The following is a 57,671-nucleotide window of genomic DNA, read 5'->3' as shown; positions in this document are numbered from 1 at the left end:
CTTCATGGAACATTGCAGCCCCTGTCATCCGAAGGGAGAGGCCGGGGTCGGTCCGGCGCTCAATAATAAACCGCTCCCCGGCTTCATGATCAAATTTCAGGTCCGCCACGGGATCGGCGCGATGCCGGCTTTCTCTCAGGAAGAGCTCTCCGACCCAGACCTCGATCAGATCGTCGCCTATCTCAAAATACTCCGACATCATGGATGATCGGCATCCCTGCACCCGGCCTTGATTCCAGCCCCGAATTAGAGGATAACTATAAAAGATGCGGAGCGGAAACCGGGCCCGCGCTCGGTGCACCCTTTGGGAAAGATGCTCTTCCAAACCTCCGTTATCGTGTAAATTTTACAAACGGGAGTGAAAGAACCGATGACCCGAAATAAGCACGATCGGCACAGGTCGCTCCTCCGGAGGGTCGACAGCGTGAGCCATGCAGATCGGACCTAATCCATCGCTCCACCTCACCTACTGCTCCAACCTTTTTCCGGCGAACGGCTGGCCGGAGGTCTTCTCCAACCTTCAGCGTTACGCGCCGGCGCTCAAGGCACGGCTCTCGCCCCATGCGCCGTTCGGTCTGGGACTGCGCCTCTCCTCACGGGAGAGCGAAGCGCTCTTGAGCGGACAGGAGATGGACCGCTTCAAAGCCTTCCTGGATGAGAACGGCCTCTATCTTTTCACCCTCAACGGCTTTCCCTTCGGCGCTTTTCATCGGCAACGGATTAAAGCCGGGGTCTTCGCCCCCGACTGGCGAACCGACATGCGCGTTCACTATACGCTCCGGTTGATTGAGATTCTCCGGCGGCTCCTTCCCGAGGGGATCGACGGCGGCATCTCCACCTCGCCGTTGACTTATAAGCGGTGGATGATTGCAAACGACCCCTCGACCTGGGAGTCGATCGTTCAGAATCTGGCTCGGATCGCCTCGGCGCTCGTCTCGGTCCGGCGGGAGACGGGAAAGAGAATTCATCTCGACCTTGAGCCGGAGCCCGACGGCTTACTCGAGAACAGCGGGGATATCCTCGATTTTTATCAGCGCTATCTTCTCCCGATCGGCGCACCTCTCCTCGCCCGGCAGACCTGGACATCGGTTCAACAGGCGGAGCGCAATCTTTTAAAACACATTCGCATCTGTTACGACGCCTCCCACATGGCGGTGGCGTATGAAGAGCCCGCCGCTGCGGTCGATCGCCTCTCGCGTGCAGAAATTCGGATCGGCAAAGTTCAGATCAGCGCGGCGATGGAGGTGGCGGTGCCGCCTGACCGAGACCGCCTCATCGAGATCGGACGCCAGCTTGATCCTTTCCGGGAGTCGATCTATCTTCATCAGGTGGTCGAACGGGAGTCGAACGGCACGCTTCGCCGGTATGCCGATCTCAGCGATCTGTATCCGATCCCCTGGAGCCGCGAGCAGCGGACGTGGCGGATTCATTTTCATCTGCCGCTTTTTGTGTCAGAATTCGGCTATTGCCGATCGACCCGAGAAGAGACCGAAGTGCTTCTTCGGCGGGTGCGAGAAAAGGGGTTGACGCAGCATCTGGAAATTGAGACATATGGCTGGGAGTTTTTACCGCCGGAGCTCCGGCGGGATCGCCTCGACGCCATGACGGAAGAGTACCGCTGGGTTCTCGGCCGTTTAAAAATGATCGGAAAAGAAAACCGGTCGGACCGAACCCCCGATGCGGCATAAGCGACCCTGCAGACGCACCCGGCTTGACTCCTCGGATGAACCCTCCTATACTCTCTACCTCACCACGGGATAGCACTTCACTCATCATGAAAAGAATAAAGGAGGGAATGCAGATGAACCACATCGCCCTAATTGCGTCCGGACTCTTATTGTGGGTGGGCGTCGCCTCTGCGGAAAACGTATCGAAGGGAGAGGCCGATCTCCAAAACGGTCAAGGAGAGAAAATCGGCACGGCGACCTTTACGGAGGGATCAGACGGCGTGAAGATCGCGATTGAGGCCTCGAAGCTTGCCCCCGGACAGCATGGCGTTCACATCCATGCCGCAGGAAAATGTGAAGGCCCCGATTTCAAAACCGCCGGAGGACATCTCAACCCGGAGGGAAAGAAGCATGGTCTGCAAAGCTCGGAAGGCCCTCATGCCGGAGACCTTCCGAACCTAACGGTCGGACCGGATGGAACGGTCAAAACAGAGGTGACGACAAAACGGGTGACTTTTAACGAGGGAAAAAACTCCCTCCTCCAAACCGAAGGGACCGCCCTGGTCATCCACGTCGCTCCCGATGACGAAAAGAGCGATCCGATCGGCAACGCCGGCCCCCGGGTGGCCTGCGGCATGATCAAGAAAAAATAAGGCCGTTCCGCGATGTTCTTCCGCGGGCGCGCAGCGTGGACCGCCGGGGGTAGGGCAAACACCCCCGGCGGCAGGCAGAATCTTTAGACAAGAATCCGCGTCTCTTGAGGCAGCGGCATCAACGCATTCTTCAATACATCCTCCGCCGAATCGAGCGGAACAAACGTCATCTCTTGCTTAACCTCCTCGGGCACATCCTCCAGGTCATATTCATTCCGATGAGGAAGAAGGACCGTCTTGACCCCGGCCCGATAAGCGGCCAAGACCTTTTCTTTGATCCCGCCCACCGGCAGCACCTTCCCGCGAAGGGTGATCTCGCCCGTCATCGCCAAATCGTTTCTGATCGGCCGACCCGATGCAAGGGATGCCAACGCGGCGGTCATCGTCACGCCGGCCGAGGGGCCGTCTTTCGGAATCGCCCCCGCCGGAACATGGATATGGACGACCTTTCCGTCGAAGATCTTCGGATCGATCGCAAGCCGTTCGGCATTTGAGCGGACATAAGAGAGGGCCGCTTGCGCCGACTCCCGCATCACATCGCCGAGCATCCCGGTGAGGATGAGACGCTCCTCCTGTCCCGGCATCATCGTCGCCTCGACAAAGAGGACATCGCCGCCGACCGGCGTCCAAGCAAGGCCCGTGGCGACACCGGGCCGGTCGATTCGCTCCGCGACCTCGTTGAAGAAACGGGGCCGTCCCAAATAGTCGGGCACCTTATCGCCGGTCACCTCGATCGGCGTCGGCGTCCCCTCGCTGATCCGTCGGGCCACCTTTCGTAGCACACCCGCCAGCGCACGCTCGAGGTTTCTCACCCCGGCCTCGCGGGTGTAGTCGCGCGCGACCCGCCGGATCGCCTCGTCGTCGATCTGAATTTCCTGCGGCAACAGGCCATGTGCGCGAAGCAGCCTGGTTAAAAGATGCCGTCGTGCAATCTGCACCTTCTCTTCCTCCGTATAGCCGGAGAGGGTCACGATCTCCATCCGGTCCTGCAAGGCCGATGGAATCGTCTCGGTCGTGTTTGCGGTGCAGATGAACAGCACTTTTGATAAATCGACCGGAACGCCGAGATAAGTATCGACGAACGCATTGTTCTGCGCCGGGTCGAGCACCTCTAACAAGGCCGCCGACGGGTCGCCATGGAAGCCGACGCCGAGTTTATCGACCTCGTCGAGCATGAAGACCGGATCAAACGTCTCCGCCCGCCGAAGCGCCTGGATAATCCGCCCCGGCATGGCGCCGATGTAGGTTCGCCGATGTCCGCGGATCTCCGCCTCGTCATGGACCCCGCCGAGCGAGATCCGGACGAACTTCCGCCCCATCGCTCTCGCAATCGATTGTCCGAGTGAGGTTTTCCCGACCCCCGGAGGGCCGACGAAGCAAAGAATCGGCTCCCGCCGGCTTTCGTCCTCGGGCGTTTGGGGAAGCGGGCTCGATTCGGACGCATAGGTCCTCTCTCCCCCTTCGGTCGGAGGGTTCGCCGCTTTCCGTTCCTCGCGAAGTTTCCGGACGGCCAGATACTCGAGAATCCGGTCTTTGATCTTCTCAAGGTCGTAGTGATCTTCGTCCAAGATCCTTCGGGCATACGAGACATCGATCTGTCCGCCGGTCGCCTTTCCCCACGGAAGGCTCAGCAGCCAATCGAGGTAGGTACGGATCATTCCATGTTCTGCAGCCGCCGGCGGAAGACGCTCCAAACGCGCCAGCTCCCGCTCCGCCTCCTTTCGGACCTCTTCGGGAAGCGGTGCCTCCTGCAACCTTCTTCGAAATGCTTCGATCTCCGCCTGCTCGGGGTTTTCGTCTCCGAGCTGCCGCTGGATGGTCTTCAGCTGCTCTCGGAGGAAGTAGTCCCGTTGGGCCTTCGACATCTCTTCCTGCGTCTCTTCCGTGATTTTCTGACCGAGCTCTCGAACCGCCAATTCATGCTGGAGGATTTCGACCAGCCGTCTCAGTTTAACCTCGACCGAATCGATCTCCAGGATTTCTTGACGGACTCCGACCGAGATCGGCACGCTCGTCGCGACGAGATAGGCGACTTGCCGCGGGTCGGAGAGCCCCTTCAGGGCACTTGCAAGCTCATCGGGAAATTCGGGAATCAGCGGGGCCAAGCGTTGGACCTGGTCGCGGACGGCCTGAATCAGCGCCTCGACTTCGACCCCCTCTTCGCTCACCTCCGGCATCCGCTCGATTCGGGCGATCAGGTAGGGCTCGGTCTTCACGAAGTCAAGCAGCCGAACCCGCTCAATGCCTTGGACCAAGAGACGAATGGTGCCGTCCTGCGCGCGGAACAGCTGTTGAATCACCGCGGCCGTTCCGATGTGGTAAATGTCGTTCGGACCGGGAGGGCGGACCTCCGGACTCTTCTGCGCCGTCAAAATGAGCAGGCGATTGGCGCGCATGGCATCGTCCACCAGCTTCACGGAGCGCTCCTGTCCAACCAGCAGCGGAATCACCGCCGAAGGGAAAGCGACCGTGTCTCGCAGGGGAAGCACGGGCAGTACGTCCGGAAGGGATATCCCTTTTACTTCATTAATGGGGTCGGTCATCGGGTCACCTCCGTTTTCACAAGGGTCACATATAAGAAACCAAGTTCATACCGCGCACTCACACGTTCGCGATCAATCTCGAGTGCCACCGGAACCTCGACGCGGAAAGGACCATAGTGGATCTCTAAAGCGTGGAACCGGGCTGCATCGGAGAGATGCCAGGAGCGCATCCCCTCGATGACCAAAGTATCGTCGTAAAGGGTGATTTCAAAATCTTCTTCTCTCAAGCCGGCGACCTCGACCTTCACGATCAGGCTGCTCTCGGTCTCATAGAGATCGACCGGCGGCCGCCACTGAGGTCGGGCGAGCTTTACGCGACGGCCGGCCCAGGGCTCCTCCAATCGGAGCGGTGCCGCATCTTGAACCACCTCTGCATAACGGTAACGAATCCAGCGATAACGCATCCTGTCCTCCCTAAAGATGAGACGCTCCGGTCTCACTCCGCGACTGCTTCCCACGCATCTCTCGCCTTCAGTATTGCATACCTTTCCTATTCGATTCTATCCGTGGACTCAGCAGGAGTTCTGAGGGCGGTCAACAGGGCAAGGTCAAAAGAAGAGGATCGGATCGGTCATCGGGTATAAAACGCCACGATCAGCGATTCGTCCACATCGAAGTCGATCTCCTCACGACGCGGCCGACCGATGACTTCACCGGCCGTCTCCACCCGCCGAAGCCAGGAGACGGTCGGCTGACGGGAAGCGAGCTCTTCCTGTACCACCGGCATCTCCAGTGCTCTTTTTTTCAGAGTAATCCGGCTGGTCGGCGAGACGAGATACGATCCGATCGTCACCGTAACACCGTTTACCTGAACTTGGCCATGGGTGATCATCTGTCTGGCCATGAGGCGTGTTCGAGCGAAACCGAGACGATAGACGACATTGTCCAATCGCCGCTCGAGCGCTTCCAACAGAGCACGGCCCAACGGTTCTCCCGAACGCTGTGCCTGCTCGACATACCGAAGGAACTGCGCTTCCCGGATTCCATAAATATCTTTGACCTTTTGTTTCTCGCGCAGCTGCCTGGCGTACTCGGTCGGACGTCGGACCCCCGGGCGTCTCCCGCCGGGAGGGACATTTAAACGGCGTTGAAGCGACTCCCCGCCGGTGCCGAACAGATCCATTCCATATCTCCGAGATGTCTTATGCCGTGGCTCCCGTTTTGCTCCCATCGCTTTCCTTTCCTCTATAGATAAAGCGGACAAGGGGCGTTTTCAAGCCCTGCCTCAGCCTCCCTCGTCTGGGGAAACTAACTCTTATTGTAAAGAAGGACGCTTCGAGAGAAAAGGGGTCGGATCAAACAGGAATAGAATCCGGGAATGAAAATAAAGGAAGAACGATCGATAAAGATGAGCTTGCGGTAAAGAAGGCGGTTTAAGCCGAGGGAGAGGGTCTCGGGCCGAGAAGCAGTGCAATGAGGTCGTCAATGACCTTGTCGACCTCCACCTTTTGTTTCTCGCCGGTTCGACGGTGTTTAATCTCTACAAATCCCTCTTTGAGGTTTTTCTCCCCGATGGTCAGCTGGTAGGGGGCGCCGAGGAGATCGGCATCGTTAAACTTGACCCCCGCCCGCTCGGAGCGGTCCTCCAGGAAGACCTCGATCCCGGCCCGAACGAGAGAGCTGTAGATCAGCTCGGCGGTAATCATGACCCGCTCCGATTGGTCCTGAACCGGAATGATGTGGACGGCAAAAGGGGCGATCGGCATCGGCCAGACGATTCCCTTCTCATCATGATTCTGCTCGATCGCAGCCGCCATGATCCGGGAGACGCCGATTCCATAACAACCCATGACGAAGAAGCGCTCCTCCCCCTTCGCATCGAGAAAAGTCGCCTTCATCGTCTCGCTGTATTTGGTTCCGAGCATGAAAACATGACCGACTTCGATTCCACGGTCGATCTTCATCGGCGCGCCGCACCGGGGACAGAGATCTCCCGCGACGGCATTCCGAACGTCGGCAAAGCGGCCAACCTGATAATCTCGGCCCGCCACCGCATGGAGGTAATGGGCATCTCTTTCGTTCGCGCCGACGATTCCTTCAGACATCGTCTCGACCGAGAGATCGGCCACAACCTCGACGTTCTTCAAGCCGACCGGACCGGAAAAGCCGGAAGGGCCGCCGGTCCAGGCTTCGACCTGCTTGGCCTCGGCCAAAAAGAGTTCGGAGACGCCGAGGAGCCGCTTTACCTTGATCTCATTGACCTGGTGGTCTCCCCGAACCAAGATGGCCACCGGACGGCTGTCGGCGGTAAAAAGGAGGGTCTTTACCAGCTGCTGCGATGTGACCTGAAGGAAGGCCGCGACCTCTTCAACCGACTTCTTCCCCGGTGTCTGCACCTTTTCTAAAGGATGGACCTCCCCGGCGGCAGGCTGTCCCTCTCCCTTCAACTCCGCCCGCTCGACATTGGCGGCGTAATCGCACTTCGTACACGAGGCGATTCCCTCTTCTCCGGTCTGCGCCAACACCATAAATTCATGAGAGGAGGTTCCGCCGATCAAACCGGTGTCGGCTTCGACCGCGCGGAACTGAAGCCCGAGCCGGTTAAAGATCTTGTGATAGGCGTCATACATCTTTCGATAACTCTCTTTCGCTCCTTCCGGCTCGGCATCGAAGCTGTACGCATCCTTCATGATAAATTCGCGGCCGCGCATCAAGCCGAACCGAGGACGAATCTCATCCCGGAATTTGGTTTGAATTTGATAGAGGTTGAGCGGAAGCTGTCGGTACGATTTGACCTCGCGGCGGACCAGATCGGTGATCACCTCTTCATGGGTCGGCCCGAGACAAAACTCGCGGTCGTGGCGATCTTTCAGACGCATCAGCTCTTTGCCGTATTGCTTCCACCGTCCGGTTTCTTGCCAGAGCTCAGCCGGCTGCAACGCCGGGAGCAAGACCTCCTGTGCGCCGGCATGGTCCATCTCTTCACGCACGATCTTTTCGACTCTAGAGAGGACGCGGAGCCCGAGCGGAAGAAAGTTATAAATCCCGGCGGAGACTTTCCGGATCAGGCCGGCCCGGAGCATCAGCCGGTGGCTGACGATCTCCGCTTCGGACGGATCTTCACGCAAGGTCGGAATGAGCAATTTAGAATAACGCATCGTCACTCAAATAAATGTGGAAGGTCTTAGATTAAAACATCCAAAAACGCGCTTACCCTTGGCGGGCTTTCTTTCGTTCCTTCACGAGCTGTTCCACTTCGTACAACAACACCGATTCCAGCTGCTCGGAAGGGACCTTTCGGATAATTTCCCCCTGCCGGAAGAGAAGCCCGACCCCGCGCCCCCCGGCGATTCCAATGTCGGCTTCTTTCCCCTCTCCGATCCCATTGACGACGCATCCGAGGATCGAAATGTCAATCGGCTCCGTAATATGGGCCAGCTTCGACTCGACCATGGCGGCGAGCTTAATGACGTCGATTTCCAGGCGACCGCAGGTGGGGCAGGCGATCACATTGACCCCGCGCCGCCGAAGATTGAGCGATTTGAGGATCTCGAACCCGACACGCACCTCTTCGGTCGAGTCGGCTGCGAGCGAGATCCGGATCGTGTCGCCGATTCCTTCCGAGAGGAGGATGCCGAGGCCGACCGCCGACTTCACGGCGCCGGTGCTGGCGGTGCCCGCCTCCGTGATGCCGAGGTGGAGCGGATAATCCGACTGCTTCGAGAAGAGACGGTACGCTTCGACCGCCAATCCAACGTGGGATGCTTTCAGCGAGACCTTCGTGTCGTAAAAGTCGAGCGACTCCAGAATCTCGATATGGCGCACTGCCGATTCGACCATCGCCTCGGCGGTCGGATAGCCATACTTCTCGAGGAGGTCCCGCTCCAGCGACCCGGCATTCACACCGATTCGAATCGGGACCCCTTTGTCCTTCGCCGATTTGACGACCTTCTCGACCCGCTCGCGCGATCCGATGTTTCCCGGATTTAATCGGAGTCCATCGACCCCGGCGTCGAGCGCGGCCATCGCCAAATGATAGTCGAAGTGGACATCGGCGATGAGCGGAATATGAATTTGAGAACGGATCTTCGGGAGCGCTTCCGCCGATTCTCGTTCGGGAACGGCAACCCGAACGATCTCACAGCCGGCCTCCTCGAGCCGTCGGATCTCTTCCACCGTTGCGGCAATATTGCGCGTGTCGGAGGTGGTCATCGACTGCACCACCACCGGCGCCTCCCCGCCGATTTTGACCGAACCGACCGAGATCTGCCTCGTCTTTCTCCGCGTCACCTGCATCTGACTTATCCTTCTTATCCTTGCTTCACGAAGAAGCGCATGATGTCATTGTAGAAGGCAAAGACCATCAGCGAGATAATAATAAAAAGTCCAACCTGCTGTGCGATCTCCCGCTTCTTGAGACTCAGCGGATGGCCCAAGATTCCTTCAATAATAAAAAAGAGGAGATGCCCGCCGTCGAGAATCGGAATCGGAAAGAGGTTGATGATTCCAAGATTGATGCTGAGGATCGCAATAAAGAGAACGACGTTTAAAATCCCCTCATTCGCCTGCTGGCCGGCCATCTGGGCGATCAAGATCGGCCCGCCGATCGTGTCCGAAGAGATCTTCCCCTGGATCAGCCGAAGAATGCCGAGGACATTCAGCTCAATCATCTCCCAGGTACGATGCGCCCCCATCATCGCCGCCGTGAGCGGGTCGTACTTCTTGATGGTGTGGCTTCCCTTGGGAAGAATCCCGATGAGCCAGAGTTTGTGAGAATCTCCTAAGACATCCTGCGTCTCTTTCATCGTCGGAGTGACCTGCAACGGAAGGGGCTGTCCCTCCCGCTCTACGACGAAGTGGAGCTCTTTCCCGTCACTTTTTTGCAGGGTGTCGCGGATCTCTTCCCACTGCGCGATCTTTTTCCCTTCAATTTCCAAGATCCGATCGCCCGATTTCATTCCTGCCAGCGCCGCCGCCGAGCCGGGCTGAACCTCTCCGACATCGGAGGTGAGCGATGGAACACCGGTCATGAAGACGCCGACGAAAATCACCAGCGCCAAGAGGAGGTTGAATAACGGTCCCGCCACGACGATGGCGATTTTCTTCCGGACCGGCTGGGTCAGAAACGACCGGTCTTTCTCTTCGGGAGAGATCTCTTCTTTCGGATCATCTCCCAGCAGGCGGACGTAGCCTCCGAGCGGAATCACCGAGAGGCAATATTCGGTCGGTCCCCAACGCCGTGAGATCAGCCGGGGACCGAATCCCAGCGAGAACGTTTGGACCTGGACCCCGCACATCCGGGCGACGATATAATGCCCGAATTCATGGACGAAGACGAGCACGCCCAGAACGATTAAGAAGGTGACAATGGCCGACAAACTAAACATGATTCCTCTCCTTCCCGATCTATCGAATCGGCCGGATCGGCCGTTGCAAATCGGCCGTGCCAGCCGCCTGCAAATCGGCCAGACCGGCCGCTTGATCCTCAGGCGGCATACTTCCCTATCTGACGCTGCGCCTCAACCCGTGCCCAGCGATCCGCCGAGAGGACATCCTCGAGTGTACGGATCGGATGAGGCAGGTGGGCGTCTAGTGTATTACGAATCACTTTGTAAATATCGAGAAACCCGATCTTCTCCGACAGGAAGGCTTCAACCCCTTCCTCGTTGGCTGCGTTCAGTACCGCCGGAACCGATCCCCCCGTCTTGAGCGCTTCATAGGCGCACCCGAGCAGAGGGAATGCTTTCAGATTCGGTTTCTCGAAGGTTAGCTGACCGATCTCCTCCAAGCTGAGCGAAGGGAGGGAGAGCGGCGCCCGCTCCGGATAGTGAAGCGCATAAGAGATCGGGACGCGCATATCGGGAAGCCCCATCTGAGCGACCACCGACCGATCGATGAACTCCACCATGGAATGGATAATGCTCTGGGGATGGATGATGACATCGATCTTCTCGGGAGGCGCGCCAAAAAGCCACCGGGCCTCCATAATTTCAAACCCTTTATTCATCAGCGTGGCGGAATCGATGGAGATCTTCGGTCCCATTTTCCACGTCGGATGCGCCAGCGCAATTTGGGGGGTGACCGCCCGCCGCTGTGCGTTTGAGAATCGAAGAAGCGGGCCTCCGGACGCCGTCAGGATGATCCGACGGACCGCCTCCGGCCGCTCGGAAGCCATCACCTGAAAAATGGCGGAGTGCTCGCTGTCGATCGGCAGGATCCGGACCTTCCGAAGCTCTGCTTCCCGCTGGATAATTTCGCCCGCCATGACGAGCGTTTCTTTATTGGCTAATGCGACACTTTTGCCGCTTTGGATCGCTGAGAAGGTCGGAAGCAGGCCGGCCCCTCCGACCATTCCGGAGACGACCAACTCCCCTTCGGCCATCCGGGCGACCTCAACCGTTCCTTTTTCGCCCGCCAGCACCTCGATCCCGGCGCGACGAAGCCGCTTCGAAAGGACGGAAGCGGCCTTTTCATCCGACAGTGAGACCACCTGTGGCTTGAATCGTCTGATCTGTTCTTCCAGCTTAACATTGTTGGATCGGGCCGTCAAACCAACGACCTTAAATCGCTCGGGAAAACGGCTGATTACATCGAGCGTGCTCGTTCCAATCGAACCGGTCGAACCCAAGATCACGATCTTCTTCATCGCGTCTCTCTCAATCCATTACCCATTACATTGATCGATGCGGCGGGAGAATTTCCGCCGCGCTTTGTCGGAGTGGTGTCTAAAACCCAGGCGGCAGGGGTCCGTACCCCTTAAACCAGAGGAGGTAATAATAGAACACCGGGGCGGCAAACGCAACACTGTCGAGCTTATCGAAAAGACCGCCATGGGCGGGGATCAGCGCGCTGGAGTCTTTCACCCCCGCGCTTCGCTTGAACATCGATTCCACCAAATCTCCCAACTGGCCCATACTCCCGACCACCAGCGGGACCCATACGAAGTCGCTCCAGGTGAAGATCGGAAGAAAGGTGCTCTGGGCCAAAACGGTCGCCAAAAAACTCCCGGCCAATCCGCCGATCGATCCCTCCACCGTTTTATTCGGGCTCACCTCCGGATAGAGCTTTCGTCTCCCGATGGATTTACCGACATAATAGGCGGCGGCATCCCCGATCCAGACCAACATTAAGAGAAAAAGAATGAGAAGGCTTCCTTGCGGCATCTGTCGAAGGAGAATGAGATGGCTGAGAAAACCGGCGATGTAGATCATCCCGAGAAAAACCACGGCGGCATCGGTCAACGTCGTCTGGATCTCCCGAAATGAAAAAAGAATGACAATAAGGAGAATGAACAAGGGAACGATTACGAGCGACGGTCCGGAGCGCGCCTGCCAAAAGAGATCAAGCCGATAAAAACCAAGACAAAGAAGAAAACCCAAGGCGAGACCGAGATAGATGAGGCCGGGCGCCCGGTTGCGGAAGGAGAGAAGATAGAATTCGTATTGAACCCTTAAAATGACGGCGGCGGCAAAGAGAAAAAAAACGAACGGCGGCAGTTTTTGAATCAGAAGATAGAGCACCGGAAGAAGAATGATCGCGGTGGTAAGACGGCTTCGTTTCAGCCGTTCCCGGAACCCTCCGCCGGACGGCAGGCCTGGAGAGGACCCCGGATCGGACGATGGGGGAACACGCCCAGGGTTAGAAGTCACGCTCTTCTCCCGCAGTCGGCTCCCCGGAGAGCGACTTTCCGGAGAAACCGGGCGCCCCCCCCTTTCCCGCTCCGTTCGGGTTCGCGACCTGTTCCTTCACCAGGCCAAAGCGGCGTTCCCTCGCCTGATAATCGAGCAGAGCGAGGAGAAAGTCTTTCCTTCTAAAGTCGGGCCAATAAGTCTGCGTAAAGTAGAGCTCGGTGTAAGCCAATTGCCAGAGAAGAAAGTTGCTGATCCGAACCTCCCCGCTCGTCCGGATCATCAGGTCTGGATCGGGGACCTCCTGGGTATGGAGATAGTGCGAGAAGGTCTGCTCATCGAGATCCTTCATGGAGAGCTTCTCCTGCTGCACATCTTCGACCACCCGCCTAACGGCATCGACGATTTCGCTCCGCCCGCCATAGCTGAGCGCCAGAATCAATGTCATCTTTTCATGTTTTGCCGTCTTCTCTTCGACCGATCGGATCATCCGGAGGACCGATCCAGGAAGCCGCTCGATCTGTCCAACGGCTCGAAATCGGATCTGATTCTCCGTCATCGTCTTCAACTCTTGCTTTAAGTATCTCTCCAAAAGCATCATTAATTGGGAAATTTCTGTAGAAGGACGATTCCAGTTCTCGTTCGAAAAGGCGAAAAGCGTCAGCACTTTGATGCCGATTTCCCTCGAGAAGGTCACGATCTCCCGGACCGATTGGATCCCGCGCCGATGACCGGCGATGCGAGGCAGATACCGTTCGGCGGCCCAACGCCCATTCCCATCCATGATAATTGCTACATGCTCGGGAAGGTTCTGATGATCGACCAGGGCCTGGAGTGATTTTTCCCCCAGCTGCTCCAAATCCTTTGTCCGAGATACCATTGATTCCACTTTCCTACAGAAAAGCCGCCGCTATGGATTCTTTTGTTGCTGCTGTTGCTGCTGTTGTTGAAAAAGCTGATACTGCAGGTGTTCGAGGATTAAGTCGCTCTCTTCCGATTGAACGATCTGGACCGCCATGTCGGAAAGTGATCGGCCGGTCTGGGTATTTTCAATTTTCAGCTGCATCATAAACCGGCCCTCCTCTTTGGAGGTGGCCAAACGGATCAGATAGAGATCATTCTTTTTCAAGGCCTCACTCGGGTCGGCCTGTGAGGGGAGAAGATCAACCCGAAATCGCCCTGTTTCCGCGAGAGCCGAGACCAGCTCGGTCGCCAGAAAACCGGGGCCCTCCTGAGAAACAAGGGTGACGCCGATCGGGATCCGCGTCGCCGTAATGCGGACTTGATCCCCCACCCGGACGATGCCGGCCTGAGCGGTATTTCGCGCCGTTAAACGAGCCTGCTCCACCTGGTCAACTTCAATGGTTCCGACCGCCTCTTCGAACCGCCCCAACGGGATACCGGTAATCGGATGGGAAAATGGCTCCTTCTCGCGATAGACGGAAAGGAGAGCGCCCGGCGTGACCCCCTTCTCTTTTCCGAAGTCGACGGTAATCACTTCCCCTTCGACCGCGGTGACCTTACCGCTCACCTTCGGGAAATAGGTCAGGATCGCCTTTGCTACGTCGTCGATATTTCCTTGCAGGTTCCCTGTTTCGGTCGCGGGGAGACCCGGGATCGGAAAAATCAAAAGGAGCATTAGCGCTAAAAAAAGAAACTGCCCTCTTTTCAACATCACCCCGGATATATTCAAACGATGTTCAGCGGATACAAGTCTTGGAGAATATGCCTCTGACGCTCAAAAGTCAATATCTTATCGTAAGATCGCGTCTATCCTCTCGGCCTCTCGCATTCTTATTCGGCCCGAACCCTGCGACGCGCTCGGGAATCAAACGATCTCACCCGATCATCCGGTCAGCGCGCGTTAGGCCGCATACTGTTCAAGCATGGGTGGAGACTTCGGTCTCCTTCTTCACCAGGGTCGCGGGTACAGGAGGAGTCCCGATTCGGTTTCGGCCCTTCTTCTTTGCGGTATACAAGGCTTGGTCGGCCACCCGGAAGAGGTCTTCGGGCGATTGGATCTGCGGCAGCGGGCAATGGGCGATGCCCATGCTCACCGTAATCTCGACAGGACGTCGGTCGATATTGAAGGTATTTGTGCGAACGGTCTTTTTTATCCGTTCCGCGGCAATCAATGCTTCTCCGAGGTTGGTCCTCGGAAGAATAATGACGAATTCGTCACCGCCATACCTGGCGATGGTATCGACATCGCGGACCGAGCGATTTAGAACCTGCGCCAAGTCCCGGATCACCTGATCACCGATCAGGTGGCCATATCGATCGTTGATCTCCTTAAAGTGATCGATGTCGATCAGAACGAGCGCCAGCGGCATTTCATGCCGGACGACCCGTTTGAACTCTCGACCGACCGCATTCAGAAAAGCGCGGCGGTTCAAGAGGGCGGTCAATTCATCTTTCACCGCCAGCTCCTGGACATGTCGGTGGATCTCCGCATTTCGAACGGCCAGGGAGAGCGATGTGGCAATCATTCCGAGGATTTTTGACTCATAGTCGTTAAAAACGTCGCTTGAATTTCGAGTCAACCTCAATAATCCGACCTTCTTTGAGGCAACACGGAGCGGCACAACGATTTCGGCGCCTTCCTCCAGCACGACGGCGCCCGACGGAAGCTCACCCGTTTCGATGAATGCTTGGCCGCTTCGAGAGGTTTCATTTGAAAGGTTGTCTAAAAGCAGGGCGGACCGCTTCCGGCTGGAGTAGACCTGTACCTTGTCCCCGCTCTTTACAAAGAGCCAAGCGACATCGTAGCGTACAATCGTTTTCAAATTCATCATCAGAGATTGTACGACTTCATCGAGATTGAGCGACTCGCAGAGGCTCTGGTTGAGTCGATGCAACCGCCCGAGGTCATCGTTCCATTTCAGGAGCCGATCCCGCTCTTCCTGCAGGTTTGGACGGTCGAGCACCGGGGCCGACCTTTCGCGAAGCTTTAATCCTTGCCGAATCGCTTTCTCCAACCGCCCTAAAGAAACAGGATGTCGCAAAATATCATACGCCCCCGCCCGGAATGCGGCCATCTTGTGGATGCTTGAGATCACCGAAGAGACGACGATACAGGGAATGGAGTAGCGAAGCGAGTGAAGTTTTTTTAGAAAGTCGAGGACCTTCTCCGACGAAAGGTCTCCGTTGATGACGACCACATCGGTCTTTCTAAATTCAATGACTTTTAAAATGGCTTCGTTTCTTAAAGAAATTGGAATCGAGGAGACCGAGAATCCCCGTCTCTGCAGAAACCGGCATGCGTTATCCGGTCCTTTCGATTCTTGATCGATAAAAAGAACGCGCGCCAATTCTTTCATAGGAAGCCGCCACTCCAGAACAGATCTCTTGCCGCAAAGCATAATGCAATGCTTATGCCCCTAAAGAAAAGATCGTCCGGAGAAAGATCGCCGCTTTTATGAATGATGATGGAACGGAATGGGCGGATAGAAAGGCATTCCGCTTTCCTTATTGACACCCGTCGTCATTTTCTTGACGAGCCGATCGATGGCAAATGGGTAAATGGGCAAGTGGGTCGTTGACCCTTTTCGAGGGAAGATAAATCGAGGAATACTTTTACAGACCCGAACGGGAAAAAGGAGCGTCCCTTAGGACGATTCCCCTTTTCCCTTTTTGAGCTTCGAGATCCGATCGAGGGCTTTTTTTAAATTTTTCCGGTCCGGATGGACGGTCCGTTTATTCTCCGTCACCAGGTTCGCATAAATCTCGTCCCGATAAATTTGTGTTTCCGATGGAGCATCGATCCCGATGCGAACCTGGCCCCCCTTCACCTCCAAAACCATGATATGAATCTCATCCCCGATGAGAATCCCTTCCCCTACTTTTCGCGTTAAGATCAGCATCTGCTTACCTCCGGAAACAATCAGTAAACCGCAATCGGTTATGCCTCTCGAACCTGTTAGAAGAGGGCATCCAGCAAGGCCGCACGGATTACCTTTTCAAGGAGGACCTCTCCTTGTATGTGATATCCCGCCCCCTTAATCCTCTGTTGGAATGCCGCGACCCGATCGGTTCGAATTTCAGGGAGAGAGAAAATCGCTTCTTTAATCTGGCGATGTGCCTTCCTCTTTTTAAAAGCTTCGATCGGGTCGAACCCGGCCCGACCCGATCGGTCCGAAGAGGAGAACGTCTTGCGGTCATCGTCACTCCCCTTCATACCGAAAAGAAGGGTCTCCAAGAAATAGATCCGGTCTTCGCCAGGCACTGCAACACTCCTCACTCACATCGCACCCGGTCGAGTGCACTGCTATATTTCTTATCGGTCTATTGATCTAAAACTTGAATGTCGATGGCGGGTCTGGAGCGGGAGGATGAAAAAAGAGGGATAAAACCTTTCCGCTGAAGGTGGTTCGGCGTACTTTCCTTAGTTCTATCAGAAACTCATGAGGTAAAATACCGGAGGGTAATTATGAGTGGAGCGAATGAATTACCGGAGACATCGATTAAAGGCCATGCTCCTTCAATAGGCGATCAACATCCGCTTGGGCCATTTTCCCCACCCCTGAAAAACGGCCGGCAGTCTTCGAGAAAGTATCCGCCATTTCGGCTCTTTCCGGGGCGGTCTGCCTGCTGGAGTCGATCCCTCTGGGATTTAAGGAACCGTTTAATTTCTTAATACGTGATTGAACGCCGTTCATATCCGAGGAGATTTTTTTAAGCCATTGTGCGGCGACATCCTGGAAGGAGAGCGCCGTCATCAAATCCATCAGGGTCTTTTTCTCTTCTCCCAGAGCCGCTTCAAGATCACTGAATCTGCGGTTCCGGCGCTCAGCGCTATTCACCCCTTGCCTGAGATCGCCTTTTAACCCGTCCCACTGGATCAGAAGCTTGTCATGACTCGCGAGCGCCTTCTCGGCAAAGCCCAGAACACGATGAATCTCTTGCTCCGTAAACCGGGCGACCCCGCTGAGCTGGTCGGTTCCGTATGGGATCTGTGTCGATGCGCCCTCGATTTCCATTTCGGCCGTCTGCAATTTTTGAGAAATCGCTTTAAGATAATCGGCTAATCGGTGGGTCTCCCGTGAGCGCCTTTCGTCTCCCTCTTTCTGGAGGTTCCCTTCAACAATCCGACGCGCCGCTTGGAGCAGGCTCCGAATACTATCGTCCTCTAATCGCCGTTCATGGAGATCCATCCAGACGTTCCTTTCAGAATGATGTTTCTTCTCTCGACCGTAATTAAGATCGCATCGCTTTCATCCGACGCCTGCCTTACGCCTGCTTGAATGCTTTGTCGATTTTTTCTTTCATCGTCTCCGTCGTAAAGGGCTTGAGGATGTAGCTGTTCACGCCCGACCGGATTGCTTCGAGGATATGATCCATCTCCGCCTCCGTGGTGACCATCAACACCGGCAATGATGAGATCTTCGCATCCTGACGGATCGCCTTCAAGAGGTCGAGGCCGTTCATGATCGGCATGTTCCAGTCGCTGATCACGAGATCAAACGGCTCGCTGCGTACCTTCTCCAACGCCTTGGCGCCGTCTTCCGCCTCGTCGACGTTCGGGAAACCCAACTGCTTCAGTGTGTTCTTAATGATTCTCCTCATCGAAGACATATCGTCAACAACAAGGACCTTCATATTCGGATCAAGCATCGTACGCTCCTTTTTTCATATGCTTCCGCTTTCTATTGTTTTCTTTGGAAGGATGTCCCATCCCCCTTACCGAGCACTTCCGGCCGTAAGGAGAGGGGGCGGCTCGAGTGGCCATCGTTCTTTTTGTAATAAACAGCCCGGTCGACTTCCGTCCGGGTAAAAATATCGGTGATGCCGAGAGAGGTCTCTCCTCCGCCGAGAAAGAGCATGCCGTTTGGAGTGAGACAATCGGCCATCCGTTCCAAAATCGCTTTCTTCAACGGCAGGTCCAGATAAATGAGAATGTTTCGGCAGAAGATGATGTCGAACGGACCGAGGAACCTGAAATCAGAGAGGAGGTTTAGCTGACGGAATTCGATCCATTTTTTGACCTCGACTTTGACCCTCCAGTTGGAATCGGTCTGTTCAAAAAAGCGGGTCATATAGGGTGCTGGAAGACCGCGCTGGATTTCATATTGTGAGTAGACACCGGCACGCGCCCGGTCTAAAACACGCTCCACGAGATCGGTCGCCAGAATTTCCACCTTCCAGCCTTCCAACATCGTCTTCATCGTGCAGAGAAGCATCGCAAGGGAGTAAGGTTCCTGTCCGGTCGCACAGGCCGCGCTCCAGATACGGATCTGCCGGCTCTTTTGATTCGTCGTCAGCAACCCCGGCAGAATCACGTTCTTGACGACTTCAAAGGGGATCATATCCCGGAAAAAGGAGGTTTCATTCGTCGCCATGGCGTCAACGACGCTTTGCCGCAACGGGCTGCCGGGATGGGTCCGCAGATGCTGACAGAGCGCGTCGATCGAGGGAAGTCCCGCTCCCGCAACGATCGGTTCCAGCCGTGCTTCAACCAGATAGGTCTTCGAGCTATCCAAGATCAAACCGCTCTCTTTTTGAAGGAGAGAAAAAATGAATGTAAGAGATTCCTTGGAGACCATCAGTGTGGGCCTCCCTTCTGAAGGCATCCCTCAATCGCCGTTTTCATTCGATCCAATGAGACGACAGAGTCGGCCAAGCCTTCCCGAACAATGAATGAAGGCATCCCCCAAACCACGCTGCTCGCTTGATCTTGTGCAAAGATGGCCGCGCCCCGCCCCTTCATCGCGCGCGCTCCCACCAGCCCATCCTGGCCCATCCCCGTCATCACGATGCCGAGCGCATCGGCGCCATAGACCTCTGCGACCGATCGGAACAGGACATCGACCGAGGGACGACAATAATTGACCGGGGGCTCCTGGTTCATCGCGAGCGCCGCTTTCCCCTCTCTTTGCCAAACGGTCATATGGTAATTTCCGGGGGCAATGTAAGCGCCCCCCGGCTCGATGACCATTCCATCCGTCGCTTCCACAACTCGGATGGCACTTGCTTGGTCCAGTCGCTCTGCCAGCATTCGGGTGAATACCGGCGGCATATGCTGAACGATGATGATCGGAACGGGAAAGTTTTGAGACAACTCGGGAATGAGCTTATAGAGTGCTGCAGGCCCTCCCGTAGAAACGCCGATGGCAACGACCTTAATCGTCTGAGCGGTCGGGCGAAAAAGACGCTCTGGGGTGAACTCCTCGTTCGGCGGCGCCTCCTTCTGAACGACTTTGGTCCAGGTCGATTGGGGGCGGAACTGCTTAATCTTCGGGATCAGCTCGGCCGCCACCTGCTTGACCGCCTCGCTGTACCCTCCCGGATGGCTCGCGGTCGGCTTGGCGACATAATCGCTTGCCCCCAAGGAGAGGGCTTCAATCGTCTGAACCGCCCCCCGCTGTGTTGTGCTGCTGAACATGATCGTTCGGATTTTTGGAAAATCCACCCGCAACGCCCGAAGCAGCTCAAAACCGTCCGTTTCCGGCATTTCCAAATCGAGCACCAGCACCTCGGGATTCCACTGCACAATCCGCTGAAGCGCAATCTTCCCATTGGAAGCCGTTCCGAGAATGGAGATATCCGGATCGTGCGAGAGCGCCTCCGTGACGGCGCGGCGCACCACCGAGGAGTCATCGATGATCATGACGCGAATCGGGTCATTCATTCCGGTCGGACCCTATTCCTAAGATGGACAGTTTCTCTTCCAGGATTTCCTCGGTAAAGGGCTTCATGATGTATTCGTCGGCTCCCCGCTCCATGGCCTGGATGATCTTCTTCAACTCCGATTCCGTTGAGACGATGATGACGGCCGGTCGTTTATCCTGGCGGCCGGGACCGAAAGTGTCCAGAAACTGCATCCCATCCATCTCCGGCATATTCCAATCGAGAAGGATTGCCCCGACATCGGAATGGTGATTGAGTTGGTCGAGCGCCTCCTTACCGTTTCCCGCTTCGATGGCACGATGTCCCAGCCGCTGGAGCATCTGTCTCATCACGCTCCGCATTGGAATCGAGTCATCAACGATGAGTATCTTCACGAATTCCCCCTATGACTTCAACCTGGATTTGGAATGCGCAGGAGATGCGCCTTTTAACCGGCGCGCGCGCTGTTCTCGAGTTCTCTGTAGAACTCCCCGGCATGAAGCAATTGTTCTTAAGTGTAACAAACAAGTGTGGTCCGTCAATTCAAACATCTACTTCCTGAATCTACCTCAGTTTTTGCATTAAGCCGGCCCGGCCCTTTTCGTAAAAACGCGGGGATGTCCTCAGCAGGGTGATCCTGCCTCTTCTGGTCGATCGGGCCGGCGGTCCCGCTTCCCTCTTGTCCGACCCGGAATTGACCGACCATGCTCATCAACTCGGCTCCCATGCGCGCCAGACGCTGAGAGGCTGCCAGAATATCTGTCGTTTCTTTGGCGGTGCTCTTCGCGGCCGAGACCACCCCGGCGATGCTTCCGCTGACCTGGCCCGTTCCTTTTGCGGCCTCCGACACGGAGCGGCTGATTTCATTCGTTGTCGCCGTCTGCTCCTCCAGCGCTCCCGCGATGGTCGTTGCAATCTCGTTGATCTGTGCAATGATCTCGCTGATTTCTCCGATGGCGGATACCGCCGCTTTCGTATCCGTCTGGATCGTCCGAATCTCTTCCGCGATCCCCTCGGTCGCGACGGCGGTCTTCTTGGCGAGGTCTTTAACCTCGTTGGCCACCATAGCGAAGCCTTTTCCCGCTTCCCCCGCGCGGGCCGCTTCAATCGCCGCATTCAGCGCCAGCAGGTTCGTCTGCTGCACAATGGCGGTGATCACTTTGACGACCTTCCCGATCTCCGCACTGGAGTCTCCGAGCATGCTGATGGTTTGGGTGGTGGTGCTTGCGACCTGCACCGCTTGACTCGTGATCTGGGTGGCCTTCAGAACATTTTTTGAAATCTCCTGAAGCGTTGCGGTCATCTCCTCGGCCGCAGTGGCCACCGTCTGGACGTTGCGATTGGTCTGCTCGCTCGCTGAAGAGACATTGCTTGCCAACCGCTCGGTCTCCTCTGAGTTCGCGCTCATCTGCTGACTCGAAGCCGACAACTCTTCTGAAGTCGAAGCAACGTGTGATGCGCCATCCCGAATCTCAACCACCAGGCTGTGAAGATGCTCGGTCATTCGATTAAAGGTCGCCGCCAAATGGCCAATTTCATCTGCCCGGTCGACCTCGTTTCGAACCGTCAGATTGCCGGCTAACCGACCCCGCCGATCAGAAGCGTGAGAACCAGCCCCAGAAAACCGAGGCACAAAAGTTGTTGTCGAACAGAGCCGCTGATTTTTCTTTAGGTTCCTAGGGAATCATTTCGAGACGGCGCATCGGAGGGGCAGGGGGGTGCGGTTCCCCGCCGCTTCCCGGACTGCCCCCCTCCGCCTTCATTCGGAATTTGCTGATCGCCGACATCAGGTCGCTGCTCATTTTGGAAAGATTCTTGGAAGCGGCCAGGATATCTGCCGTTCCCTCGGCGGTGCTCTTTGCGGCGGAGACCACCCCGGTGATGCTTCGGCTGACTTCGCCGGTTCCCCTCGCCGCCTCCGACACCGAGCGGCTGATCTCATTCGTTGTCGCCGTCTGCTCTTCCAAGGCTCCGGCAATCGTGGTGGCGATCTCGTTGATTTGGGAGATTACCTCGGAAATTTCTCCGATGGCGGAGACCGCCTCTTTGGTATCGGTCTGAATCATGGCGATTTTCTGGCCGATCTCCTCGGTGGCTTTGGCGGTCTTCTTGGCGAGGTCTTTGACCTCGTTGGCCACCACGGCGAATCCTTTTCCCGCCTCTCCCGCCCGCGCCGCCTCAATCGCCGCGTTCAACGCCAACAGATTCGTCTGCTGCGCAATCGCGGTGATCACCTTCACCACTTTCCCAATCTCCGCGCTGCTCTCCCCGAGCTTGCCGATCGTCTGATTGGTGGTGCTTGCCACCTGCACCGCTTGGCTCGTGATCTGGGTGGCTTTAATCACATTCTTGGCGATCTCCTTCAGCGTGGCAGACATCTCCTCGGCGGCAGTGGCCACCGTCTGGACATTGCGGCTCGTCTGTTCACTCGCCGAAGAGACGGTGCTCGCCAACCGCTCCGTCTCCTCGGAATTTCCGCTCATCTTCAGCCCGGCCGCCGACAGCTCTTCCGATTGATGATTCAAATCGGCGATCCGACTGTGGACCTCTCCGCGAACCGCTCCAATCACCCCTTCCAGATACGCCTGTTTTTCGGCCCCGTCTCGCATCTCCTCTATTCCTCGACTGCAGGCGATGATCAGAATGAAATCTTCAAAAACGACCCACGCCGCATGCTCCAGCCATCGCCATTCACTTCCCGCCGCCATTCCGAATACCGAATGAGGAAAGAAAATCCCCCTAATCAGATGATCGAGCGCCACCACGGCGGTCGCTGAAATCAGCAACGGCCAATCGCGGTAAAATGCGATAAAAGCAAGGGACCCAAAGACATGAAAATGGGTCTCGATCCGTCCCCCCGACAGGTGAATTAACAGGGCGCCCATCAGCATCTGACCGACGGCGATGGCATGCCGCGTGACCACCTCACCCGGTTGGGTGAGGGCCAGGAAGAGCGGTATCCCCGTGAATACCCCTCCCAAGACGATCGCGAGCAGGAGCGGATATTGGGTCTGGGCCGCTTCCGGCCACTGGTTTGGAAAAACCAAGAGAGCGAAAACGATTCCGACAAACCATTGGAAGATCATCAGCCGGCCAAAGAGCGAATCGATTTCGCGCATGTTGGCCTGTTTTTTTTCGTTGAGGAGGGTTTCGATTCGTTCCTTCATTCCCGCTGATGCTTGATCACCTTTCTTCATCGCTGCCATTGGTCCTCCATCGACTCACTCCTGCCCATTAACGATCGCACTCAAAGCAACCGTATCTGCGGCGTATTTCCCTTCGCTATTTCCAATGGTTCGGCGTCCCGCTTTCTCCCATTCCATGGCCGATCCGGAATTGACTGACCATCGCCATGAGCTCACTTCCCAGCATCGCGAGCCTTTGAGCGGCGGCCATCACATGAGCCGTTCCCTCTGCGGCACTTTTTGCAGCAGTCACAACCTCTCTGATATTTTGGGTCACTTCTCTCGTCCCACGCGCCGTATCGGTCACATTGCGGCTGATCTCATTCGTTGTCGCCGTCTGCTCCTCCAAGGCACCTGCAATCGTCGTCGCAATCTCATTGACCTGACCGATGATCCCCGAGATCGCTCCGATGGCGGAGACCGCCTCTTTCGTATCGGTCTGAATCATGGCGATCTTCCGACCGATCTCTTCGGTTGCATTGGCCGTTTTCTTCGCCAGATCTTTCACCTCGTTCGCCACCACGGCAAAGCCTCTTCCCGCCTCTCCCGCCCGCGCCGCCTCAATCGCCGCATTCAATGCCAAGAGATTGGTTTGCTGTGCAATCGCGGTGATGACTTTGACGACATCGCCGATTTCCGTGCTGGAATCTTTCAACTGGAAGATGGTTAGATTCGTCCGCTCGGCCATTTTCACCGCGTCCAGGATCATCTCCGTCGCTTTCTGAACCTCCCTGGCAATCTCTCCTAGGGTGGCCGACATCTGCTGGGCGGCCGTCGCGATGGCATGCACGCTTCGATCAGCCTGCTCCGTCGATACCGAGACGGTTTTTACCAACTGCTCGGCCTTTTCCGAACCGGCACTCATCTGCTGGCCGGAAGCCGACATTTCGTCGGAAGCCGACGAAACCTGAACCGCCTTCTCCCGGATCTGGGAGATCATCTTTTCCAGATTTTCAGTCATCTTATTAAACGCAGCCGTGAATAGACCGATTTCATCCGATTGGGCGACCACGCCTCGGACAGTCAGATCGCCGGAGGCGACCCTGGCGGCAACCGCTGAAATGCGTCTTAACTTTTCGACGATAGAGTGGGACAGGAAAAGTGAAATCGCCAAACCGACCCCTAAAAAGACAACAGAAACTCCAATGACAATTTTCAGGAGCAATCCTTTGAGCCATCGGGAAGCTTCTCCCAACGTCCGGGAAAAGTCCTCTTCCAGACGGCTTAAGTTCTCATTAATGAGATCGAGATGGGTCAGCGCGGCATCGACCGCGGCGGCAGAGGCTCCGCCCGAAGAGATCTCGCGATGCAGTGTCTTCCCCACGTCTTGGAATTCGGAGATGAGACGGTCCCCTTCACTCCAGATACCGATCGCCTTATCGAGATAGTCCAGATGGCGAAATCGTCTGAACAAGAAGATCATGGTCGCGTGATCCTCCGGGTGCACCTTTCCGCCGACGAGTCCCTGAAGGGTCAATGTCATATCGGGATCCGATTTTTCCAATTCCAACCTGACCTTCTTGTCTGAAAGCATGACCTCAAAAGCATTGAGATAAGCTTGATAGTGCGCTTCGTCCCGTGTTGCAGCATATCGAACCAGATGATAGGCCCCCTCTTTCTGATGCTTTGACCAGATCCCTTCCGCGCCGACATAGGCACGAACTCCCGAAAGGAGTGTCATACCGAGATAACTGAAGAGCGACACGCCGACGACAATTGAACAGTAAAGCACGATGATTCCATATAGCTTTTTGGCGATCGACCCATCTGTTCGGAAGTTCATGGGACCCTTTTAGCGTCTCTTATTCATTGAGAGCCCGGTCTTTCAGAATTCCGTCCAACCGGCTACTCATACCGGAACCGCCCCACGATCTCCTTCAGCTGCGTGGCCATCCGGGCCAGCTCTTCCGCCGATTTTTTCGCATTGCCAGCACCGACGGAGGTTCCCTTGGCGGTATTCGCCATACCGAGAATGCTCTTGGCGATGTCCGAGCTCCCTTTTGCCGCCTCTGAAACGCTCTCACTGATCCCATTGGTTGTGATCGTCTGCTGTTCGACCGATCCGGCGATCGAGGTCTGAATGCCGTTCATCTGACTGATGATCGTCCGGATTTGATTAATCGCTTCGACCGCCTCCTTCGTGTCGTTTTGAATCAATTCAATTTTTCTTCCGATTTCTTCGGTGGCCTTGCCGGTCTTCTTGGCAAGCTCTTTGACTTCATTCGCCACGACGACAAATCCTTTTCCGGCCTCGCCGGCCCGCGCCGCTTCAATCGCCGCATTCAATGAGAGAAGGTTCGTCTGCTGGGCAATGGCGGTGATCACTTTAATGACATCGCCGATTTCATTGCTGCTCTCCCCCAATTTTCCAATCTTGCCGTGGGTTCCCTCCGCCAGCGAGACCGCCCGGTTTCCGACCTGAGCCGCTTCCCGCGCATTTTGCGCGATTTCACGAATACTGATGTTCATCTCCTCCACCGCCGAAGAGACTGACTGCAGGTTTCGGCTTACCTCCTCCGCCGTGGTGGAGACGACATTCGCCTGCCCCGCCGTCTCTTCGGCATTCCCGCTCATCTGCTGGCTGACTGCAACCAGATTCGCAGAAGACTGCGAAAGGACGTCGGCACTGACGGAGATTCCTTTGATACTCCCCCCCATTCGATCAATGGCCCGATTGATTGCCTCTCCGATTTGACCGATTTCATCCCGTATTCGGAGCGCGACTCGTCCGGTTAAATCTCCCTGGGCCAATTGATTGGTGACCGTCATCGCCTGTTCAACCTGGTTCTTTACAGAGCGGATCACCACGAATGACAAGACGCCGAGCAGGAAGATGCAGACAAAGACAATAAGAAAGATCACGGCAAACGCATTCGCCGCCTTTTTTTGATTGGCACGCCCCACATAGAACGTCTCTTTCATATCTTTTTTCCATTTGGCCGTGAGCGTTTCCAGCTCCCCATGGACCTGGTTATAGAGTCCCTGCATCCGCTCCAAGACACCCACAAGATTGTTGTCTCCCTTTTCCTTCCGGATCATCCTTACCGTCGCCTCATGTGCGATGGCATAATACTGGGTAAAGGGCTCCTCCAGATTTGTGAATGCCTTGGCCGATTGAACCTTCTCTTTTCCTTCTTGAAGATGCCTCAAAAAAATGTCTCGAAGGGTATCCGCTTTATTAACCATCTCCATGTCGGCGGCTGCGACCGCGTCTTGAAGATTCCGCTGAATGTCGGAAAGGACTGCTTCTAAATCGCGGCTCAACTCCAGGGCCGGAAAGTAGTCGTTCTCGATCCGCGTCATAACATCCTCATCGGCATTGCGCCCCATTTGAGTAAACAATAAAATGAGGAGAAACGCGACCGTTGCCAATAATGGCATCAGAACAATCTTATGGGTAAATTTCAGGTGGTTAAACACACCCCCTCCTTCCTCGACGTCAGTCGAGCACTTTGACGACCTTTATACCCTCTCCGACGGCGGCGCCGTCGGAGACATATCCGATCGCATCGGTATTGTCCCGAACATAAGCAAGGACCTCTCGGTCAGAGTCTTTTTCGACGGGGGGCACCTCACGGCCGGAAAAGATCTGCTTCTGCCAATAGCTGACAATCTGGTGGACGTCTTTTCCGTGCACCTGCTCCGAAAAGGCCTTTCTCACAGAAGAGGACTCCACCTGGTCGACCGGAAGAACTTTATGGCCGTTTTCCCAAGTGCCTGCCTTCTTCAAAAAGAAATTAGAAATTTGTGCCTTCTTCATCATCGAGGCCGGATTCGATGCATTGACGATGATTTTGACCGACATCTCCCCCGCCGCAATGAGTGGGACAATTAAAGGCAAGACAACCAGCAATATCAAAATAGATCTATTTTTTATGCTCATCTCCTTTTCATCTCCTCATTAGAAGTGTGGAAGACACCCGCCTCAGAACGAAGGTTGAGGCGGAAATGGCCCAAGCAGGGTCATTCCCATCCACTTCTTCTCAGAAGCTGGTTGAAAGGCTCACGATATAGTACTGCGCCCGGACCGGGTCGCCGTCGATGTGAGCAACAGGATCCTCAATGTTGAGCGTTTTCAACCAATGCTGTTCGACTTTCACGACGACATTGGGACGAAACGCATAATTCACTCCAACGGCATAGTCCTTTGAAAGACTAATATTGTCTTTGAATCCTGGAAGATCGAGATCTGCAATTTCGACCATTCCGTTCAACCGAAGCTTATTAAAGAGCTTAATGCCAGCCAATAAGTAATAAGCATCAAACTTATCGGTCTTGGAGTCGCTATACATATACTCCGCCTGTACAACAAAATGCTCAAGGTCCGCATCGAATGACGCACGCCAATCCATTCGGGTCATTTTGGCGCCCGGGGCCAGAAGAGGAACCCCCGAATCGGTTGAACGGTAGCCGCCCACGCCCACTCTGACACCTTCCATCGGCGTCTGTAACCAAAGTTGTCCCCCGAGGGCATTCTTGGATCGAACGGGGGTGATGACCCCATCGATAATATAATCGAAGTCCCACTCTCCACCGTAGATATCGGTCCGGAGTTCCCAGTCGCCGATTTGCAGCGTATGGGAAATCTCAGCACCATCGACCGTTTCGCTGGAGAAGGCCGATTCACCATACATTTGGCTCGGAGGACGATAAAATGGAAGGATCGTGCCGACATCCAGTACTTCGTTGTAGATCCCATGTGGAATCGGAATCTTTCCGATTTTCACAACCACGGAATCGAGCAGCTGGTGTTGATAATAGACCCAGTCCATATGAACATCGGGTTTTACTGTTTGGAGGACACTCTTCCCTATCCGCTCATGACTGAGCTGTAGGACGAAAGTGTCGTCGCCGGGCATTTTATAGCGGAATTGCAGGGCCGCCGTCCGGTAGTCGGTTGTTCCGTCGTCCGGAATGCCCAAGATCTGCCCGCCGTGAGAGTTGGCATAAGCCTGCGTGAGGTAACCGTGGACCGAGAGGTTCGATTCCAAGTTCTCGGCGGAGACCGTCGCTGCGACGGACAATCCTCCTATCCAAAGCCCAATGAGAACAATCGCACTCCACCCCCACACTGGCTTCGACCGGTATTTCTCTTTCATCGACTGGATGGTTATCATTCTGGTTCCTCCTGGTTAACTGTTGTGATCTCCCTATTCGGCTTTCTTATTACTCGTTCGTATCAGGACCTTCCCTCGCTAAGGCGATTTCGAAAGAATCTCACTCGGCGACGGGCCGACCCCTTTAATCACCGCTTCCGTGTTCAATGCGAGAAAAATCCGGTCTTCGAGTTTGTAGACGCCGTCGAGCACCGAGGCGAGCTGGGCATCGACCGTTTCAGGAGGAGGCTCAAAGAGGCTCGGCAACACCTCGATCACATCCCCGATCTGATCGACCAGAAAATTAACCGGACCTTCCAATGTGCGGACGACCACGCTCATTGCTTCAACTCCGGCCGCCCGAGGAGAGAAACCGAGCCGAACACGCAAGTCGATCGTGGTCACAATCTCGCCGCGCAGGTTAATCAATCCGGCGATGATCGAAGGGGCCAAGGGGACCGACGTAATCGCCGGCGCAGTGAAGACCTCCTGGACATTCTCCACCTCGACCCCGAAGAAGTGATCTTCGATAAAAAAGGTGGCATACATCGCGTTATTTTCGCGGCGCCGGTCGGCCTTGGTCTTTCTCCGCTCCATTTCATCGGGGAGATCCAGGCGGACCCTGCGGCGTTGTGCGCCGCGCGATATTAGCTCTTTTTCCGCTTCGGATTTTTCTTCAGACATCTTTTATCCTTCAATCGCTTGTCGCTGTATTGCCTGCGGTCAACCGACCCGTGCTTCTTCCTTCAGCCATCCCGGCTCGACACTTTCGATGATCTGATCGATGGCGAGGAGATCGGTCGTCATCCCTTGAATCACGAGCGATCCTTGAACCCCCGTCTTGCCCTGAGGAGGAGGGTGAAGAAGAATCTCCTCATTGACGGTATCGAGGATCTGCCCGACGACCAGACCGATGCTTTTATGATTTTTCGAAAAAATGATCGCCGGGAGGGTCTCCTTCCCATTTGATGAAACCGCTCCCTCGATCAGGCGGTCCAAATGAATCAGCGGCAACAAATCGCCCCGGTATTGCACGACCTCCCGTCCCGCCGCATGTTCCACCTTCGCCGCTTGAAACTCTTCGAGTCGCGCGACCGCCGAGAGTGGAATGGCATACCGATCTTGACCGGAAAGGGAAAAGAGAAGGAGGGTCTCCTCCGTAATGGAGGGCGCCTCTTCTTCCTTTAACTCGCCCTTCAGCTCCGCTCCGGCCGCCATCTGATGGATGCCGCCTGCTTCGGCGATTCCGGAGACGTCAAGGATCAACGCGACGGTCCCATTCCCGAGGATCGTCGCACCGGCGAAGACCATCAGCCCTTTGAGCTGACGGCTCAGCGGTTTTACGACGATCTCCTCCCGATCGCTCACCTCATCGACCACGAGCCCGAACGAGTTCCCGCCGCTTCCGAGGACGACAATATTCGTCTCTTCGGCCAGCGCCGCTTCGCAGGCGCCTTTTTGTAACCGAAGGAGGCGGCTGAGGCGGAGAAGGGGAAGGAGCACCCCGCGCAGCCGGTAGAACTCGGCGCCATGAATCACTTCAACCCGCTCTCCCGCTTCGACATCGACCCGAACCAGCTCAATGAGATTCGCCTGGGGGATTGCAAAAAGGTCTTGACCGGCCTGGACCATCAACGCAGGGATGATGGCAAGGGTCAGTGGGATCTTCAGTTTGAGAAGCGTACCTCGGCCACTCTCGCTTTCAATCTCAATCGTGCCGCTGATCTTCTCGATATTGTTCCGAACGACATCCATCCCAACCCCCCGTCCGGAGACGTGGGTGACCTTCTCGGCGGTTGAAAGTCCCGGCAGGAAGATCAGATTCAGCGCCTCCGTCGGCGACAGACCGGCTGCCGCATCGGCGGAGATCAATCCCTTCTCGACCGCTTTGCGTTTGACCCGGTCGACATGGATGCCGCCGCCATCGTCCCGGATCTCGATGTTAATTTGTCCTCCTTCGTGATAAGCCTTCAGCGCCAGGGTCCCTTTCGGATTTTTACCCTGCTCACTCCGGACATCCGGCGCCTCGAGCCCATGGTCGATCGCATTACGGACAATGTGTGTCAGCGGATCTTTAATCGCCTCCAGGAGCGTTTTATCGAGCTCGGTCTCGGCCCCTTCCATCACCAGCTCCACCTCTTTGCCATGCGCACGGGCCAGGTCTCTGACGACCCTGGGAAATTGGTTCCAGACGTTTCGGATCGGCTGCATCCGCGTCCGCGTCACACTCTCTTGAAGCTGTGTGGTAATCAGGTTCATCCGCTGCGCAATGGCGGTATCGGCGGCGTTCTCCCGATCCCGGGTCCGCTGAAGCAATTGATTACGAACCAGGACAAGCTCGCTCACCAAGTTCATCAATTTGTCGAGCAGACCGACGTCGACGCGGAGGGTCGATTCCGCAGCTGAGAAACCCTTGGAGGAGGTTGACGCCGTTTCCGTCTCCTCCCCCGTCTTCCCCTCCCCTCCCCCGCCCGTCGGCGGCGCAGGAGGAGGCGTCGCGACGGGGGGTGCGGCTTTGGGGGCCGGTTCCGTTTTGCTTTTCCCCTTTCCTTTTCTCTTGGGAGCCGGAGCGGACGGCGCCGGGGACGGACCGTCTGTTTCGCTCGGCGGCAGAGGGGGGGCGTCGCTCAGGAAGGCATCCAACTTCCGCCGGATGGCATCATAGTTTTTTTCAGGCTCATGCAATGTTGCTTCGATATGCGCCAAAATCTCTTTGATGGCATCAACCGCCTCCAGAAGGAGAGTGACCCCTTCCGGCGTCACTGGGATTTTTCTGTCCCGCATTCGAACCAGGATGTTTTCCGCGCCGTGGGCGACATTCTCCAGCTTCGGCAGCGCAAGGAACCCGCAGGTCCCCTTAATCGTATGGACCGTTCGAAAGATGCTCGCCAGGAGTCCGGCGTTCGTCGGATCTTTTTCAAGGGCGACAAATTCCTGATCGAGCCGTCCGAGACCCTCCGCGCACTCAATCAGAAACTCTCTGAGGATGCTTTCCTGTTCATCCATCGATTTTCACCTCCGGCCTGCCTCTCGCTGAAAACGTCCGATCTCATCCCAACCGGCCGCTTATGACTTGTTCTTTGCCTCCGCCAACGCCCCCTTCAGCTTTACAATCGCTTGCGCGTGAAGCTGACAGACCCGCGATTCCGTCACATGCAAGACCAGCCCGATCTCCTTCATCGTCAACTCCTCAAAATAATAAAGAGAGATGACCTGCCTCTCTTTTTGAGGGAGCCGGTCCATCGCCTCAATCAATCGCTCCCGCATCCCCTGGGCGAGAAGGGAAGAGAGCGGGTTTTCGGCGCGGGGGTCGGCAACCGACTCGATCAAACGCCGCTCGTCCGTTTCGCCCAATGCAAAATCTTCCAAGCGCAGCAGGGTAATCGCCTTCGCGCTCAGGAGAAAGGCACCGAACGTCTTTGCATCCATTTCGAGTGCGGCCGCCATCTCGGCCTCGCTGGGAGGATGGCCATATTCTTTTGTCAGGCGGCTGCATGTCTTCTCGAAGAGCGCGACCTTTTCACGAACCGAGCGTGGAATCCAATCGAGCGACCGAATTTCATCAAGCATGGCGCCCCGGATTCGAAATTCCGCGTATGTCTTAAACTGCGCTTCTCTCGAAGGGTCATATTTTTCGAACGCGTCCATGAGCCCGATGATGCCGGCATGAATGAGATCTTCGACATCGAGCGTGGGAGGAAGACGAAAGACGAGCCGCTGCGCCAGGAAGCGGATGACCGGTGCAAACTCCTCGATTAACTTTTCCATCTTCGCCGTCTCGATCCGCGGCGCGGTTAGACGCTTTGACATTTTCTTCTCGTTAGTCCTCCAGCCTCTTTTCCACACAGGAAGTACCCTCTGCATTCCGAGAGACGACCGTCTTCCAGAGGAATTGAACGTTTCCCTTGGGAAGCTCGCTGACCGGTCGCTGAATCACTTCTCTTGCAAGCTCCCTGAATCGAAGGCTCGACCGCGCATTCGGATAGCGCTCGACAACCGCTTTTTGCTGGCAGACCGCCATCGGAAGATACGCGTCGTGCGGAATCGACCCGATGTATTCCACGGCCACACCGAGAAATTGATCGGCGACCCGGCTGAGCTTCCGAAAAAGATCAGTCGCCTCCTGCTCGTTATTGGCCATGTTGACCAGCAGGTTAAATCTTTTTTCTCCGTGCTGACGGGAGAGAACTTTCATTAACGCATAGGCATCGGTAAGGGAGGTCGGCTCCGGGGTGGTCACGACAACGATCTCTTGGGCAACGGTATTAAAATAGGTGACGTTGGAGGAGATTCCGGTGGCGGTATCGATTAGAAAAACGTCGATCTCCTGCTCCAGACGATCGAGCTCGGAGAGCAGAATCAGCTTCTGCTCGGAGGTCAGCTGTGTCAGATCTTCCATCCCGGAACTCGTCGGAAGGATCCAAATTCCCTCCGGACCGCGGGTCATGACCTCGGAAACGGACTTCTGCCCGCGAAGAACATGCTCCAGGGTATACGGGGGGATGATTCCGAAGAGAACATCGATATTCCCGAGACCCAGGTCGGCATCGAGGATGAGAACGCGCTGCCCCAGCCGAGACAAAGCGATCGCGAGATTCGCGACGACATTGGTCTTTCCGACCCCTCCTTTGCCGCTCGTCACCGCCATCACCCTCGGCTGAGCGGGGCTGGAAGAGGAATGGCCCCACCCTCGGACTTTATTCACCTGATCCATCCGAGTTCCCTTGAAAAGCCGATAAGATGAAGGGGCCTTTAAGGCCCGTTTTGAGCGGCGGTCCGCTTCCGGCTCTGACTGTCAAACGCATCCCTCTCTCAGGACTTTACTCTATAAAGGTATAAATCTATATACTACAAAGCAATGTTCATGCCTACCGATCAACCGGACCGGACCGGTCGGCGATCATCGCATCCATTCCTCTTGTTCCTTTATATAGAGGCGTTTTCCGACGTTGCACGATTGCCGATTCGAAGGGGCGTCAAAAATGGCGGGGGTAATGTCATACCGTTGACGTATATCGTGACATATTCGAACGACGGGCAGGGGCGTGCTCTTTTCAGGAGCGTGCTCTTTTGATGGATCGAAACGATGGCGGTTGGATCGAGCGAATCTTCCGTTATCCGGACAGAACGAAACGGCTTCGATCATTGACAGATGAAAAAAGTCTGTTATGATCTTTAACATATTACAGTCTTGATTCTTTACAGGAATAACACTACCCCGGAATAACACTCCTTGTCGTAATCGGAGAAGATGTGAGCGCTGATCGGATTCTCATCGTCGAGGATGACCCGTCCATTCGTACGATCTTATCGGACCTCCTGACCCGGAACGGATATCAAACCGAAAACGCCTCGGACGGTCCTCAGGCGGTCGCGCTGGCGACAGAGGCGCCGTTTCACCTCTATTTGATCGATCATCATCTCCCCGGCATGGTCGGTATCGACACCCTGCAAGCGATCAAAAAAATAAACCCCCATGCGATCTGTATCATTTTGACCGGCTTCGGAACGGTGGAGCTCTCCGTAAAGGCGATGAAGGCAGGCGCGTTCGACTTTATTGAAAAACCGTTTCAGCTCGACGCCATTCTCACTTTGGTGAAAAATGCGCTGGAGTATCACCGATTGAAGCAAGAGAACTCTCTCTTGCAGAAGATCGTTCGGGAGAAGTATCGGTTCGAGAACATGGTCGGCCAGAGTCCCTTGATGCAACGCCTTTATGGATTAATCGACCGGGTGGCCAACAGCGACAGCACCGTTTTGATTCAGGGAGAGAGCGGAACCGGGAAAGAGGTCGTCGCCAAGTCGCTCCACGGCAACAGCGCTCGAAAAGACAAGCCGCTGATCCCGGTCAACTGCGGCGCGATTCCCGAGTCGCTTTTGGAGAGTGAGCTCTTCGGTCACGAAAAAGGGGCGTTCACCGGTGCGGTGGCCTCTCGAATTGGGCGCTTTGAGCTGGCCCATGGCGGAACGCTCTTCCTCGATGAGATCAGCGAGCTTCCCCTGCCCCTTCAAGTGAAACTCCTCCGGGTCCTTCAAGAGCGCTCGTTCGAGCGGGTCGGTGGGACCAAGACGATCCATGTCGACGTCCGCATCATCGCCGCGACCAATCAAGACTTGGAGCGCGCCGTCGACGAGAAGCGTTTTCGAAAAGACCTTTTCTACCGTCTGAATGTCATCCCGATCAATATTCCTCCCCTCCGTGAGCGGAAGGAGGATATCCCCCTGCTGGTCGATCATTTCATTCACCATTTTAACGGGAAGAAGCAACAAAAGATCGAGGGGATCTCTCCCGACGCCGAGAAGCTGTTGATGGAGTACCCCTGGCCGGGAAATATCCGTGAGCTGGAAAATCTGATCGAACGAATTATTACCCTCAAGCAAGAAGGATACATTCAGCCGTCGGACCTTCCCGATAAGCTGACCAAATCGGAAGAGCGCCATCTCCTCTTCCAATTTGAGTTGCCGGAAGAAGGGGCCAACTTTTCCGAGCTCGTCTCCGAATTCGAAAACCAGCTCCTTCAGCAAGCCTTGTTAAGGGCGAACGGGGTCAAGAACCGGGCGGCCCAGCTCCTCAAGATGAACCGGACCACCTTGGTCGAGAAACTGAAACGCCGCTGGGCGCAAACCTCCAACCGCTTGGAGGCGGTCCCAGCCGAGCCCGGCTCCGATCGGGATCCGGAAACCCTCTCTGCCGCGAACACCGACATCGTTTAACGAACGTCGACCCCTCCCCTCCTTCATTAAACGCTCAGCCCGATCTATATCGTCCCCGCGCCTCTCTCCCGCATCCCCGCGGGAGGAAACCGCTTGACAAGTCCGGAAACCGTTCGATATAGTCACCTGATCACCACTCCTAAGCGTATTGTGGACGTTTTCTGGTGGGATCGTCCTGGCCCGGCCATCATACTTCCCCTACTGAAACTCAAGAGAAAGGTATCGTTTTTATAGTGAGCGCAGCGGACGAAGGAGGAAACCTATGGCGCGTTATCTGATCGTTGACAGCCGTGATTTAACCGAATACACCAACGGCCGTTATATTCAAAAGGTTGCCGGAAAATTAAAGGAAGATGGAAATGATGTGACCCTCTTCCTCATTGAGAACGGTGTCATCGCCGCTCGAAAGGGAGGAGATATCGCGAAGAATTTAACCGATCTTTCAAAACGGGGCGCCAAGGTCTTGGTGGATGACATCTCCTGCAAGGCGCGCGGGGTGGCCCAGCTGGCCGACGGGATCTCTCAATCGAATGTCGATCAGCTCGCCGACCTCATCACGGAAGGATCGGACAAGGTCATCTGGTACTAACACGTCACCTGGAATTTAGGAGGACCCCCATGGCCACTGAAACGACGCCGAGCAGCGCTCCGGCAAAAGTAAAACGGGTTGCGATCGTTCTGGCAACCGGCTCTTATCAACGCGAGGCTCCCACCACCGTGCTTCGACTGGTTGAAAAACTCCTGCAGCGCGGGGTCGATGTGAACGTCTGGGCCTTTGAGGAAGCGGTCACACTGACCAATAAAGATCAGATCGATCACAACGAGCCCGGATCGCTCCAAAAAGTCCTTGGCGAAAAACATCCGAACATCGGCCGGTTCATCGATCAGATGATCCGCGCGGGACTTCACGGTGCGAAGCTCGACTGGGTCTCATGCATCCTTTGCGTGCAAGAGCGCGGCGTCGAGAAACACCAGATGGGGGGCTCAATCGTCGGCACCCTCGGTGATCTCTGGAAATTCGTCAAGGCGGCCGACCGGGTGATCTGCATCCCGACTTATCGATAATTTGAACTGAACGGAGGTTATAGATGGCCAATAAGGTGCTGGTTGTCTTCGAAAAGCCGATCTATCTCAGTTTTGAGCCGGTCGATCCGCATGTCTTCGCCACCGCCCTCGGCGTCTCCGACACCCCGGTCGAGGTGAATGTGCTGCTCCGCGATTCGGCGGTAACCTATGGCGTGAAGAACCAACAGGTCAACGTCAAGATCGCCGGGCAAGACATCATGCTCCATGAAACCTCCCCGGAAAAGGTCATGACCTTCATGATCGAGCATGGCGCGAAGATCCGCGCCGTCTCCGAAGACATGAAGATGCGCGGCATCAACAAGGAAGATCTGGTCCAAGGAATCGAGGTCATCTCCGAAGATGACTCCGTTCGCCTGCTCGAAGAGCACGATTCCTTCATGGTATGGTAACGTCTCCCGGCCGGCGGCCCCGGTTCCCGGACCGTCGGCCGGCTTGTCCACCTTGTATTGAATGGATATTCACGTCGCAAAAGTGTTAAACGTCACCGAATACTTCAACCCGATCGATTGTCGAAGCCTGGGGGTAATCCGCACCACCCTGGCGACGATGGAAAAGGGAGCGATTCTGGAAGTCCATGGAAACCGGTTTCAGCACCGTGAAATCGCCGCCTGGACGCAGAAGTTCAAACATCCGATCGTAAAAGTGGAAGATGTCGACGGCCTCGTAAAGATCTTCATCGAAAAGGGAGGGCTCACCCCGGCCCCGCCTCCCCAAAAACCTCAGAGTCAATGAAATGAAAAAGATGGCGATCATTGTCACCCGGGGGACCCACAACAACTTCGTGACGGTCCTGACGATGGTGATGGCCGCGGCCGTCTGCGAGATGTCGGTCCGGATTTTCTTCCGGGACGAGGCGGTCTACAAACTCTCCAAGAAAAAGATCTCCGACCTTAACCTTTCCGACGTTTATGCCGGCGTCGAGAACGAGTTGAAAAAGAACTACGAGGCGACCGGAATGGTCGACCTCCAGAAAGCGATTCGAGAGGTCAAATCACAAGGAGATGTAAAACTCTATACCTGCACCTCCTCGATGGCGCTCATTGGGATGGCCCAAGACGACCTCATCCCCGAAATCGACGAGCCGCGCGGTCTCACCTCTTTCCTCCTTGAGGAGATGGACGACGCCGACATGATCCTCACCTTCTGAGCCTCACACCCCCTCCCCATTCTTAACGAATTCTCTGCGCCGATCTTTTAGTCGATCTTTTAATGGAAACGATGACTTTGGGCTGGAACTGAGCCTTGACCGTTTCCCGCAACAAATAAATCAGCGACAGAAAATGGCCGGCGATCAGAAACCCGAAACATCCCCGAAATTCAAATGCCGAGGAGGAAGGATAGGTGACCGAGACCCAAGGAAGGGCATAGACAAAGGTCAATTTCTCTCTGAATAAAAGGGGAATCACGACCAAGATCGAAAGCGGCGAGAGAAGCACCGCGAGCTTTTGGCCCCAATCCCGCCTTAATCCCAACCCGACCCCGACCGTCAGAAACGGAATCGCATAAACCAGACCCGATCCGAGCAGCAGCCCATCCCCATATTGAAAATAAGGAAGAAAGCAGGCCACCGCCGTCAACAGATAAAACAGGGCGATCAGGTCAACTCCTTTTCGGGCCATTGAGAATCCGGCAAGCAGGAAGTAGAGGAAACGACGGTCTCTTTTTTTTCTTTACGGTTTGATCTCTTTTGCCGGCTTGGCACAGCGGAACCCGGCGGAGATCGCCTTGGTCGCCGGCGCCAACGAGATCCGATTGAAGGTCTGGAAAGAGAGGCCGCATTTGTAATAGCTGCAATCGAAGAACGATCCCCCCCGCAGCACCTTGAGCTTCTCTCCATAATTCGGGTGAGGAACATTATTCCCAGGATAGGGAAGAAACCAATCCGAGGTCCACTGAAAGACGTTGCCCGACATATCATAGACGCCATAGGGACTTCGGCCGTCGGGGAAAGCGTTCACCGGCGTCGTGTCTTTGATCTCTTCCATCGGCACGTTTGCCCGCTTCGCCTCGTACTTCGCTCCCCACGGAAACATCCTTCCATCGCTCCCCCGCGCCGCCTTCTCCCACTCTTGCTCCGAGGGAAGGTGCTTCCCCTCCCATTTGCAGTAGGCGTCGGCATCAAACCAGTTCACAAACGTCACCGGATGATTCGCCTTTCCCGGCGGATATTGATCGTCCTTCCAATGGGAAGGAGGGGTTCGATGGGTCGCATCGACGAAGCGCTTGTAATGCGCGTTCGTGACGTCATACTGGTCGATATAGTAATCGTCGAGGTGGACGGTGTGGCGCGGGCCGGCGTTCTTCTTGAAGAAATCTTCCCCCATGATGAAATCACCCGCCGGGATTAAAACCATCTTCTGCGCGATGATCTCTTCTTTCTTCGGCGCCTCCACCGCGCGGACCGCACGCTGACGGTACGCTTCTAACCCGAGAACGTCTACGAGCTGGTGGAGTTGATGACAGTTGGCGCACCATGGCTCACGAGAGTCGTCGATCTGATGCCGGGAGGGCCCCTTGTGGCAGAGACGGCACTCCTTCCGCGAAGCGGGATCGGAGAGATTCGGCCCGACCGTCTGACCGGAGGTAGAACCGAGGAGGAGAAACCCCGTTCCCAAAATCAGAAGCAATGCAAAAAGAAGATTAAATCCTTTCCGTTTCATGGCGGCAGATCATAGCATATTTCGGAAGAGGAGGGTAGGCCGGCGATTGAGCCGGATGATGCAGGAACGCCAAAGAGGGAACGATGCGGGATTCCCAATGACTGCTTCGGGCGCTTCGGGAAGGACGATCAGGCGAGTCAGGACCTCCCTATCCTACCTAGAGGGCTAGGAACGGATTTAGAACCGCAGCGCCAGCCCCAATAAATAAGCCTTCGATCCGCGGCTCACCCAGGGGGCCCAGCGCGAATCGGGGTAGAAGTAGCGGTAGGCATCGACCGCCGCCGGCAAGAAAACGAGCGCCCCGACCCACCGGTCTTTGACTCCGAGCGACTCCGCCATTCCGCGCAGATCGCCATCGGGATCTTTGCGCCCGACCAGGGCATAGCCGATCGAGGTGATGATATTAAACGCCAACACCCCCTTCAAAAAAGGCCGCGGCTCCTCCCGAATTTCAGGATCGAGCGTCAGGATCAGCTCTGAGGTGATGTTCTGGCTGTTAATCCCTGCCGACGCGATGGCAAATCGCTTGTCGGCCCCTTCGGGAATAGGCTGTCCATTTTCGTCAAGGTATTCGATCTCCCCCCTGCTGTCCTTGATGGCGACGAGATCATATTTGACGACGACGAACGGAATCGGCTTGCGACGCGATTCAATCCGAACACCGTACCCAAGCGACTCCGCCATGAGCGCGTGGGCGCTCTCATGCAGCACAAACGCCGACGCCCCCCCCGCCAAGAGCCAGCCATAGTCGGAGGCCGACCAGTTTTCTTGAGCCGACCCCCTCCCCTGCCAGCAGGAAAGAAGGAAGATGATGAAGATCCCCTCCGAGACAATCTTTCTGATCCATCTGCTCCAATGGGTGCCTTGAAAAATACCGCTCAGACCGCGCCCTCCGTATGAGTCGCTTTGGATATACAGGAAGCCGGGGGGAAAGGCAAACTTTTGTTGGCGAAAGGGATAGGTGTGAAGGGACAGAGAAATAGAGAAAAGCGGGAGAATACAGGAAAAGGCGGGAACTCACGGGAATACTTGAGGAAAGAATCTTTTCTGTCGGAAGGGCCGGAATATTAGAATTGAGAACTCAGGAAGAGAAATAGGAATGCGAACAGAGGTTTGAGAACTGTCTTAAAGAATATTTAAAGGCCGTTTAAACGTTGTTAAGTCAGTACTTTTCTGCCATCTCCACAAAAAAAACAAAAACCAAATGGCCTTTATTTTATTAAAGTTCTCGAATATTAATTTTTTCATATTCTTTTGAACTGATCTTTCCCCTTAATTCAGCGCTGAACGCTGAATCAGCGACAATAAAAAACTTAATGTTTGTTCCAAAGGTGTCTGCCCAAATGAAATAGTCGACAATTGCGAGATCGTCATTTCTCAAGAGCCTAGATAAGTATCGAGTATCAATTGGTTCGGATCTTTGATCTGGGGGTGTCACTTCGCCAGTAAGAACATACCACAAGTCTTGCCAGCCAACACGCTCCCGGTGATTGATGAAAAAGAGGATATTCGGATTCAGATGGTTAGGATTGACCGAGCGGAATTGGTTCGCCGCCTGATGGATCTTACTTTGAACCTTGTTATATGTCGGGTCATTGATTAAACCGGAAAATTTATAATCGAGAATTGATTTGAGTTCACAATATCCAAAGATCTGACTTCCTAAATACAGTTCAAAATCGGCTTGTTTGCCCGCTGATTTCTTGGGAAAGTGACGAGCCTCTATACCCTTTGTTTTGAAGAATTTAATGACCAGTAATTTATCAGCCGTCATTGTCTGACAAGCCACCGTTCGTCATCGGTCACCCTCCAGGGGAGGGTATCATCTATTCTTTAACCTTTGGATCTCTCAACTGGACCGGTCGAGAATGCTTTCGGAGGAATCATATCGGCCAGGCTCAGGTTTCTGTTCAACATATTGGAAATCGCGTCAAACTAATAAAATAAAATATTCCTTGGAATCGAACTCTCCCCCAAGCTTCAGATATACAGGAAGCCAGGAAAGAAGGCAAATATTTGATTCTGAGGCTACAGATGGCAAAGGTTAGTTTTCTGCTTGACAACCGATTCGCCTGCATGATACGTAGAGGAATCAGTTTCTGCTCACTACCAAAGTAGTGATGGTTTATACAGACCGCCCGCCCCCGGAGGTCGGAATCGTCTTGAAGACATTAAAAACAAAAGAGATCATTGACCGATTGTCCGAGATCGGATTTTCGGAATATGAAGCAAAATCGTATCTCGCGCTGGTTCAGAAAAACCCCTCGACCGCCTACGAGATCGGAAAAGATTCGGGCGTTCCCTCCTCGAAGATCTATGAGGTTCTCAGCAAGCTGAAGGAGAAGGGGATGATCCTGACGGTCGAGGAGGAAAACGGCAAAACGAAGCGCTATATCCCGCAGCATCCCGACGAATTTCTCGCCGAATATCAGCACGGCGTCCAGAAGACCGTTCAGTCGCTGCGCGGCGTCCTTAACGGGATGAATGGGAACAAAGAGGCGAGCTATGTTTGGAACATCGTCGACCACGACCGCCTGCTGGAGAAGGCCCATCAGATGATTGAGGCGACCCAGAGGGTCGCCCTTCTCTCCCTCTGGAACGACGAGCTCGCTTTGCTGGAAGGGCCGCTTCGCGCCGCCGAGGAGCGGGGCGTTCAGATCGCCCTGGTCCACTTCGGCCCCCCGAAGATCAGCGTCGGGCAGGTCTATTACCACCCGATCGAAGACACCCTCTACTCGGAGAAACAGGGACGCGCCCTGGTCCTGGTCGTCGACTCCCAAGAGGTCTTGATGGGGAACATCGGCCGCGAGGGGCGAACCGAAGGGGCCTGGAGCCGGAACAAAGGGTTCACGATGATCGCGGAAGATTATGTCAAACATGATATTTACATCGCCAAGATCATCAGCCGTTTTGAAAAAGAGCTGATCAAAAAATTCGGCGAGAAATACGTGAAGCTGCGTGACGTGTTGCATGACGAGGTGATTTCTTAGGAGTTCAAGCTCATGATGAGAGATGGTGCGTCAGACCTTCCTCCCGGTTTTCCCAAAAAACAGGGACTCTACGACCCCCAGTTTGAGAAAGATTCGTGCGGCATCGGCTTTGTCGCCGATATCAAAGGCCGTCGTTCGCACGACATCATTCAGAAAGCGCTTCAGGTGTTGGAGAACCTCTCCCACCGCGGCGCCGTCGGCTGCGACCCCTGCACCGGAGATGGCGCCGGGATTTTACTCCAAATTCCCCACCTCTTTTTAGAGCGGGCCTGCGGTGAGATCGGGCTGAACCTTCCCGATGCCGGTGAATACGGCGTTGGGATGGTCTTTCTTCCCCCCTCCCCATCCGACCGGCGCGCCTGCGAGAGCCTTTTCGAGAAGATCATCGCCGAGGAGGGGCAGCGCTTCCTCGGCTGGCGGGATGTCCCGACCAAAGAGAGCGAGCTCGGCGAGGTCGCTCGCCGCACCCTGCCGGCGATCCGCCAACTCTTCATCGCCCGGGACCGGCTTGGCGAAATGGAATTCGAGCGAAAACTTTATGTCGTTCGGAAACGGGTCGAGAACGCCATCCGGGAGTCGGCCCTCGCACAGCGGAACTATTTCTACGTTTCGAGCCTCTCCTGCAGCACCCTCATTTATAAAGGGCTCCTTCTGCCGAAGCAGATTCCCCTTTTCTATCCCGACCTCGCCGACCCGCGGATGGTCAGCGCATTGGGGCTGGTTCACTCCCGCTTCTCCACCAACACTTTTCCGGCCTGGCCGCTCGCCCACCCCTACCGCTACATCTGCCACAACGGCGAGATCAATACACTCAAGGGAAACGTCAATTGGATGCGGGCGCGGCAAGGGCGGCTCTCCTCCGACCTCTTCGGCGGCGACATCGCAAAGCTCTTCCCGATCATCAACGAAAACCAGAGCGACTCCGCCTGCTTCGACAATGCGCTTGAATTTTTGATCATGGGAGGCCGCTCGCTCCCGCACGCGATGATGATGCTGATTCCGGAGGCGTGGGCCGGCAATCCCGACATGGACCTCGACCGACGCGGTTTTTATGAATATCACGCTTCGATCATGGAGCCGTGGGACGGCCCGGCCGCCGTCGCGTTTACCGATGGAAAGCTGATCGGCGCGACCCTCGACCGAAACGGGCTCCGCCCCGCCCGCTACCTTGTCACGAAGAACGACCTCGTCGTCCTCGCCTCCGAAGCGGGGGTCCTCTCCTTTCCGCCGGAAGAGATCCGGAGCAAAGGGCGGCTCCAGCCGGGGAGGATGTTCCTCGTCGACACCGTTCAAGGCCGGATCATCAACGATGAAGAGATCAAGGCCGACATCTGCGGACGAAAGCCGTATCGATTCTGGATCATGGCGAACCGGATCAACATTGAAGATCTTCCGGAGCCGCTCAATCTCCTTCAGCCCGATCATGCCACCTTGCGGCAGCGGCAGCAGACCTTCGGCTATACCCTCGAAGACCTCAAGATGATCATGACCCCAATGGCGGTCAACGGCGAAGAGCCGATCGGCTCAATGGGAACCGACACCCCGCTCGCGGTCCTCTCGGAGCGTCCCCAGCTTCTCTTCAAATACTTCAAGCAGCTTTTCGCCCAGGTGACCAACCCCCCGATCGATCCGATCCGGGAGCAGCTCGTCATGTCGCTGGTGACGAACATCGGCCCCAAGTCAAACCTCTTGGGGGAGACGCCGGAGCATGCGCGCCGCATTCGGGTACAGCAGCCGATTTTGACCAACGCCGATCTGGAAAAGATTCGGACGATCGCCGACGGCCACTTCAAAACACAGACGCTTCGGATGCTCTTTCCGGTGGCCGAAGGGGTGGCCGGGCTTGCCCCCGCGCTGGAGCGGCTCTGCAGAGAAGCCTCGGAGGCGATTAAGGCCGGATACAAATTCATTATCTTAAGCGACCGGGGGGTCAATGCCGAGTGGGCGCCGATCCCCTCGCTGCTCGCCATCTCGGCGGTTCATCATCACCTGATCCGGGAATGCACCCGGACAGAGGTCGGGCTAATCATCGAAAGCGGCGAGCCGCGCGAAGTCCACCACTTCGCCTGCCTCTTCGGCTACGGCGCCGGCTCGATCAATCCTTATCTCGCCTTCGAAACGCTGACCGACATGGCGCGGGAAGGCTATTTCCCTGAAACGATCGACGAGCCGACCGCCGAGGGGAAATACATCAAGTCGATCAATAAGGGGCTTCTGAAAATCTTCTCGAAGATGGGAATCTCGACCGTCCAGAGCTATTGCGGCGGCCAGATCTTCGAGGCGATCGGATTGAACTCCGACCTGATCGACCGCTACTTCACCGGCACCCCGTCCCGCATCGAAGGGATCGGCATCGAGGCGCTCGCCGAAGAGGTAATCCGTCGACATCTCCAAGCGCATGAGCTCACCCCGGCCAAGCAGCTCGACTATGGGGGCGAATACCATTACCGGATCCAGGCGGAGCACCACAACTGGAATCCCGACACGATCATGAAGCTCCAACATGCCACGCAGAAGGAGAACTACGGCTCTTTTAAGGAGTTCAGCCGGCTCGTCGACGACGAAAGCCGCGCCCGTTCCAACCTGCGGGGACTTCTCGAGCTGGATCTCGCTTCAAAGCCGATTCCGATCGAAGAGGTCGAGCCGGCATCCGCCATCGTCAAGCGATTCAACACCGGCGCGATGTCTTATGGCTCGATCAGCAAAGAGGCGCATGAGATGCTGGCGGTGGCGATGAACCGGATCGGCGGGAAGAGCAATACCGGCGAAGGGGGAGAAGACCCCGAGCGGTTCATCCCGATGCCGAACGGCGATTCCAAATCGAGCGCGATCAAGCAGGTCGCCTCGGCCCGGTTCGGCGTCACCACCCATTATCTGATCAATGCCCGCGAGCTTCAGATCAAGATGGCGCAGGGGGCGAAGCCGGGCGAGGGGGGGCAGCTGCCTGGACACAAGGTCGATGAAGTCATCGCCCGGATGCGTTATGCGACCCCGGGGGTGCAGCTGATCTCCCCGCCGCCGCATCACGACATCTACTCGATCGAAGATCTCGCGCAGCTGATTTATGACTTGAAAAACGTCAATCCGCAGGCGGCGGTCTCGGTGAAGCTCGTCTCCGAAGTCGGCGTCGGGACCGTTGCGGCCGGCGTCGCCAAAGCGCACGCCGACAAGATTTTAATCTCGGGCGATTCCGGCGGAACCGGCGCCTCCCCCTGGAGCTCGATCAAGTATGCCGGCATTCCGTGGGAGCTCGGGCTCGCCGAGACACAGCAGACCCTCGTCCTCAACAACCTCCGGGGCCGGGTCCGGGTCGAGACCGATGGACAATTAAAGACCGGCCGGGATGTCGTCCTCGCCACGTTGCTCGGCGCCGAAGAGTTCGGCTTCTCCACCGCGCCATTGATCGTCGAAGGGTGCATCATGATGCGCAAATGCCACCTGAACACCTGCCCCGTCGGGATTGCGACGCAAGACCCGGTGCTGCGGAAAAAATTTACCGGGAAGCCGGAACATCTGATCAATTATTTCTTCTTCGTCGCCGAAGAGGTCCGGGAGTGGATGGCGAAGCTCGGCTTTCGTAAGATAGAAGAGATGATCGGGCGGGTCGACAAGATCAAGGCGCACCGGGCGATTGACCATTGGAAGGCACGCGGGCTCGATCTCTCTCCCCTCCTCACGCGTCCGGAGGTCGGCCCGGAAACCGCAACGCATTGCGTGGAGAAACAGGATCATGGGCTGGAAGGGGCGCTCGATCACGAGCTGATCAAGATCGCCCGGCCGGCGCTGGACTCGAAAACGAAGATCGAACATGCCATGCCGATCCGGAACGTCTACCGGACCGTCGGGGCGATGCTCTCCGGCGAAATTACCAAGCGGCACGGCGCACAGGGACTACCGCCCGATACGATCCACTTTAAATTCACCGGGTCGGCCGGACAGAGCTTCGGCGGCTGGAGTGTGAATGGACTTTCGCTGACGCTTGAAGGGGAATCGAACGACTATATCGGCAAAGGGATGGCCGGCGGCCGAATCGTCGTCTATCCGCCGAAGCAGGCGACCTATCCGCCGGAAGAGACGATCTTGATCGGCAACACCGCCCTTTACGGGGCGACCGGCGGGGAATGTTATTTCTACGGCATGGCCGGCGAGCGGTTCGCCGTCCGCAACTCGGGCGCGCGCGCGGTGATCGAGGGGGTCGGCGACCATGGCTGCGAGTACATGACCGGCGGCGTGGTGGTCGTGCTCGGAAAAACCGGAAGAAACTTCGCCGCAGGAATGAGCGGCGGGATCGCTTTCGTCTACAATGAGGATGGCGCCTTCGAGCGGCGGTGCAATCTCAGCATGGTGGAGCTCGATCCGGTCCGGGACAAAAAAGACCAGCTCCTCCTGAAAGAGCTGATCGAGAAACACCTTTCGTACACCGGCAGCGCGAAAGCAGAGAAGATCTTGTCTCAATGGGAATGGGCGCTGCCGAAGTTTGTCCGGGTCATGTCGGTCGAATATAAGAAAGTCCTGCTGCAGCGGGCGAGCCAAAAGACAATGGTGCATGGGTAGAGGGCGGTTGAATGGGTGACATCCGAGGGTTTTTAAAATATAAACGCGAGGGGCCGAAGCGGCGTCCGGTTCCGGAGCGGGTCCACGACTGGAGAGAAATTTACGAGCCGATCTCCGAAGACGCGCTTCAAGTGCAAGGGGCCCGCTGCATGGATTGCGGGACCCCCTTCTGCCAGGGGACGACCGGCTGCCCGGTTCAGAACATGATTCCCGATTGGAACGACCTCGTCCACCGGGGCCGCTGGCGGGATGCGCTGAAGATGCTCCATTCGACCAACAATTTTCCGGAGTTCACCGGACGGCTCTGCCCCGCGCCGTGCGAGTCGGCCTGCGTCTTGGGACTCATCGAAGATCCCGTCTCGATCCGGGTGATCGAGTGGAACATCATCGATCGCGGATTTAACGAAGGATGGGTCGCCCCTGTTCTGCCGGAGCAAGAGACCGGCAAGCGGGTCGCCGTCGTCGGCTCCGGGCCGGCCGGACTCGCCGCCGCACAACAGCTCCGCCGCTGGGGACATGCCGTCACGGTTTTTGAACGAGACGACCGGATCGGCGGACTCCTCCGTTACGGCATTCCCGATTTTAAGATGGAGAAATCGGTCCTCGATCGGCGCTTGGAACAGATGGCCGCCGAAGGGGTCGTCTTCAAAAGCGGCGTCGAGGTCGGTAAGGATCTTCGGGTCGACCAGCTCCGACGCGAATTCGATGCGGTTCTCCTCTCCGGCGGGGCGATGCAGGCCAGAGAGCTCCCGATTCCGGGACGGGATCTGAACGGCGTTCATCTTGCGATGGAATACCTGACGCAGCAGAACAAGGTCAATGCGGGAGACGCGATCGATCCGGGACAACGGATCGACGCCCAGGGGAAGCGGGTCGTCATTATCGGCGGCGGCGACACCGGCTCCGACTGCCTCGGCACCGCCCACCGTCACGGGGCCGCCGAGGTCTATCAATTTGAGCTTCTCCCCCAACCGCCGCCGAACCGCGCCGGCTCGACCCCCTGGCCGCTCTGGCCGATGCAGCTCCGCACCTCCCATGCCCATGAGGAGGGCTGTCAGCGGGAATGGAGCGTCTCGACGAAAGCATTCCTGGGGGAAAACGGCCGTGTCGAGAAACTGCAAGCAGTCCGCGTCGAAATGAAAACCGATGCCGAGGGCCGGCCCCAGGTGGCAGAGATCGCCGGCAGCGAGTTTGAGCTGCAGGTCGATCTCGTCCTGCTGGCGATGGGCTTCACCGGTCCGGTGAAGAACGGTTTGCTGACCGACCTCGGAGTGAAACTCGATCCCCGCGGCAATGTTGCGGTCGACCCCCATCATCGAACGAGCGTGGAAGGGGTCTTCGCCGCCGGCGACATGAAACGCGGCGCCTCTCTCATCGTCTGGGCGATCCGCGAAGGACGGGACGCGGCGAAAGGGATCGACCGGTATCTCCGGAAAGAACAGCGGGTCTGAGGGTCTCCCCTTCTTGACCCGCTTTCTCTTTCCTTCATTAACTTCCCCGTTACGAACTCCCAATCTTATTGGCGTATCAGCGCAAGGGGACCGGTGATCGTAATCCCGCCCGATCCGTTGTCCGCAGCCATATTCATTGTTCCCGCAATGGTCCCCACACCGAGGGCTCCGGTTGCGGTCATCGTCAAAGGGGCCGGCGCATTGGCCGTCGTCAATCCGCAGCTGAAAATGAGAGGAGAATTGGCGAGGGTGATCGAAAACCCGCTCGCGGAAACCGTTCCGGTCACGCTGCTGCTGCCGGTCAGATGGTCGCCGCAAATCCCGCCGCCCCCGGCCGGGACAGACAAGACCGCCGTCCCGGCCAAAGCGGAACCGGCTTGAATCAGGTAGAGACCGATCTGGCCGGAAGCGGCGTTCGATGTGCTGTCACTCCCATTCACAATATTGAATGTGATCGGTCCTCTCCAAAACCCCGACAACGGATTATTTCCATCCGCCGCAGGCAAAAAGAGACTCCACTTCAGCGTCTTACCGACCAATCCGTTCGTCGGATCGGTTAAATCATTTTCCACGTAAACGCCGGCCAACAAGCCGCTTACCGTCGTCACCAGATAGCCATCCCCGACCACGGCCGGCGTGCTCAGCACCGAGTTGGACGGGTCGCGGCTCGTAATTCCACCCAATTCCGAGACAAAGCCGAGGTCTTTTACGCCGACCGTCGCGGCAAAATTCGCGTTGCCGTCGATCGACAATTCCGTAAACGTGTTCAGGACGCCGCTCTCGACGACGCCGGTTTCGAAATTAATCGCGTTCTGGCCCTGGCCGTCTTTCTCTAGACTCGACGTGACGCTCCCGGCCGGATCGGCTAACGTCGATTGTGGACTTCCACAACCGGTCAATACGAAAAGCATTCCCACGATCCCGCAAAATTTATTCATTCTCTCATCTCCGACAATGCGATATCCGAATCTTGAGGACCGACGATCAGCAGATCGTTTATCCGGCCTTGACGAGCAGATCCTGACCGCTCGCCCAAACAGACTCAAACTACCAGAATCGGTCCGGAGATGCTTTGCTGAAGCGTAACGAGTTGTAACAATTTGTGTCTGATCCTTTGGGAGAAAACGATCTTGGGTAAAACGGGGATGGGGATGCGTGCGCACCAAAGCAGATCATCGCGGCGATTCGCGCCGGACTACATCAGCCAACGTATTTTCATCAGCTTATACGAGAAAAGATGGGCGGCGATTCCGACGGAAAGGAGATAAATGACTTCCCAGTAAAAATGGGATATGCCGATCCCTTCGAAGAGAATCGACTTGATCGGAGCATAAAATTGGAAGGAAGGGAGGAGCGGAGCGAACTTATTGAGTTTTTGTGAAAAATCAGACAATGCGGACGGGAGAAGATGCGGAAGATAAACAAGCACGCCCAACGTTCGGGCGCTCGCCTGATTACGGCAGAGAAAACCGAGAAATACGCCGACCGCGCTAAAACAGAAGCTGCCGATCATTACAAAAAGGGCGTAACCGAGCCCGAGGCTAAAACCGAGATCGAATTTTCCAAGGAGATGGAGAAAGATCACCGAAATACCGATGAGGCACATCCCCAAAATGAGTTTGGCAACCAACCACTCGGTCTCTCGAATCGGCGTTTGTAAGAGACCGAGCAGTAGATTTTTCTCCTTCTCCTCGGCCACCTGCGCCGGAAGGATGATGAAGCTGACCATCAAAGCCAGCATTAAAATCCAGGTCGGCAGCGTCTGTTTTTGAATCCCGTTCTCTTGGAGAGGCTGAATACTGGAGAGCCAATTCGGATTCTTTCCCTCGACGGCGATTTGTAGCGCAGAGAGACTTTCGACAATGGCAACCGTTTGGAGCGAGGTTTTCGTTAAAACGACCAGCTCCAAGCGCTTCGGCTCTTTTTCAGACGGAATCAAAATACCATCTACCTTTTTTTCCTTCAATCCCCGTTTTCCCGCCTCTCGGCTCGAAAGCCAAATAAAGGAAAAGGCTTGATCGGCCGACTGAATGCTCTTTAAGATCACCGGCGCATAGTTTTCTTTTTCGATCAGTCCGATTTTTATTTTTTGGGGGGTTGTATCGGTTTGATCGACGAACTTCAAGGTTAAAAAAACAAAAAGCGGGATAAAAAAAATGAGATAGATCGTCTTATTCTTAAACGCGATCGCCAGATCGTTCCATGAGAGGATGAGAATATTTCTGATCATGCGTAGAGGGTCTCATGAAGCTCTGATTTGAAGTACTCCTCCGGCACTCCGTCGAAGACCAGATTCCCTTGATGGAGCACCAGCATCCGGGTTGCAAGCGTTTTGATCTCTTCCGGCCGATGGGAGGTAAACAGGATTGTTTTTCCTGAAGCGTGGATGTTTTTGAGGAGCCGATAGATCTCACGGGTCATTTCAAAATCGAGACCGGAGGTCGGTTCATCAAAAAGAAGGAGCGGCGGGTCTGCCAGGAGCGAACGGCCGATGCTGACCCGCTGCTTCAACCCTTTGGAGAGGACCCGCACCTTGTTATTTCGAAAGGCCGACAGATTAAATCCCTTTAAAGTATCTTCCACCCGTGTAAAGGGGATTTCAAAGAGGCGGGCAAAGAGAGTGAGATTATATGCGACAGAGAAGAAGTCAAAAAGGTTGGGGGTCTCAGGGACAAAGCCGACTTTTCTAACAAGCGCCAACCGGTCTTTTAGATCGATCCCGTCGATCCGCACCGCCCCGCTGTCGGGAACAAGCCAGCCGGCGAGGATTTTCATCAATGTCGATTTGCCCGCGCCATTGTGCCCGATCACCGCCACCGATTCCCCCTCCCCTACGTTAAAGGAAAGAGGCGAAAGCCCCCGTTTCCCCTTGTAGACTTTGGTCAGCTTGTCGACCTCAAGCATCGGATGTTTTCCAGTGCGACGGGGTTCGTCGGAGAGAGACCATCCCCCCTGCGCTGTAGATCAACCCAAAGCAGGAACGACGGTCCATCTTGATGGACCTTTGTTCTCTCTCTGATTTCAAAATGAGAGCTCCGCCATTGTCCTCGTTGTCCTGGCCATGAACCGGAAAAAGGAATCATCGACCGCCAATGGGAACAACCGTAAAGGAATCATCCTCGCTGACGATTCCACCTGCGATGTGTCAATTCAGAGCGCAGGGAAGATTCTTCGGCAGACGATCCTGCCGGAAAGGGGTGCTATGTCCGTTGAGCCAAAAAGACGATTAAAAGGACTAAAGCAACTACCACCAAAACACCGATGACGATGCCCATCTATGGCCTCCCTTTTAAAGTTAAATAAAATTTAAATCCCGAAAATCGGGTAAATCCACATCGGAGACATACTGCAAGTAAAATGCCCGGCGTTATGATCGAAATCTCATTTAGGAATAGGAGGGAGAATGTGGAAGGATCAATGGAGCGATTGTTCCTATCTTGGCGCGTATGGATATGGATGAGGTTCTGGTTAGAATTTCTGACATTGGAAGGAATCGAGCCGGCCGTTTTTTTCAACATTCCGGGATCGGAGCCGCGTTAGATGCGCCTCCTGCATGAACTGTTCTTGCAACTTAGTTGCAAGCATCGGGTGAGCGATTTGTCTCCTTCTCGACAGGAAGCAGCGCGGTTTTTGGCAAATACAAGCAAATACAAATAGAAGAGGAACCGATTTGATTCGGGATTCATTCGGCTGCGATTGCAACCGCCGCTTATGAGTGATCGGTGGGAGAAGCTCCGAAGAAAAAACAGGACGTTCCTTTAGAGCGGCCCAGAAACAGAAACTCGAATCAGTTGAAGAGAGTCGGAGAGGATTTATCTTGCTCCCTTAAAAACGGACTCTCACATAAACCGGCGCTAATTCGGAAACTCACCCTCGGTAATCACAACCTGACAGGGCCCCGGCGGTGTCGTGCTCATGACGGTCTGACCATTTTCATCTTTAACGGTGATGGTCACCTTCTTCGGCTGACTCGCAACATCGACCTCGACCAACCCATAGCTATACTGATCGATCTGGATGCAGCTCGGCTGGTCTAATGTCGCCAACAACGTTTCGACCAGCGCCGGGTCGGCCCCCGCCTTTTGAAGCTCCGTCTTAAAGGTCGTTGTCGCGATCGGGCCGGCGATCACCTCCTTGGCCACCGGCTTCGGGTCCAAGAATCGGTTGATCCGAACATCGAGAATGATATTTCCATGAAGGTCGGTGGTGAGAAAGATGACATTTTTGATCGGGAGCGCCCGGATCAACTCGAGCAGCTGCGTCCGCTCCGCCAGGTATCCTTCCCATCGGTCGTACGGCATGAGGAACAGCTCCGAGACCGGCAGTTCGTTCACGATAAATTTAAAGGTGGCGTCGGAGAGGGAGAGGGAAAAGAGAAGCCAATAAAATTGGGCTTTGCCGAGGAAGGTCCGGGCCGGATCGGCCAGCGCGGCAATACAATCGGGACTGGTCAGCTCAGGCAGCCCGAACGGCAGGCGCAGTCGGGTCACCTCGGACGGCAGGCTGCCGAGTCCCAACGTCGGCGCCAGATCAGGGGTGCCGGCGGCGGTCAGGCAGGCGTTCGGAACATTGGGGCTTCTGAACATCCGCTCGTCCAATATAAAGAGCTCCGCATCTTTTCCCCAGCGAAACTTTCGATAAAGAATGTTCGGTGAGAAGGGATTCTCTCGAATCGGAAAATATTCTTTAAATGCCTTCAACCCGGCCGCGACGAGGTTCGGGTCGGTCGCCGTCCCGGAGAAATTGTCCCGGACCTCATGGTCGTCCCAAATCGCGTAGGTCGATGTGCTGGCGAGGAGAGAGCGCAACGCCGGCACCTGCCGGTTTTCTTTATAGCGGGCGCGGAACCCGTTGAGGTCCGACGCCGGTGGGATTCCCAACGCCGCCCCCGCCTCGGAGTCGGCGTAGATCGTGTCGCCGAGATAGACGAAGAAGTCGGGGTTGTCTCGACGGGCCGCATCGAGCACCTTAAAATCGCCGAAGATCCGCTGGTCGGTTCCGGGGATGCGGGTGCCGTCGGAATCACCGGTAAAGACAAACCGGACCGGCGCCGAGACCGTCTGTCGGGGGGCGGTTTTAAAAACGCCGACTTCGCTGACGGCCCCGGCCGGGGTGCCGAACCGGTAGTAATAAGTGGTCTGAGGAGTGAGCCGATTTACCTGAAGCTGAACGGTGAGATCATCTTCGACGCGGGCTTGCCCGAATTTCCGCTGGATCCCATGGGAAAAGGTCGGATCGGTAGAGACCTCCGCCGTTACCAGGCCCGGCTCCGCCAACCGGGTCCAGACGATCGCCTCCCGAGAAGTCACCTCCGCGCTGGCCACGCCGTCCGGAAAGGGATTGCTCTGGGCCCGCGCCGACGGCAACGCAATCAACAACATGAAGCCGATCGGGCCGACCCATGCGATGAGAAGCCGGGTAGAACGTTTAAAAGCCCTTCTCGTCATCTCCCCCTCCATTCATCGACTCTCCGACGTGAACCCCAATAGCAACCGTTTGGCGGCTATCCACCGACCCTCAGATTATTCTCGACACTCTTCACGCCGGCGGTGGTGGTTGCGAGCCGCTCCGCCTCCCGCTTCTGCTCGTCCGTTTTGACCAACCCATTCAGCTTCACAACCCCTTTGTTGCTTTGAACTTCGATATTCGCAAGGCGTGTCACCGGATTCGTGATCAGCTCCGTGCTCAACTTCGCGATGATCGACTTGTCCAAAACCACCTCGTCGGTCAGGACAATCTGATTGTTGACCTTTCGAAGCTCGCCGACGATTTGCCGGGTCACATCCTCGGCGCGGCGGCGCTCCTCTTCTTTTTCGACGAGGCCGGTCAGAGTCACGTTATTCCCTTCGATGTGCGGGGTAATTTCCCATGGCGCGGTCAATGGGTCGCTCTTTAATTTCGCTCGAACCTGTGCCTCAATCGCTTTGTTGGAGGGGGCCACTCCCGCCCGCTCTTTAGGGTGGGTGGTGCTGCAGCCCGATCCGACGAAAGCAATGAATAGAAAAAGCAGAATGAGCCTTTTCATCGATCTTCTCCTCCTGAGTTTGTTCATCCGAATATCCCAAGTCATACAGAACAGAAACGCAAGAAACAGGCCAATTCCATATAGCCTTTCCCAGCATATCCTTTTCTCGATTTTAAGATTAATTTGAGAAAAACTACGGAGAAGAAAGAGAGGATGGTTCGAAAGGAATTGCTCTAAATGTGTAAAAACCTGCAATTAGAACACTATTTCTAGATAGAGCGATCCGAGATATTTATAAGGATAAAGATCGGTTCTCTGGAAGGAGGATCTGGAAAAATTTCAGGAGGGAAAAAAGGTTACCGGAGCGACTTCAGATAGGCCTCCCACTCCATGAGAAGCATATATTTTTTATTCGTATTACACTCCTTGCAGGCAGGAACCACATTTCCCTTGGTGCTTTTCCCACCGCGGCCGATCGGAACGATGTGGTCCATCGTCAGCTCGGTCGGCTTGAACTTCCGGCCGCAGTAGTGACAGATCCCGTTGCTGCGGCGGCGCTTCCACCACTGGCTGTTTCGCAGCGCGCGCGCCTTTGCCTTCTCCCGCTTGATCTCGTCGTCATCGACCTCTGTATAGAACGGTTCGACCATCTCCGCTTCTGATTCCTTATTCAATGACCGCGACGACCGGCGCATGGTCCGACGGACGCTCCTCGCCGCGCGGTCCTTTATCAATCTCGCAGGCGCGGCAGCGGGCCGCCACCGAGGGGGTCGCCCAGATGTGGTCGATCCGAAGACCGAGGTTGCGGCGGAAGGCCGCGATCCGATAATCCCACCAGCTGTAGGCATTCCCCTCCGGATGGTGAAGACGGAAAAGATCCTCCAGCCCCCACGACTTCAGGTGGGCCAGCGCGGCCCGCGCTTCCGGATGGAAGAGCACCTCCCCTTCCCACCCCGCCGGGTCATATACATCGATCGGCTCGGGCGCCACATTGAAGTCGCCCACCATCACGAGCGGCTCGTCCGGTTTGTGACATTGATCGAGATAGGTTTTCAACCTTGCGATGAAGCCGAGCTTGTAGATGAATTTCGCGGAGCCGACCGCTTGGCCGTTCGGCATGTAGACGTTGATCACCCGGATCCCATCGATCGTCGCCGCCATCAACCGCTTCTGCTCGTCTAAAGGAAGGTCTGGAAAGCCGATCCGAACATCGGTGAGCGGCCGCTTTGATAATATTGCGACCCCATTATAGCTTTTCTGCCCGGCGACAGTCGGCTCATACCCTGCCGCACGAAAACCGTCCATCGGGAACTTCTCATCTTCCACCTTCGTCTCTTGAAGGCAGAGGAGGTCGGGCTCGTGCTTACGAAGCCAGCTCAAAATCGCCTCCTGACGGCTCCGAACTGAATTGACGTTCCAGGTTGCAACCTTGATCAAAACCTAAATCCTCCGACTGTTTCTTCGTCTCTCTTCATAGCATTTAATCTCCTCGATTTCAATTCCCAGGTTCCCCAATTTTCACTTGAATCTTCTCTCCTCCCTTTGATAACCTAGGTGAGATTTATCATCAAACAAGGAGGTCGAGATGAAGACGATCAACTGTAGAGATGCAGGTGTGGACTGTGATTTTGTGGCACGCGGACAGACCAACGAAGAGGTGATGAAGGCCGCGGCCGAGCATGGACGTCAGAAACATGGGATGACCAACATCCCACCCGAACTCCAACAAAAGATGAAAACGCTCATTCGGGACGAGAAAAAATAATCTAGAAAAGATAAAGAAAGACGGGCCGTCCCGAAAAAGACGGCCCGTCTTTTATGACAAACCCAACGCGGCAAAAAACGACGGGTAGAGGAAGGGCGGCTCATCCGCCTTGCTCCCCTATTTTTTATCCGCTCGATGATGTCCCCGCGCCACCGTCGCCTCGAACAAGAAGTGATAGACCTCCGCGTGCCGCTTCGTCTCCCAAAGGTCGGCCCCCCAGATATAGGCCCCATGATCCCGAACGAGAATGCAGTGCGCCCGCGCAAAGTCGGGATCTTCGATCGCGGTTTTAATCTGTCCCACCAGCTCCGGCTCACGCGGCGTGTTCCGGATGACCGGAACCGCGTGACGATCGAGGTTGCTCACCCCGCGAATCCCCTTGAGCATCTCCAGGTTTTTAAAGACAATCCGATCGGCCTCCCCGGCACCGTCGGCCAAATCGGCTGCCAACACCGATGAGAGGCCGTGACTGTGCATCACCGATCCGGCCCCCCTTTGATTGATCAACAGGCAAAAAATCGTCGCGCATTCAGAAAGACGAAGGGTGGTGTTCTTCGGCGGTTGAAGAACGCCTCCCCCGCGGCGATCGACGATGAAGAGATCGTCCGGTTGCACCCGCTCCTTATGAACGCCGGTCGGCGCCATTAAAAAGCGATCGGCATCGAGCCCGGCGCAGATCCCACCGCCGGTTCCGGCGACCCATCCCTTCTCATAGAAGAGGGTGAGGAACTCACAGAGCTGGGCGCGGACTATCTCCTCAGAAGCGGTTTCTTTCGACATCGACCTCCTCCTCCAAACAAAACGGCAAGAGGATAACATGCTTCTCCGGGCCGATCAATAGGAAAGCAAAACAGGAAAGCAAGACAGGAAATCCAGACGGGAAAGCGGGCCGGGAAAACAAGATAGGACCGCAGGAGAAGAAAGCACGAAATCAATGAAGCGGCCCTATCCTTTTGTATCGGCGATGGATAAGGCCGCTCTATTTCAGTTCTAGCGTTAAGCGGCCTCCACGTTCAGACCAAGCCAGGCTCGGATCAGATCGTGGCGGGTGATGGTCCCGACGAGCTTTTCCCCCCGGACCACCGGCAGACGGTGGATCTGAAGATCTTCCATCGCTTCACTCGCCTCTTCCAAGGTCGCCGTCTCATCGACCACGATGGCGATCGGGGTCATAATCTCATTTACCTGAAGCGTTTCCAACGGCTGTGACCCACGAAGGGCGCGGAGGATATCCTGTTCGCTGACGACCCCGATCACCCGGTCGGTTTCATCGATCACCGGCATGCCGGTATGTCCGGTATCGAGCAGCCGCGTCGCGACGTCAAAGGCGGAGCTTCCCTCCCTTGCATACAGAGGATTTCCCTTTTTAATCTGTCCGATCGTACCGAATTTAGGTCTCATCTACATTTCTCCTCTCATTATCGAGTCCTCTCGATCCTCATCCCCCACCCCTTTTTGATCACCACAAAATATGGGCTAATATAAAAATGTTATTCTTTTTTATCCAGTCGCCGCAAGCACCCCCTTCCAGGAAGGTCCTTGATCTTCGATCCGACCCGGTCTATACTGGCCGAAATCGAAGGACCCGCCTTGGCCGATTCGCTGATCCTAAAAGACATCCGAGAATATGAGGGAGACCCGCCGGTCCCTTTTCTGATGGAGAGCCTCCCCCGTCTCAAAAAAGGACGGGCGCTCGATCTTGCGATGGGAGAGGGGCGGAACGCCCTCTACCTCGCCCAAAATGGCTTCCAGGTCGACGGCGTCGATCTCTCTGAAGAGGCCGTCCGAAAGGCAACGGCGCTTGCCCGCTCCCACCGTGCGACCATTCACCCGATCGTCGCCGACCTCAATCACTTCTCGATTCGGCCCAAGTCATACGATCTGATCTGCTGTTTCTTCTTTTTGGCGCGTCCCCTCTTCTCCGCGATGGCGCAAGGGCTTCGATCGGGCGGCGCGATCGTCTACCAAAGTGTCACGACGGAGGAGCTGAAGATCAATCCGAACTTTCCGAAGGAGTGGTGTCTCGATCCCAACGAGCTTCTGCATGCCTTTAAATCACTTCGGGTGCTCTCCTACCAGGAGGCTCCTCCGCAAGGGACCACGAGCCATTCAGCGGTGGCCTCCCTTTTGGCCGTCCGGCCGGACGGGGTTTGATCCGATCGTTCGGAG

At 55.8% G+C, this 57,671-nt stretch carries 56 protein-coding genes (1 of these 56 only partly in view); 14 read left to right on the top strand and 42 right to left on the bottom strand.

Annotated features, from left to right (window positions below; genetic code table 11):
- The 3 genes from HY282_18980 to HY282_18970 form a co-directional block, all read left to right on the top strand.
- On the top strand, positions 1–208 hold the 3' portion of the coding sequence (locus HY282_18980) for a cytochrome c (protein ID MBI3805843.1). It extends 110 nt beyond the left edge of the window; 208 of the gene's 318 nt are visible here — the last part of the coding sequence; the start codon falls outside the window, past its left edge; its stop codon occupies positions 206–208.
- Between the two features lie 223 nt (positions 209–431).
- Entirely contained in the window at positions 432–1,688 is a 1,257-nt protein-coding gene (eboE, locus tag HY282_18975; protein MBI3805842.1) for a metabolite traffic protein EboE, read from the top strand.
- Positions 1,689–1,801: 113 nt separating this feature from the next.
- Positions 1,802–2,320 carry a superoxide dismutase family protein gene (locus HY282_18970; protein MBI3805841.1) on the top strand — a complete coding sequence of 173 codons (519 nt, stop codon included), beginning with the start codon at positions 1,802–1,804 and terminating at the stop codon, positions 2,318–2,320.
- 83 nt (positions 2,321–2,403) lie between these two features.
- On the opposite strand, the gene lon is transcribed toward HY282_18970, so the two are convergent.
- The 28 genes from lon to HY282_18830 all read right to left on the bottom strand — a co-directional run bounded on the left by lon (position 2,404) and on the right by HY282_18830 (position 33,031).
- Positions 2,404–4,863 (bottom strand): endopeptidase La, encoded by a 2,460-nt coding sequence (gene lon, locus HY282_18965; GenBank protein MBI3805840.1) that lies wholly within the window; start codon positions 4,861–4,863, stop codon positions 2,404–2,406.
- Positions 4,860–5,267 carry an Hsp20/alpha crystallin family protein gene (locus HY282_18960; protein ID MBI3805839.1) on the bottom strand — a complete coding sequence of 136 codons (408 nt, stop codon included), beginning with the start codon at positions 5,265–5,267 and terminating at the stop codon, positions 4,860–4,862. The genes lon and HY282_18960 overlap by 4 nt, the downstream gene beginning before the upstream one ends.
- 167 nt (positions 5,268–5,434) lie before the next feature.
- Complete coding sequence (gene rpsD, locus HY282_18955) at positions 5,435–6,034, bottom strand: 30S ribosomal protein S4 (protein MBI3805838.1); 600 nt, start codon at positions 6,032–6,034, stop codon at positions 5,435–5,437.
- Between the two features lie 202 nt (positions 6,035–6,236).
- Complete coding sequence (locus HY282_18950) at positions 6,237–7,961, bottom strand: proline--tRNA ligase (GenBank protein MBI3805837.1); 1,725 nt, start codon at positions 7,959–7,961, stop codon at positions 6,237–6,239.
- 52 nt (positions 7,962–8,013) lie between these two features.
- The gene (gene ispG, locus HY282_18945; protein ID MBI3805836.1) at positions 8,014–9,099 is read right to left on the bottom strand and encodes a flavodoxin-dependent (E)-4-hydroxy-3-methylbut-2-enyl-diphosphate synthase; all 1,086 of its coding nucleotides are present in this window, start codon (positions 9,097–9,099) and stop codon (positions 8,014–8,016) included.
- Between the two features lie 14 nt (positions 9,100–9,113).
- Positions 9,114–10,190: an RIP metalloprotease RseP gene (gene rseP / locus HY282_18940; protein MBI3805835.1), complete on the bottom strand. Its 1,077-nt coding sequence runs from the start codon at positions 10,188–10,190 to the stop codon at positions 9,114–9,116.
- Positions 10,191–10,288: 98 nt separating this feature from the next.
- Positions 10,289–11,449 carry a 1-deoxy-D-xylulose-5-phosphate reductoisomerase gene (locus tag HY282_18935; GenBank protein MBI3805834.1) on the bottom strand — a complete coding sequence of 387 codons (1,161 nt, stop codon included), beginning with the start codon at positions 11,447–11,449 and terminating at the stop codon, positions 10,289–10,291.
- A gap of 79 nt (positions 11,450–11,528) precedes the next feature.
- Positions 11,529–12,452 carry a phosphatidate cytidylyltransferase gene (locus HY282_18930; protein ID MBI3805833.1) on the bottom strand — a complete coding sequence of 308 codons (924 nt, stop codon included), beginning with the start codon at positions 12,450–12,452 and terminating at the stop codon, positions 11,529–11,531.
- Positions 12,442–13,311 (bottom strand): isoprenyl transferase, encoded by an 870-nt coding sequence (locus HY282_18925; protein MBI3805832.1) that lies wholly within the window; start codon positions 13,309–13,311, stop codon positions 12,442–12,444. Before HY282_18925 ends, HY282_18930 begins: the two co-directional genes overlap by 11 nt.
- 30 nt (positions 13,312–13,341) lie before the next feature.
- Entirely contained in the window at positions 13,342–14,106 is a 765-nt protein-coding gene (locus HY282_18920; GenBank protein ID MBI3805831.1) for a hypothetical protein, read from the bottom strand.
- A gap of 205 nt (positions 14,107–14,311) precedes the next feature.
- Entirely contained in the window at positions 14,312–15,751 is a 1,440-nt protein-coding gene (locus HY282_18915; protein MBI3805830.1) for a diguanylate cyclase, read from the bottom strand.
- A 288-nt stretch (positions 15,752–16,039) separates the two neighbouring features.
- Complete coding sequence (gene csrA / locus HY282_18910) at positions 16,040–16,294, bottom strand: carbon storage regulator CsrA (protein ID MBI3805829.1); 255 nt, start codon at positions 16,292–16,294, stop codon at positions 16,040–16,042.
- A 56-nt stretch (positions 16,295–16,350) separates the two neighbouring features.
- Positions 16,351–16,656 (bottom strand): flagellar biosynthesis anti-sigma factor FlgM, encoded by a 306-nt coding sequence (locus HY282_18905; protein ID MBI3805828.1) that lies wholly within the window; start codon positions 16,654–16,656, stop codon positions 16,351–16,353.
- A 238-nt stretch (positions 16,657–16,894) separates the two neighbouring features.
- Positions 16,895–17,410 (bottom strand): protein phosphatase CheZ, encoded by a 516-nt coding sequence (locus tag HY282_18900; protein MBI3805827.1) that lies wholly within the window; start codon positions 17,408–17,410, stop codon positions 16,895–16,897.
- Positions 17,411–17,660: 250 nt separating this feature from the next.
- The gene (locus tag HY282_18895) at positions 17,661–18,044 is read right to left on the bottom strand and encodes a response regulator (GenBank protein MBI3805826.1); all 384 of its coding nucleotides are present in this window, start codon (positions 18,042–18,044) and stop codon (positions 17,661–17,663) included.
- 32 nt (positions 18,045–18,076) lie between these two features.
- Positions 18,077–18,973, bottom strand: a complete 897-nt coding sequence (locus HY282_18890; GenBank protein MBI3805825.1) for a protein-glutamate O-methyltransferase CheR — start codon at positions 18,971–18,973, stop codon at positions 18,077–18,079.
- The gene (locus HY282_18885; GenBank protein MBI3805824.1) at positions 18,973–20,058 is read right to left on the bottom strand and encodes a chemotaxis response regulator protein-glutamate methylesterase; all 1,086 of its coding nucleotides are present in this window, start codon (positions 20,056–20,058) and stop codon (positions 18,973–18,975) included. The genes HY282_18890 and HY282_18885 overlap by 1 nt, the downstream gene beginning before the upstream one ends.
- On the bottom strand, positions 20,051–20,398 hold the full coding sequence (locus HY282_18880) for a response regulator (protein ID MBI3805823.1): 348 nt from the start codon (positions 20,396–20,398) through the stop codon (positions 20,051–20,053). The genes HY282_18885 and HY282_18880 overlap by 8 nt, the downstream gene beginning before the upstream one ends.
- A 176-nt stretch (positions 20,399–20,574) precedes the next feature.
- Positions 20,575–21,669 carry a methyl-accepting chemotaxis protein gene (locus tag HY282_18875; protein ID MBI3805822.1) on the bottom strand — a complete coding sequence of 365 codons (1,095 nt, stop codon included), beginning with the start codon at positions 21,667–21,669 and terminating at the stop codon, positions 20,575–20,577.
- A gap of 43 nt (positions 21,670–21,712) precedes the next feature.
- Positions 21,713–23,242, bottom strand: coding sequence for a methyl-accepting chemotaxis protein (locus HY282_18870; GenBank protein ID MBI3805821.1), 1,530 nt, complete (start codon positions 23,240–23,242; stop codon positions 21,713–21,715).
- 76 nt (positions 23,243–23,318) lie between these two features.
- Positions 23,319–25,004, bottom strand: coding sequence for a methyl-accepting chemotaxis protein (locus HY282_18865; GenBank protein ID MBI3805820.1), 1,686 nt, complete (start codon positions 25,002–25,004; stop codon positions 23,319–23,321).
- A 62-nt stretch (positions 25,005–25,066) separates the two neighbouring features.
- Entirely contained in the window at positions 25,067–25,990 is a 924-nt protein-coding gene (locus tag HY282_18860) for a methyl-accepting chemotaxis protein (protein MBI3805819.1), read from the bottom strand.
- Between the two features lie 670 nt (positions 25,991–26,660).
- Positions 26,661–27,104 carry a phosphate ABC transporter substrate-binding protein gene (locus HY282_18855; protein MBI3805818.1) on the bottom strand — a complete coding sequence of 148 codons (444 nt, stop codon included), beginning with the start codon at positions 27,102–27,104 and terminating at the stop codon, positions 26,661–26,663.
- Positions 27,105–27,204: 100 nt separating this feature from the next.
- Positions 27,205–28,338, bottom strand: coding sequence for a hypothetical protein (locus tag HY282_18850; protein MBI3805817.1), 1,134 nt, complete (start codon positions 28,336–28,338; stop codon positions 27,205–27,207).
- Between the two features lie 78 nt (positions 28,339–28,416).
- Positions 28,417–28,866: a chemotaxis protein CheW gene (locus tag HY282_18845; protein ID MBI3805816.1), complete on the bottom strand. Its 450-nt coding sequence runs from the start codon at positions 28,864–28,866 to the stop codon at positions 28,417–28,419.
- 174 nt (positions 28,867–29,040) lie between these two features.
- Positions 29,041–31,323 carry a chemotaxis protein CheW gene (locus HY282_18840; GenBank protein ID MBI3805815.1) on the bottom strand — a complete coding sequence of 761 codons (2,283 nt, stop codon included), beginning with the start codon at positions 31,321–31,323 and terminating at the stop codon, positions 29,041–29,043.
- A gap of 60 nt (positions 31,324–31,383) precedes the next feature.
- On the bottom strand, positions 31,384–32,127 hold the full coding sequence (locus HY282_18835; protein MBI3805814.1) for a FliA/WhiG family RNA polymerase sigma factor: 744 nt from the start codon (positions 32,125–32,127) through the stop codon (positions 31,384–31,386).
- 10 nt (positions 32,128–32,137) lie between these two features.
- Entirely contained in the window at positions 32,138–33,031 is an 894-nt protein-coding gene (locus HY282_18830; GenBank protein ID MBI3805813.1) for a MinD/ParA family protein, read from the bottom strand.
- A 539-nt stretch (positions 33,032–33,570) separates the two neighbouring features.
- On the opposite strand from HY282_18830, the gene HY282_18825 reads away from it, so the two are divergent.
- From HY282_18825 to HY282_18800, 6 genes are all read left to right on the top strand, one after another.
- Entirely contained in the window at positions 33,571–35,031 is a 1,461-nt protein-coding gene (locus HY282_18825; GenBank protein ID MBI3805812.1) for a sigma-54-dependent Fis family transcriptional regulator, read from the top strand.
- A 262-nt stretch (positions 35,032–35,293) separates the two neighbouring features.
- Positions 35,294–35,620, top strand: a complete 327-nt coding sequence (locus HY282_18820) for a DsrE family protein (GenBank protein ID MBI3805811.1) — start codon at positions 35,294–35,296, stop codon at positions 35,618–35,620.
- A gap of 29 nt (positions 35,621–35,649) precedes the next feature.
- Complete coding sequence (locus HY282_18815) at positions 35,650–36,096, top strand: DsrE family protein (GenBank protein ID MBI3805810.1); 447 nt, start codon at positions 35,650–35,652, stop codon at positions 36,094–36,096.
- Between the two features lie 23 nt (positions 36,097–36,119).
- A complete protein-coding gene (locus HY282_18810) occupies positions 36,120–36,506 on the top strand; it encodes a DsrE family protein (protein MBI3805809.1) in 387 nt (128 codons plus the stop codon).
- Between the two features lie 82 nt (positions 36,507–36,588).
- Positions 36,589–36,849 (top strand): hypothetical protein, encoded by a 261-nt coding sequence (locus HY282_18805; GenBank protein MBI3805808.1) that lies wholly within the window; start codon positions 36,589–36,591, stop codon positions 36,847–36,849.
- 1 nt (position 36,850) lies between these two features.
- On the top strand, positions 36,851–37,264 hold the full coding sequence (locus tag HY282_18800) for a DsrE family protein (protein ID MBI3805807.1): 414 nt from the start codon (positions 36,851–36,853) through the stop codon (positions 37,262–37,264).
- A gap of 22 nt (positions 37,265–37,286) precedes the next feature.
- Here the strand turns inward: HY282_18800 and HY282_18795 are convergent, their stop codons facing one another.
- The 5 genes from HY282_18795 to HY282_18775 all read right to left on the bottom strand — a co-directional run bounded on the left by HY282_18795 (position 37,287) and on the right by HY282_18775 (position 40,566).
- Positions 37,287–37,736: a hypothetical protein gene (locus tag HY282_18795; GenBank protein ID MBI3805806.1), complete on the bottom strand. Its 450-nt coding sequence runs from the start codon at positions 37,734–37,736 to the stop codon at positions 37,287–37,289.
- A gap of 51 nt (positions 37,737–37,787) precedes the next feature.
- Positions 37,788–38,777 carry an SUMF1/EgtB/PvdO family nonheme iron enzyme gene (locus HY282_18790; GenBank protein ID MBI3805805.1) on the bottom strand — a complete coding sequence of 330 codons (990 nt, stop codon included), beginning with the start codon at positions 38,775–38,777 and terminating at the stop codon, positions 37,788–37,790.
- A gap of 177 nt (positions 38,778–38,954) precedes the next feature.
- Positions 38,955–39,461 (bottom strand): hypothetical protein, encoded by a 507-nt coding sequence (locus HY282_18785; GenBank protein ID MBI3805804.1) that lies wholly within the window; start codon positions 39,459–39,461, stop codon positions 38,955–38,957.
- A 16-nt stretch (positions 39,462–39,477) separates the two neighbouring features.
- Positions 39,478–39,624, bottom strand: a complete 147-nt coding sequence (locus tag HY282_18780; GenBank protein MBI3805803.1) for a hypothetical protein — start codon at positions 39,622–39,624, stop codon at positions 39,478–39,480.
- 372 nt (positions 39,625–39,996) lie between these two features.
- Complete coding sequence (locus HY282_18775; GenBank protein MBI3805802.1) at positions 39,997–40,566, bottom strand: hypothetical protein; 570 nt, start codon at positions 40,564–40,566, stop codon at positions 39,997–39,999.
- Between the two features lie 331 nt (positions 40,567–40,897).
- Here HY282_18775 and HY282_18770 point away from each other — a divergent pair, with 331 nt between their 5' ends.
- The 3 genes from HY282_18770 to HY282_18760 are packed head-to-tail and all read left to right on the top strand — an operon-like array spanning position 40,898 to position 47,772.
- Positions 40,898–41,767, top strand: coding sequence for a TrmB family transcriptional regulator (locus tag HY282_18770; protein ID MBI3805801.1), 870 nt, complete (start codon positions 40,898–40,900; stop codon positions 41,765–41,767).
- A gap of 15 nt (positions 41,768–41,782) precedes the next feature.
- A complete protein-coding gene (gltB, locus tag HY282_18765; protein MBI3805800.1) occupies positions 41,783–46,321 on the top strand; it encodes a glutamate synthase large subunit in 4,539 nt (1,512 codons plus the stop codon).
- Positions 46,322–46,332: 11 nt separating this feature from the next.
- Entirely contained in the window at positions 46,333–47,772 is a 1,440-nt protein-coding gene (locus HY282_18760; protein ID MBI3805799.1) for a glutamate synthase subunit beta, read from the top strand.
- A gap of 65 nt (positions 47,773–47,837) precedes the next feature.
- Here HY282_18760 and HY282_18755 read toward each other — a convergent pair whose 3' ends face one another.
- The 7 genes from HY282_18755 to xth all read right to left on the bottom strand — a co-directional run bounded on the left by HY282_18755 (position 47,838) and on the right by xth (position 55,171).
- On the bottom strand, positions 47,838–48,710 hold the full coding sequence (locus HY282_18755; protein MBI3805798.1) for a hypothetical protein: 873 nt from the start codon (positions 48,708–48,710) through the stop codon (positions 47,838–47,840).
- 257 nt (positions 48,711–48,967) lie between these two features.
- Positions 48,968–50,002, bottom strand: a complete 1,035-nt coding sequence (locus HY282_18750; GenBank protein ID MBI3805797.1) for an ABC transporter permease — start codon at positions 50,000–50,002, stop codon at positions 48,968–48,970.
- Positions 49,999–50,676 carry an ABC transporter ATP-binding protein gene (locus tag HY282_18745; protein MBI3805796.1) on the bottom strand — a complete coding sequence of 226 codons (678 nt, stop codon included), beginning with the start codon at positions 50,674–50,676 and terminating at the stop codon, positions 49,999–50,001. Before HY282_18745 ends, HY282_18750 begins: the two co-directional genes overlap by 4 nt.
- A 950-nt stretch (positions 50,677–51,626) precedes the next feature.
- Entirely contained in the window at positions 51,627–53,219 is a 1,593-nt protein-coding gene (locus tag HY282_18740) for an alkaline phosphatase D family protein (protein ID MBI3805795.1), read from the bottom strand.
- A gap of 56 nt (positions 53,220–53,275) precedes the next feature.
- Positions 53,276–53,797 carry a BON domain-containing protein gene (locus HY282_18735; protein ID MBI3805794.1) on the bottom strand — a complete coding sequence of 174 codons (522 nt, stop codon included), beginning with the start codon at positions 53,795–53,797 and terminating at the stop codon, positions 53,276–53,278.
- A 296-nt stretch (positions 53,798–54,093) separates the two neighbouring features.
- Entirely contained in the window at positions 54,094–54,387 is a 294-nt protein-coding gene (locus HY282_18730) for an HNH endonuclease (protein ID MBI3805793.1), read from the bottom strand.
- Positions 54,388–54,403: 16 nt separating this feature from the next.
- Positions 54,404–55,171 (bottom strand): exodeoxyribonuclease III, encoded by a 768-nt coding sequence (xth, locus tag HY282_18725; protein MBI3805792.1) that lies wholly within the window; start codon positions 55,169–55,171, stop codon positions 54,404–54,406.
- A gap of 151 nt (positions 55,172–55,322) precedes the next feature.
- On the opposite strand from xth, the gene HY282_18720 reads away from it, so the two are divergent.
- Positions 55,323–55,502 (top strand): DUF1059 domain-containing protein, encoded by a 180-nt coding sequence (locus HY282_18720; GenBank protein MBI3805791.1) that lies wholly within the window; start codon positions 55,323–55,325, stop codon positions 55,500–55,502.
- A gap of 117 nt (positions 55,503–55,619) precedes the next feature.
- Here HY282_18720 and mtnB read toward each other — a convergent pair whose 3' ends face one another.
- Both mtnB and HY282_18710 read right to left on the bottom strand, forming a co-directional pair.
- On the bottom strand, positions 55,620–56,282 hold the full coding sequence (mtnB, locus tag HY282_18715) for a methylthioribulose 1-phosphate dehydratase (protein MBI3805790.1): 663 nt from the start codon (positions 56,280–56,282) through the stop codon (positions 55,620–55,622).
- Between the two features lie 216 nt (positions 56,283–56,498).
- Positions 56,499–56,903: a CBS domain-containing protein gene (locus HY282_18710; protein ID MBI3805789.1), complete on the bottom strand. Its 405-nt coding sequence runs from the start codon at positions 56,901–56,903 to the stop codon at positions 56,499–56,501.
- A gap of 255 nt (positions 56,904–57,158) precedes the next feature.
- On the opposite strand from HY282_18710, the gene HY282_18705 reads away from it, so the two are divergent.
- Positions 57,159–57,656, top strand: a complete 498-nt coding sequence (locus tag HY282_18705) for a methyltransferase domain-containing protein (protein MBI3805788.1) — start codon at positions 57,159–57,161, stop codon at positions 57,654–57,656.
- Positions 57,657–57,671 lie beyond the last annotated feature (15 nt).

Source organism: Candidatus Manganitrophaceae bacterium (genome assembly GCA_016200325.1).
GTDB lineage: Bacteria > Nitrospirota > Nitrospiria > SBBL01 > Manganitrophaceae > Manganitrophus.
Note: the sequence above shows the minus strand (reverse complement) of the source record. Positions and strands in the feature narration are given on the sequence as shown.

Bases quoted from the DNA above. Each gene is read 5' to 3' on its own strand.
- HY282_18795 (MBI3805806.1), bottom strand. From the start codon at position 37,736: ATGGCCCGAAAAGGAGTTGACCTGATCGCCCTGTTTTATCTGTTGACG.
- HY282_18770 (MBI3805801.1), top strand. From the start codon at position 40,898: ATGGTTTATACAGACCGCCCGCCCCCGGAGGTCGGAATCGTCTTGAAG.
- HY282_18785 (MBI3805804.1), bottom strand. From the start codon at position 39,461: ATGGCGGAGTCGCTTGGGTACGGTGTTCGGATTGAATCGCGTCGCAAG.
- HY282_18885 (MBI3805824.1), bottom strand. From the start codon at position 20,058: ATGAATGACCCGATTCGCGTCATGATCATCGATGACTCCTCGGTGGTG.
- HY282_18850 (MBI3805817.1), bottom strand. From the start codon at position 28,338: ATGATAACCATCCAGTCGATGAAAGAGAAATACCGGTCGAAGCCAGTG.
- HY282_18740 (MBI3805795.1), bottom strand. From the start codon at position 53,219: ATGACGAGAAGGGCTTTTAAACGTTCTACCCGGCTTCTCATCGCATGG.
- HY282_18745 (MBI3805796.1), bottom strand. From the start codon at position 50,676: ATGCTTGAGGTCGACAAGCTGACCAAAGTCTACAAGGGGAAACGGGGG.
- HY282_18915 (MBI3805830.1), bottom strand. From the start codon at position 15,751: ATGAAAGAATTGGCGCGCGTTCTTTTTATCGATCAAGAATCGAAAGGA.
- HY282_18815 (MBI3805810.1), top strand. From the start codon at position 35,650: ATGGCCACTGAAACGACGCCGAGCAGCGCTCCGGCAAAAGTAAAACGG.
- HY282_18705 (MBI3805788.1), top strand. From the start codon at position 57,159: ATGGAGAGCCTCCCCCGTCTCAAAAAAGGACGGGCGCTCGATCTTGCG.
- HY282_18900 (MBI3805827.1), bottom strand. From the start codon at position 17,410: ATGGAAATCGAGGGCGCATCGACACAGATCCCATACGGAACCGACCAG.
- HY282_18880 (MBI3805823.1), bottom strand. From the start codon at position 20,398: ATGCGGAGCGTGATGAGACAGATGCTCCAGCGGCTGGGACATCGTGCC.
- HY282_18890 (MBI3805825.1), bottom strand. From the start codon at position 18,973: ATGGTCTCCAAGGAATCTCTTACATTCATTTTTTCTCTCCTTCAAAAA.
- HY282_18855 (MBI3805818.1), bottom strand. From the start codon at position 27,104: ATGAGCATAAAAAATAGATCTATTTTGATATTGCTGGTTGTCTTGCCT.
- HY282_18735 (MBI3805794.1), bottom strand. From the start codon at position 53,797: ATGAAAAGGCTCATTCTGCTTTTTCTATTCATTGCTTTCGTCGGATCG.
- lon (MBI3805840.1), bottom strand. From the start codon at position 4,863: ATGACCGACCCCATTAATGAAGTAAAAGGGATATCCCTTCCGGACGTA.
- gltB (MBI3805800.1), top strand. From the start codon at position 41,783: ATGAGAGATGGTGCGTCAGACCTTCCTCCCGGTTTTCCCAAAAAACAG.
- HY282_18840 (MBI3805815.1), bottom strand. From the start codon at position 31,323: ATGGATGAACAGGAAAGCATCCTCAGAGAGTTTCTGATTGAGTGCGCG.
- HY282_18750 (MBI3805797.1), bottom strand. From the start codon at position 50,002: ATGATCAGAAATATTCTCATCCTCTCATGGAACGATCTGGCGATCGCG.
- HY282_18950 (MBI3805837.1), bottom strand. From the start codon at position 7,961: ATGCGTTATTCTAAATTGCTCATTCCGACCTTGCGTGAAGATCCGTCC.
- HY282_18790 (MBI3805805.1), bottom strand. From the start codon at position 38,777: ATGAAACGGAAAGGATTTAATCTTCTTTTTGCATTGCTTCTGATTTTG.
- csrA (MBI3805829.1), bottom strand. From the start codon at position 16,294: ATGCTGATCTTAACGCGAAAAGTAGGGGAAGGGATTCTCATCGGGGAT.
- HY282_18920 (MBI3805831.1), bottom strand. From the start codon at position 14,106: ATGTTGAAAAGAGGGCAGTTTCTTTTTTTAGCGCTAATGCTCCTTTTG.
- eboE (MBI3805842.1), top strand. From the start codon at position 432: ATGCAGATCGGACCTAATCCATCGCTCCACCTCACCTACTGCTCCAAC.
- HY282_18970 (MBI3805841.1), top strand. From the start codon at position 1,802: ATGAACCACATCGCCCTAATTGCGTCCGGACTCTTATTGTGGGTGGGC.
- HY282_18895 (MBI3805826.1), bottom strand. From the start codon at position 18,044: ATGCTTGATCCGAATATGAAGGTCCTTGTTGTTGACGATATGTCTTCG.
- HY282_18780 (MBI3805803.1), bottom strand. From the start codon at position 39,624: ATGGATCAGAAAGATTGTCTCGGAGGGGATCTTCATCATCTTCCTTCT.
- HY282_18845 (MBI3805816.1), bottom strand. From the start codon at position 28,866: ATGTATGCCACCTTTTTTATCGAAGATCACTTCTTCGGGGTCGAGGTG.
- HY282_18960 (MBI3805839.1), bottom strand. From the start codon at position 5,267: ATGCGTTATCGCTGGATTCGTTACCGTTATGCAGAGGTGGTTCAAGAT.
- HY282_18810 (MBI3805809.1), top strand. From the start codon at position 36,120: ATGGCCAATAAGGTGCTGGTTGTCTTCGAAAAGCCGATCTATCTCAGT.
- HY282_18820 (MBI3805811.1), top strand. From the start codon at position 35,294: ATGGCGCGTTATCTGATCGTTGACAGCCGTGATTTAACCGAATACACC.
- HY282_18830 (MBI3805813.1), bottom strand. From the start codon at position 33,031: ATGGATCAGGTGAATAAAGTCCGAGGGTGGGGCCATTCCTCTTCCAGC.
- HY282_18935 (MBI3805834.1), bottom strand. From the start codon at position 11,449: ATGAAGAAGATCGTGATCTTGGGTTCGACCGGTTCGATTGGAACGAGC.
- HY282_18800 (MBI3805807.1), top strand. From the start codon at position 36,851: ATGAAAAAGATGGCGATCATTGTCACCCGGGGGACCCACAACAACTTC.
- HY282_18865 (MBI3805820.1), bottom strand. From the start codon at position 25,004: ATGAACTTCCGAACAGATGGGTCGATCGCCAAAAAGCTATATGGAATC.
- mtnB (MBI3805790.1), bottom strand. From the start codon at position 56,282: ATGTCGAAAGAAACCGCTTCTGAGGAGATAGTCCGCGCCCAGCTCTGT.
- HY282_18710 (MBI3805789.1), bottom strand. From the start codon at position 56,903: ATGAGACCTAAATTCGGTACGATCGGACAGATTAAAAAGGGAAATCCT.
- HY282_18835 (MBI3805814.1), bottom strand. From the start codon at position 32,127: ATGTCAAAGCGTCTAACCGCGCCGCGGATCGAGACGGCGAAGATGGAA.
- HY282_18870 (MBI3805821.1), bottom strand. From the start codon at position 23,242: ATGGCAGCGATGAAGAAAGGTGATCAAGCATCAGCGGGAATGAAGGAA.
- HY282_18720 (MBI3805791.1), top strand. From the start codon at position 55,323: ATGAAGACGATCAACTGTAGAGATGCAGGTGTGGACTGTGATTTTGTG.
- HY282_18730 (MBI3805793.1), bottom strand. From the start codon at position 54,387: ATGGTCGAACCGTTCTATACAGAGGTCGATGACGACGAGATCAAGCGG.
- HY282_18755 (MBI3805798.1), bottom strand. From the start codon at position 48,710: ATGAATAAATTTTGCGGGATCGTGGGAATGCTTTTCGTATTGACCGGT.
- rseP (MBI3805835.1), bottom strand. From the start codon at position 10,190: ATGTTTAGTTTGTCGGCCATTGTCACCTTCTTAATCGTTCTGGGCGTG.
- HY282_18760 (MBI3805799.1), top strand. From the start codon at position 46,333: ATGGGTGACATCCGAGGGTTTTTAAAATATAAACGCGAGGGGCCGAAG.
- rpsD (MBI3805838.1), bottom strand. From the start codon at position 6,034: ATGGGAGCAAAACGGGAGCCACGGCATAAGACATCTCGGAGATATGGA.
- HY282_18860 (MBI3805819.1), bottom strand. From the start codon at position 25,990: ATGACGGTCACCAATCAATTGGCCCAGGGAGATTTAACCGGACGAGTC.
- ispG (MBI3805836.1), bottom strand. From the start codon at position 9,099: ATGCAGGTGACGCGGAGAAAGACGAGGCAGATCTCGGTCGGTTCGGTC.
- HY282_18925 (MBI3805832.1), bottom strand. From the start codon at position 13,311: ATGGTATCTCGGACAAAGGATTTGGAGCAGCTGGGGGAAAAATCACTC.